57 protein-coding genes and 5 pseudogenes (2 of these 62 only partly in view) are annotated in these 55,830 nt (G+C 70.8%); 35 read left to right on the top strand and 27 right to left on the bottom strand.

Annotated elements, in window-relative coordinates; all coding sequences use genetic code 11:
- The 5 genes and pseudogenes from EV384_RS22300 to EV384_RS36215 all read left to right on the top strand — a co-directional run.
- Nucleotides 1-785 carry the 3' portion of an acyl-CoA dehydrogenase family protein gene (locus EV384_RS22300; RefSeq protein WP_130336241.1) on the top strand. Its footprint begins 361 nt before the window's first position, so 785 of the gene's 1,146 nt are visible here — the last part of the coding sequence; its start codon lies off the left edge, out of view; it ends in the stop codon at nt 783-785.
- A 9-nt stretch (nt 786-794) separates the two neighbouring features.
- Nucleotides 795-1,010 carry a DUF433 domain-containing protein gene (locus EV384_RS22295; RefSeq protein WP_130336239.1) on the top strand — a complete coding sequence of 72 codons (216 nt, stop codon included), beginning with the start codon at nt 795-797 and terminating at the stop codon, nt 1,008-1,010.
- Nucleotides 1,011-1,070: 60 nt separating this feature from the next.
- Nucleotides 1,071-1,580, top strand: coding sequence for an Lrp/AsnC family transcriptional regulator (locus EV384_RS22290; protein WP_130336237.1), 510 nt, complete (start codon nt 1,071-1,073; stop codon nt 1,578-1,580).
- Between the two features lie 661 nt (nt 1,581-2,241).
- Nucleotides 2,242-3,951 carry a CDP-glycerol glycerophosphotransferase family protein gene (locus tag EV384_RS22285; RefSeq protein ID WP_130336235.1) on the top strand — a complete coding sequence of 570 codons (1,710 nt, stop codon included), beginning with the start codon at nt 2,242-2,244 and terminating at the stop codon, nt 3,949-3,951.
- Between the two features lie 98 nt (nt 3,952-4,049).
- A pseudogene (locus tag EV384_RS36215) lies at nt 4,050-4,240 on the top strand (Lrp/AsnC family transcriptional regulator); the annotation flags it as partial.
- Here EV384_RS36215 and EV384_RS22275 read toward each other — a convergent pair.
- Nucleotides 4,170-4,781: a histidine phosphatase family protein gene (locus tag EV384_RS22275; RefSeq protein ID WP_130336233.1), complete on the bottom strand. Its 612-nt coding sequence runs from the start codon at nt 4,779-4,781 to the stop codon at nt 4,170-4,172. The pseudogene EV384_RS36215 and the gene EV384_RS22275 overlap by 71 nt on opposite strands.
- 172 nt (nt 4,782-4,953) lie before the next feature.
- Here EV384_RS22275 and EV384_RS22270 point away from each other — a divergent pair, with 172 nt between their 5' ends.
- From EV384_RS22270 to EV384_RS22250, 5 genes are all read left to right on the top strand, one after another.
- Nucleotides 4,954-5,139 carry a CsbD family protein gene (locus tag EV384_RS22270; protein WP_130336231.1) on the top strand — a complete coding sequence of 62 codons (186 nt, stop codon included), beginning with the start codon at nt 4,954-4,956 and terminating at the stop codon, nt 5,137-5,139.
- A gap of 96 nt (nt 5,140-5,235) precedes the next feature.
- Complete coding sequence (locus tag EV384_RS22265; RefSeq protein WP_207232410.1) at nt 5,236-5,571, top strand: hypothetical protein; 336 nt, start codon at nt 5,236-5,238, stop codon at nt 5,569-5,571.
- Entirely contained in the window at nt 5,568-6,011 is a 444-nt protein-coding gene (locus EV384_RS22260; RefSeq protein WP_130336229.1) for a MerR family transcriptional regulator, read from the top strand. The genes EV384_RS22265 and EV384_RS22260 overlap by 4 nt, the downstream gene beginning before the upstream one ends.
- Nucleotides 6,012-6,020: 9 nt before the next feature.
- Nucleotides 6,021-6,356, top strand: a complete 336-nt coding sequence (locus tag EV384_RS22255) for a YnfA family protein (protein ID WP_130336227.1) — start codon at nt 6,021-6,023, stop codon at nt 6,354-6,356.
- 150 nt (nt 6,357-6,506) lie between these two features.
- The gene (locus tag EV384_RS22250; protein WP_130336225.1) at nt 6,507-6,689 is read left to right on the top strand and encodes a hypothetical protein; all 183 of its coding nucleotides are present in this window, start codon (nt 6,507-6,509) and stop codon (nt 6,687-6,689) included.
- Nucleotides 6,690-6,703: 14 nt separating this feature from the next.
- On the opposite strand, the gene EV384_RS22245 is transcribed toward EV384_RS22250, so the two are convergent.
- Both EV384_RS22245 and EV384_RS22240 read right to left on the bottom strand, forming a co-directional pair.
- On the bottom strand, nt 6,704-6,865 hold the full coding sequence (locus EV384_RS22245; protein WP_130336223.1) for a low temperature requirement protein A: 162 nt from the start codon (nt 6,863-6,865) through the stop codon (nt 6,704-6,706).
- A 95-nt stretch (nt 6,866-6,960) separates the two neighbouring features.
- Nucleotides 6,961-8,367: a KamA family radical SAM protein gene (locus EV384_RS22240; RefSeq protein WP_130336221.1), complete on the bottom strand. Its 1,407-nt coding sequence runs from the start codon at nt 8,365-8,367 to the stop codon at nt 6,961-6,963.
- 145 nt (nt 8,368-8,512) lie between these two features.
- Between EV384_RS22240 and kdd the strand changes: the two genes are divergently transcribed.
- From kdd to EV384_RS22210, 6 genes are read left to right on the top strand one after another with little or no spacing between them, the layout of a single operon-like run.
- Nucleotides 8,513-9,574 carry an L-erythro-3,5-diaminohexanoate dehydrogenase gene (gene kdd / locus EV384_RS22235; protein ID WP_130336219.1) on the top strand — a complete coding sequence of 354 codons (1,062 nt, stop codon included), beginning with the start codon at nt 8,513-8,515 and terminating at the stop codon, nt 9,572-9,574.
- A 5-nt stretch (nt 9,575-9,579) separates the two neighbouring features.
- Nucleotides 9,580-11,151, top strand: a complete 1,572-nt coding sequence (locus EV384_RS22230) for an amidohydrolase (protein WP_130336217.1) — start codon at nt 9,580-9,582, stop codon at nt 11,149-11,151.
- Nucleotides 11,148-12,710 (top strand): lysine 5,6-aminomutase subunit alpha, encoded by a 1,563-nt coding sequence (kamD, locus tag EV384_RS22225; protein WP_130336215.1) that lies wholly within the window; start codon nt 11,148-11,150, stop codon nt 12,708-12,710. The genes EV384_RS22230 and kamD overlap by 4 nt, the downstream gene beginning before the upstream one ends.
- On the top strand, nt 12,707-13,483 hold the full coding sequence (gene kamE, locus EV384_RS22220) for a lysine 5,6-aminomutase subunit beta (RefSeq protein ID WP_130336213.1): 777 nt from the start codon (nt 12,707-12,709) through the stop codon (nt 13,481-13,483). The genes kamD and kamE overlap by 4 nt, the downstream gene beginning before the upstream one ends.
- Nucleotides 13,480-13,872: a 3-aminobutyryl-CoA ammonia lyase gene (kal, locus tag EV384_RS22215; RefSeq protein ID WP_130336211.1), complete on the top strand. Its 393-nt coding sequence runs from the start codon at nt 13,480-13,482 to the stop codon at nt 13,870-13,872. The genes kamE and kal overlap by 4 nt, the downstream gene beginning before the upstream one ends.
- Nucleotides 13,869-15,203 carry a glutamate mutase L gene (locus EV384_RS22210; RefSeq protein ID WP_130336209.1) on the top strand — a complete coding sequence of 445 codons (1,335 nt, stop codon included), beginning with the start codon at nt 13,869-13,871 and terminating at the stop codon, nt 15,201-15,203. The genes kal and EV384_RS22210 overlap by 4 nt, the downstream gene beginning before the upstream one ends.
- Before the next feature lie 419 nt (nt 15,204-15,622).
- On the opposite strand, the gene EV384_RS22205 is transcribed toward EV384_RS22210, so the two are convergent.
- Both EV384_RS22205 and EV384_RS22200 read right to left on the bottom strand, forming a co-directional pair.
- Complete coding sequence (locus tag EV384_RS22205) at nt 15,623-16,339, bottom strand: alpha/beta fold hydrolase (RefSeq protein ID WP_242624210.1); 717 nt, start codon at nt 16,337-16,339, stop codon at nt 15,623-15,625.
- Nucleotides 16,340-16,400: 61 nt separating this feature from the next.
- Nucleotides 16,401-16,982: a helix-turn-helix domain-containing protein gene (locus EV384_RS22200; RefSeq protein ID WP_130336207.1), complete on the bottom strand. Its 582-nt coding sequence runs from the start codon at nt 16,980-16,982 to the stop codon at nt 16,401-16,403.
- 72 nt (nt 16,983-17,054) lie between these two features.
- On the opposite strand from EV384_RS22200, the gene EV384_RS22195 reads away from it, so the two are divergent.
- The 5 genes from EV384_RS22195 (at nt 17,055) to EV384_RS22175 (ending at nt 22,360) form a co-directional block, all read left to right on the top strand.
- On the top strand, nt 17,055-18,638 hold the full coding sequence (locus EV384_RS22195) for an FAD-dependent oxidoreductase (RefSeq protein ID WP_130336205.1): 1,584 nt from the start codon (nt 17,055-17,057) through the stop codon (nt 18,636-18,638).
- 244 nt (nt 18,639-18,882) lie between these two features.
- Nucleotides 18,883-19,257 carry a hypothetical protein gene (locus EV384_RS22190; protein ID WP_423202912.1) on the top strand — a complete coding sequence of 125 codons (375 nt, stop codon included), beginning with the start codon at nt 18,883-18,885 and terminating at the stop codon, nt 19,255-19,257.
- A 71-nt stretch (nt 19,258-19,328) separates the two neighbouring features.
- Nucleotides 19,329-20,933 (top strand): apolipoprotein N-acyltransferase, encoded by a 1,605-nt coding sequence (lnt, locus tag EV384_RS22185; protein ID WP_130340739.1) that lies wholly within the window; start codon nt 19,329-19,331, stop codon nt 20,931-20,933.
- Between the two features lie 39 nt (nt 20,934-20,972).
- Nucleotides 20,973-21,776: a polyprenol monophosphomannose synthase gene (locus EV384_RS22180; RefSeq protein ID WP_130336203.1), complete on the top strand. Its 804-nt coding sequence runs from the start codon at nt 20,973-20,975 to the stop codon at nt 21,774-21,776.
- A 59-nt stretch (nt 21,777-21,835) separates the two neighbouring features.
- Nucleotides 21,836-22,360, top strand: coding sequence for an FxsA family protein (locus EV384_RS22175; RefSeq protein ID WP_130336201.1), 525 nt, complete (start codon nt 21,836-21,838; stop codon nt 22,358-22,360).
- A gap of 66 nt (nt 22,361-22,426) precedes the next feature.
- On the opposite strand, the gene EV384_RS22170 is transcribed toward EV384_RS22175, so the two are convergent.
- On the bottom strand, nt 22,427-22,768 hold the full coding sequence (locus tag EV384_RS22170; protein WP_092375853.1) for an RNA polymerase-binding protein RbpA: 342 nt from the start codon (nt 22,766-22,768) through the stop codon (nt 22,427-22,429).
- Between the two features lie 219 nt (nt 22,769-22,987).
- On the opposite strand from EV384_RS22170, the gene EV384_RS22165 reads away from it, so the two are divergent.
- Complete coding sequence (locus tag EV384_RS22165; RefSeq protein WP_130336199.1) at nt 22,988-24,469, top strand: peptide MFS transporter; 1,482 nt, start codon at nt 22,988-22,990, stop codon at nt 24,467-24,469.
- A 12-nt stretch (nt 24,470-24,481) separates the two neighbouring features.
- Here EV384_RS22165 and EV384_RS22160 read toward each other — a convergent pair whose 3' ends face one another.
- The 3 genes from EV384_RS22160 to EV384_RS22150 all read right to left on the bottom strand — a co-directional run bounded on the left by EV384_RS22160 (nt 24,482) and on the right by EV384_RS22150 (nt 26,579).
- Nucleotides 24,482-25,072 carry a pyridoxamine 5'-phosphate oxidase family protein gene (locus EV384_RS22160; protein WP_130336197.1) on the bottom strand — a complete coding sequence of 197 codons (591 nt, stop codon included), beginning with the start codon at nt 25,070-25,072 and terminating at the stop codon, nt 24,482-24,484.
- A 128-nt stretch (nt 25,073-25,200) separates the two neighbouring features.
- The gene (locus EV384_RS22155; RefSeq protein ID WP_130336195.1) at nt 25,201-26,349 is read right to left on the bottom strand and encodes a coiled-coil domain-containing protein; all 1,149 of its coding nucleotides are present in this window, start codon (nt 26,347-26,349) and stop codon (nt 25,201-25,203) included.
- Nucleotides 26,346-26,579, bottom strand: a complete 234-nt coding sequence (locus tag EV384_RS22150; RefSeq protein ID WP_242624209.1) for a hypothetical protein — start codon at nt 26,577-26,579, stop codon at nt 26,346-26,348. Before EV384_RS22150 ends, EV384_RS22155 begins: the two co-directional genes overlap by 4 nt.
- A 75-nt stretch (nt 26,580-26,654) precedes the next feature.
- Here EV384_RS22150 and EV384_RS22145 point away from each other — a divergent pair, with 75 nt between their 5' ends.
- Entirely contained in the window at nt 26,655-27,164 is a 510-nt protein-coding gene (locus tag EV384_RS22145) for an NUDIX hydrolase (protein WP_130336193.1), read from the top strand.
- A 78-nt stretch (nt 27,165-27,242) separates the two neighbouring features.
- Here EV384_RS22145 and EV384_RS22140 read toward each other — a convergent pair whose 3' ends face one another.
- Nucleotides 27,243-27,893 (bottom strand): LysE family translocator, encoded by a 651-nt coding sequence (locus EV384_RS22140; RefSeq protein WP_130336191.1) that lies wholly within the window; start codon nt 27,891-27,893, stop codon nt 27,243-27,245.
- Nucleotides 27,894-27,970: 77 nt separating this feature from the next.
- Nucleotides 27,971-28,717 carry a DNA-3-methyladenine glycosylase family protein gene (locus EV384_RS22135; protein ID WP_207232409.1) on the bottom strand — a complete coding sequence of 249 codons (747 nt, stop codon included), beginning with the start codon at nt 28,715-28,717 and terminating at the stop codon, nt 27,971-27,973.
- Between the two features lie 61 nt (nt 28,718-28,778).
- Between EV384_RS22135 and EV384_RS22130 the strand changes: the two genes are divergently transcribed.
- Entirely contained in the window at nt 28,779-29,348 is a 570-nt protein-coding gene (locus EV384_RS22130) for a GNAT family N-acetyltransferase (protein WP_242624208.1), read from the top strand.
- Between the two features lie 15 nt (nt 29,349-29,363).
- Here the strand turns inward: EV384_RS22130 and EV384_RS34975 are convergent, their stop codons facing one another.
- The 3 genes from EV384_RS34975 to EV384_RS22120 form a co-directional block, all read right to left on the bottom strand.
- Entirely contained in the window at nt 29,364-29,531 is a 168-nt protein-coding gene (locus EV384_RS34975) for a hypothetical protein (protein WP_165440017.1), read from the bottom strand.
- Nucleotides 29,532-29,645: 114 nt separating this feature from the next.
- The gene (locus EV384_RS22125) at nt 29,646-30,362 is read right to left on the bottom strand and encodes a sulfite exporter TauE/SafE family protein (RefSeq protein WP_242624207.1); all 717 of its coding nucleotides are present in this window, start codon (nt 30,360-30,362) and stop codon (nt 29,646-29,648) included.
- A 7-nt stretch (nt 30,363-30,369) separates the two neighbouring features.
- The gene (locus EV384_RS22120; protein WP_130336187.1) at nt 30,370-30,855 is read right to left on the bottom strand and encodes a YkvA family protein; all 486 of its coding nucleotides are present in this window, start codon (nt 30,853-30,855) and stop codon (nt 30,370-30,372) included.
- A 154-nt stretch (nt 30,856-31,009) separates the two neighbouring features.
- On the opposite strand from EV384_RS22120, the gene EV384_RS22115 reads away from it, so the two are divergent.
- The 3 genes from EV384_RS22115 (at nt 31,010) to EV384_RS22105 (ending at nt 33,003) form a co-directional block, all read left to right on the top strand.
- Nucleotides 31,010-31,492, top strand: a complete 483-nt coding sequence (locus tag EV384_RS22115; protein WP_130336185.1) for a DnaJ family domain-containing protein — start codon at nt 31,010-31,012, stop codon at nt 31,490-31,492.
- 328 nt (nt 31,493-31,820) lie between these two features.
- Nucleotides 31,821-32,594, top strand: coding sequence for an arsenate reductase/protein-tyrosine-phosphatase family protein (locus tag EV384_RS36825; protein ID WP_130336183.1), 774 nt, complete (start codon nt 31,821-31,823; stop codon nt 32,592-32,594).
- 13 nt (nt 32,595-32,607) lie between these two features.
- A complete protein-coding gene (locus EV384_RS22105; RefSeq protein WP_130336181.1) occupies nt 32,608-33,003 on the top strand; it encodes a VOC family protein in 396 nt (131 codons plus the stop codon).
- 105 nt (nt 33,004-33,108) lie between these two features.
- Here the strand turns inward: EV384_RS22105 and EV384_RS22100 are convergent, their stop codons facing one another.
- From EV384_RS22100 to EV384_RS22080, 5 genes and pseudogenes are all read right to left on the bottom strand, one after another.
- Nucleotides 33,109-33,675: a maleylpyruvate isomerase N-terminal domain-containing protein gene (locus tag EV384_RS22100; protein ID WP_130340736.1), complete on the bottom strand. Its 567-nt coding sequence runs from the start codon at nt 33,673-33,675 to the stop codon at nt 33,109-33,111.
- Between the two features lie 291 nt (nt 33,676-33,966).
- Nucleotides 33,967-34,641 (bottom strand): hypothetical protein, encoded by a 675-nt coding sequence (locus EV384_RS22095; protein ID WP_130336179.1) that lies wholly within the window; start codon nt 34,639-34,641, stop codon nt 33,967-33,969.
- A gap of 107 nt (nt 34,642-34,748) precedes the next feature.
- A complete protein-coding gene (locus EV384_RS22090; protein ID WP_130336177.1) occupies nt 34,749-35,141 on the bottom strand; it encodes a hypothetical protein in 393 nt (130 codons plus the stop codon).
- A 1,716-nt stretch (nt 35,142-36,857) separates the two neighbouring features.
- Nucleotides 36,858-37,382: pseudogene (locus tag EV384_RS22085) on the bottom strand (ISAs1 family transposase); the annotation flags it as partial.
- A gap of 14 nt (nt 37,383-37,396) precedes the next feature.
- Nucleotides 37,397-37,606 (bottom strand): annotated as a pseudogene (locus tag EV384_RS22080) (recombinase family protein); the annotation flags it as partial.
- Nucleotides 37,607-38,611: 1,005 nt separating this feature from the next.
- On the opposite strand from EV384_RS22080, the gene EV384_RS22075 reads away from it, so the two are divergent.
- The 3 genes from EV384_RS22075 to EV384_RS22065 all read left to right on the top strand — a co-directional run bounded on the left by EV384_RS22075 (nt 38,612) and on the right by EV384_RS22065 (nt 44,023).
- Complete coding sequence (locus EV384_RS22075) at nt 38,612-41,344, top strand: hypothetical protein (RefSeq protein ID WP_130336173.1); 2,733 nt, start codon at nt 38,612-38,614, stop codon at nt 41,342-41,344.
- Between the two features lie 19 nt (nt 41,345-41,363).
- Entirely contained in the window at nt 41,364-41,972 is a 609-nt protein-coding gene (locus EV384_RS22070) for a hypothetical protein (RefSeq protein WP_130336171.1), read from the top strand.
- A gap of 413 nt (nt 41,973-42,385) precedes the next feature.
- Nucleotides 42,386-44,023, top strand: coding sequence for a hypothetical protein (locus EV384_RS22065; RefSeq protein ID WP_130336169.1), 1,638 nt, complete (start codon nt 42,386-42,388; stop codon nt 44,021-44,023).
- 191 nt (nt 44,024-44,214) lie between these two features.
- Here EV384_RS22065 and EV384_RS22060 read toward each other — a convergent pair.
- From EV384_RS22060 to EV384_RS22045, 4 genes and pseudogenes are all read right to left on the bottom strand, one after another.
- Nucleotides 44,215-44,559, bottom strand: a pseudogene (locus tag EV384_RS22060) (transposase family protein); the annotation flags it as partial.
- Between the two features lie 25 nt (nt 44,560-44,584).
- Nucleotides 44,585-45,469 (bottom strand): IS3 family transposase, encoded by an 885-nt coding sequence (locus EV384_RS22055; RefSeq protein WP_278045676.1) that lies wholly within the window; start codon nt 45,467-45,469, stop codon nt 44,585-44,587.
- A gap of 2 nt (nt 45,470-45,471) precedes the next feature.
- On the bottom strand, nt 45,472-45,771 hold the full coding sequence (locus EV384_RS22050) for a transposase (protein ID WP_130334535.1): 300 nt from the start codon (nt 45,769-45,771) through the stop codon (nt 45,472-45,474).
- Nucleotides 45,772-45,820: 49 nt separating this feature from the next.
- Nucleotides 45,821-46,264: pseudogene (locus EV384_RS22045) on the bottom strand (transposase family protein); the annotation flags it as partial.
- 296 nt (nt 46,265-46,560) lie between these two features.
- Here EV384_RS22045 and EV384_RS22040 point away from each other — a divergent pair.
- Complete coding sequence (locus EV384_RS22040; protein ID WP_130336167.1) at nt 46,561-47,901, top strand: hypothetical protein; 1,341 nt, start codon at nt 46,561-46,563, stop codon at nt 47,899-47,901.
- On the opposite strand, the gene EV384_RS22035 is transcribed toward EV384_RS22040, so the two are convergent.
- The gene (locus EV384_RS22035) at nt 47,841-48,398 is read right to left on the bottom strand and encodes a hypothetical protein (protein WP_130336165.1); all 558 of its coding nucleotides are present in this window, start codon (nt 48,396-48,398) and stop codon (nt 47,841-47,843) included. The genes EV384_RS22040 and EV384_RS22035 overlap by 61 nt on opposite strands.
- Nucleotides 48,399-49,255: 857 nt before the next feature.
- Between EV384_RS22035 and EV384_RS22030 the strand changes: the two genes are divergently transcribed.
- Entirely contained in the window at nt 49,256-50,740 is a 1,485-nt protein-coding gene (locus EV384_RS22030) for an alpha/beta fold hydrolase (protein WP_130336163.1), read from the top strand.
- 357 nt (nt 50,741-51,097) lie between these two features.
- Entirely contained in the window at nt 51,098-51,355 is a 258-nt protein-coding gene (locus EV384_RS22025; protein WP_207232407.1) for a hypothetical protein, read from the top strand.
- Between the two features lie 61 nt (nt 51,356-51,416).
- Here the strand turns inward: EV384_RS22025 and EV384_RS22020 are convergent, their stop codons facing one another.
- Nucleotides 51,417-52,103 carry a hypothetical protein gene (locus EV384_RS22020; protein WP_130336161.1) on the bottom strand — a complete coding sequence of 229 codons (687 nt, stop codon included), beginning with the start codon at nt 52,101-52,103 and terminating at the stop codon, nt 51,417-51,419.
- A 172-nt stretch (nt 52,104-52,275) separates the two neighbouring features.
- Nucleotides 52,276-52,806 (bottom strand): TIR domain-containing protein, encoded by a 531-nt coding sequence (locus tag EV384_RS22015; RefSeq protein WP_130336159.1) that lies wholly within the window; start codon nt 52,804-52,806, stop codon nt 52,276-52,278.
- A 154-nt stretch (nt 52,807-52,960) separates the two neighbouring features.
- On the opposite strand from EV384_RS22015, the gene EV384_RS22010 reads away from it, so the two are divergent.
- Together EV384_RS22010 and EV384_RS22005 are read left to right on the top strand one after the other, a co-directional pair.
- Nucleotides 52,961-53,989 carry a tyrosine-type recombinase/integrase gene (locus EV384_RS22010; RefSeq protein WP_130336157.1) on the top strand — a complete coding sequence of 343 codons (1,029 nt, stop codon included), beginning with the start codon at nt 52,961-52,963 and terminating at the stop codon, nt 53,987-53,989.
- A gap of 96 nt (nt 53,990-54,085) precedes the next feature.
- Entirely contained in the window at nt 54,086-54,439 is a 354-nt protein-coding gene (locus tag EV384_RS22005) for an IS5 family transposase (RefSeq protein ID WP_165440016.1), read from the top strand.
- 522 nt (nt 54,440-54,961) lie between these two features.
- On the opposite strand, the gene EV384_RS22000 is transcribed toward EV384_RS22005, so the two are convergent.
- Nucleotides 54,962-55,830: the final stretch of a hypothetical protein gene (locus EV384_RS22000; protein ID WP_130336153.1), read on the bottom strand. 1,405 nt of this gene lie beyond the right edge of the window; 869 of the gene's 2,274 nt are visible here — the last part of the coding sequence; its start codon lies off the right edge, out of view; the stop codon is at nt 54,962-54,964.

Genomic DNA, 55,830 nt, shown 5'->3' with positions numbered 1-55,830 from the left:
TCGGGGCGTACTGCCTCTCCGAGCCGCAGGGCGGCTCCGACGCGGCGGCGCTGACCACGAAGGCGGTCCGCGACGGCGACGCGTACGTCGTCTCCGGCACCAAGGCGTGGATCACCCACGCCCGGGTCGCCGACTTCTACAACATCTTCTGCCGCACCGGCGGCCCCGGCCCGAAGGGCATCTCCTGCCTGCTGGCTGACCGGGCCACGCCCGGCATCCACCCGCAGGCCGCCGAGCGGACCATGGGACTGCACTCCTCCCCGGTCGCGCAGATCGCCTTCGACGACGCCCGGGTGCCCGCCGACCGGCTGATCGGCGGCGAGGGGATGGGCTTCACCATCGCCATGTCCGCCCTGGACTCCGGCCGCCTCGGCATCGCCGCCTGCGCCGTCGGGCTGGCCCAGGCCGCCCTCGACTACGCGGTCGGGTACGCGCGGGAGCGACAGCAGTTCGGCAGCGCGATCATCGACTTCCAGGGGCTCGGGTTCAGCCTCGCCGACGCGGCCACCCAGATCTCCGCCGCCCGGGCGCTGACCCTCGCGGCCGCGCGCCTGCGCGACGCCGGCCGGCCCTACTCCATCGAGGCGGCGAAGGCGAAACTCTTCGCCACCGACATGGCGATGCGGGTGACCACCGACGCGGTGCAGGTGCTCGGCGGCGCCGGCTACGTCGCCGACCACCCGGTCGAGCGGTACATGCGGGAGGCCAAGGTGCTCCAGATCGTCGAGGGCACCAACCAGATCCAGCGACTGGTCATCTCCCGCGCCCTGGCCAAGGGCCACTAACCTGTGCCGATGGCCTTCCTGCGGATCACCGTCGACCCCGACGTCATGGGGGGTGCGCCCTGCGTCCGGCAGTCGCGGATCCCGGTCGCCACGCTGCTGGCGATGATGGCCGAGGGCATGTCCGTCACGGACATCCTCACCGACCTGCCCTTCCTCGACGAGGAGGACATGGCGGAGGTGCTGAACTACGCGGCGGACGCGGTGCGCGACCGCACGGCCCGCTGAGCGTCCCGCCCGACGGGCCGGGTGCGGCACCGCAGCGCTTTTCCAGGTAGGTTGCACCGCGTGGAGGAGATCGACCGCGCCATCATCGCCGCGCTGACCGGAGACGGTCGGCTGTCGTACACGGACCTCGCCGAGAAGGTGGGTCTGTCGGTGTCCGCGGTGCACCAGCGGGTCCGCCGGCTGGAGCAGCGCGGCGTCATCAAGGGGTACGCCGCCCGCGTCTCCTTCGAGGCGCTGGACCTGCCGCTGACCGCGTTCGTGGCGATCCGGCCGTTCGACCCGTCGCAGCCGGACGACGCGCCGGAGCGGCTGGCCCACCTGCCGGAGATCGACTCGTGCTACTCGGTGGCGGGGGAGGATTTCTACCTGCTGCTGGTGCGGGTGGCCAGCCCGACGGACCTGGAGCGGGTGCTCCAGGAGATCCGGACCTCGGCGAACGTCACCACCCGGACGACCGTCGTGCTCTCCACTCCGTACGAGCATCGCCCGCCGAAGGTCAGCCCGGATCCCGTGAATCAGCACCGGCTCCGTGGCGTCTCGGCTGAGTCAGCGGGTTCGCAGGCGGGTTGACCCCGCTCAGCGAGCGATGATCACCTCCGCCGCCGGCCGGGGACAGCCGGCAAAATCGGATGCGGTCATTGGTGAGCGCTCGTGGCAGGCGGACAAGATCGTGCCAAACGGGTCGAGGAAGATCGAGAACGGGCTACCCCGGTGCGGCTGGCGGCCAGGGAACGAAGCTAGGATCCAACCCTGATTGTGCGGGCGTGCGATCCGGACCATGAGCGGACGCCGGGCCTACGGCCGGTGTTGTCCGTGGTGCCTCGGCACTCGAGTCGCTTTGCGTGTCGTCAACGGGAGAACGAGATGTACCGATCGATGCGATCGCGGTTCAGCCAAGAGGCGTCCGGCGGCCGCTCATGACTCGTATCCTCATCCGCGCCGGTAAGAACCCGGTAACCGTGTTGTCGCATGAGGAGAGCGCCTTCGGGCCCCGACAGGACGTCATCGGGCGACGGCAGGTGATGTCGCGCCTGCGCTGGCTGCGGCAGGGACACGAGGGCGATCCGCAACGACCCGCCTACGCTTTCGAACCACCGTTCCCGCGAGGGCTAGAGGAGCGGGTAAGCCAGTTGCAGAAGGAGTTGGCGTTGAAGCAGAACTTCCTGGCGAACTGCCGGGGCCGGGTGAGGCGGCTGCTGCGGATCAGCCCGTCGTCGACGGGGGTTGGGCGATGACGGCTTCGAAGCCGGGTCGGTCCCGGTTCAGCGGATGGCTGGCGGAGCTGCGGACGTCGGCCGCGGGGGCGCAACTGCCCGCCTCGGCGGTCGAGGTGATGGGCCTTGCCGCCCTGCTGCTGGCGGCGGTGGGAAACTCCCGCCTCTGGGCGCTTCCCCCGGCCGTTCTCGCGCTCAGTCTGCTGGCCTGGACGTGGCGTGGCGGTTCGGTGTCCGCCGGAACGTCCATTGTGGCGCGCATCCTCCTGCTCGCCTGCGCGTACCTGCTCGGCGCAGTACACGGCAGTCTTGATCCCGCCTTGGCCGTTGGTGTCGCCCTCGCAGCCCTGGCGGTTCTCAGCGAGTCGCTGTTGGCGGCCGTGTCCGATGCTGTTTACCCCGTCTCGGCCAACCTGCCCGGAAGCGGCTCACGGCCCGATCGTAGCCTCAACACGAACCGCGTCGCGCTGGTCAACGGCGCTGCGGTTCTCGTGGCACTGGTCTGCGCGTTCACCAACCTCTTCGGGGTGATCGCGCTGGCGGTAGCGACCGCGGCGCTCGGGTTGGCCCTGTTCACCGGGTTGCAGGCGCTGACGCGGGTGCGGGCGCGGCGCAGCAGCGAGACGAAACTGCATGCCGCGCTGACCGCCTACGAGCCGGTCTTTCTCGTGCATTGGAACGCACCCGCCGGCACCGCCTACCAGATCGCGATGTGGCTGCCCTACCTGGAACGCCTCGGCAAGAAGTTCTTCGTTCTGGTTCGCAGCGAAACCAACTTCAATGAGGTGGTGGGTCTCACCAAGGCCCCGGTGGTAATGCGGTTGGGGCTGAACCAGCTTGACGATGTCATCGCCCCGTCGCTACGGGCAGCCTTCTACGTCAATACCGCGACGATGAACAACCACGTTGCCCGGTATACAAACCTGGCGCACATCCAGCTCAACCACGGCGACAGCGACAAGGTGCCGAGCCACAACCCGGTCTTCCGGATCTACGACAAGAACTTTGTCGCCGGCCAGGCCGCGATCGACCGGTTCGCGGCCAACGGCGTGAGCATGCCCGCAGAGATGTTCACCATCGTCGGGCGCCCACAGGTGGAGAACGTCGCCGTCGCCACCGGGCCAATCGCCTCGATTGCCAACCCTCGAGTCCTTTACGCCCCGACCTGGGCCGGTTTCTACGCCGACTCCAACTATTCATCGCTGCTCGTTGGCTGCGACATCATCAAGGCGCTCGTCGCTCGCGGGTGCAGCGTCGTCTTCCGACCGCATCCGTACAGCCAGCGGTCCGCGGAGTTGGCCCGCGAGTGTGAGCGCATCCGGACGCTGCTGGCTGACGACCGTCGGGCGAACGGACGGCCACACGTCTTCGGAGCCGAGGCTGAGGTGGCGATGACGGTCGCGGACTGCTTCAACGCGTCGGACGCGATGGTGTCGGATGTGTCGAGCGTGGTGGCGGACTACCTGTACTCGGAGAAGCCGTTCGTGATGGTTGCCGTCTCGGTGCCGGCGGCCCAGTTCCCGGAGGCGTTCCCGCTTGCGCGGGCGGGCTACGTGATCGACGCGTACGGCGGCCGGCTGCAGGGACTCGACGCCGCCCTCGACGACCTCCTCGGCAGCGACCCCCTCGCCACTACCCGCCACGAGCTCAAGAAGTACTACCTTGGGGACATTCCGGCGGACCGGTACGCGCAGCACTTCCTCGACGAGGCCTCGCGCTACCTCTGATGCTGCGAGCGGCATCGCCGCCCACTATTGGCTCCGGTTCAGCGTCAACGCTGAACCGGAGCCAATCGTTTGTGACGCGGCCACGTGACGATGCTCCCTTGACCCTCAGGCCGGGTGGCCCGGCCGACCGGGAGCGGCTGTTGCGGGAGATCCGGACCTCCGCGAACGTCACCACCCGCACCACCGTGGTGCTGTCCACGCCGACCGGCCGCCGAAGATCAGTGCCGAACTCCCGGGCCGGGGGCGCTCCCGGGCGGCGGCGGAGCCGGCTGGTTCCAACGCTGGATGACCTGCCGTCCGTGCTCGTGACCGAGCACGCTGACGGTGGCGGTGTCCAGCCGCAGCCGGGCGCCGGCCGACGGCGGCAGGCCGATCCAGCGGGCGCCGAGCACCCGCAGGCTGTGCCCGTGGCCGACCAGGCCGACGTTGCCCCGGTCGAGCAGGGGAGTGACCCGGGCGAGCACCCGGTCGAGGCGTTCGCCGACCTGCGACGGTGACTCGCCGCCGGGGCAGCCGTCGGTCCAGATGTTCCAGTGCGGCCGGTCCTCCTGGATGTCCGCGGTGGTGCGTCCCTCGTACTCGCCGTAGTACCACTCGGCGAGGTCGGGGTCGGTGGCGTCGACCTTGAGGCCGGCGAGGTGCGCGGTGCGCAGGGCCCGCTGCCGGGGGCTGGACAGCACCCGGACGAACCGCCGGCCGGCGAGCATCACCCCGAGCGCGCGGGCCTGCCGCTCGCCGTCGGGGGTGAGCTCCAGGTCGGTGTACGAGGTGTGCCGGTGGGTGGCGCTCCAGGTGGTCTCGCCGTGCCGGATCAGCAGGATCTCTCCCATTCGCTCAGTTAATCAGCCGGAGGCTTTCCCCGTTCGCCTAGTATCCTAGGATGCCTTAGCGGTGGTGCCAGCCGCCACCGAACCGCCAGGCGTTTCGCCGACAGGAACACGGGGACGCACGGGGGAGCGGGCCGCACGGCCCCGAGCACCGCCGCAGCGGAGGGAGTCCTCGATGAGCTTCACCGAGAAGGCGAAGAACAAGGCCCAGGAGCTGAGCGGAGTCGCCAAGGAGCGGATTGGCGAGGCCACCGACAACGAACGGTTGCGGGCGGAGGGCGCCACCGAGCAGAGCACGGCGCGGGCCCGGCAGGGCGGCGAGCAGGCAAAGCAGGCCGGCCGGCAGTCCTTCGACAGGTGACCCGTGCGGCGGCGGGCCCCCGATCCGGGAGCCCGCCGCCGTGTGCCGGGCGCCGGGCTTGCATCCGGTACCCGGGTACGGGCTTACCGTCGAGGCATGAGCCTGGATGACGAGGGGTGGGTGCCTGAGGCGTGCACCCTGCCGACGGCGGAGCGGCCGCTGCGGGTGGCCGAGTTCGACGACCTGTTTACGACGGCGCTGCGCGGTCAAACGCGGCTGTCGTCGACCGCAGCGCGCTGGGAGTTCGCCGCGGGGAGCGCGGCGGTGGTCCGCGACCTCATCGAGCGCGAGTCCGGCTGCTGCTCCTTCTTCACCTTCCTGATCTCGGCGACGGACGACGCCGTGCTGGTGGACGTACGGGTTCCGGTCGGGCACGAGGCCGTCCTGGACGGGCTCACCGACCGGGCGGGACATCGGGGGACGGTGCGGTGAGCCTGCTGCGTAGTGGTGCGGTGGCCGCGGCGGCCGGGGTGCACCCGCAGACCCTTCGGTACTACGAGCGGCGCGGTCTCCTGGCCGCGCCGGATCGCAGCCTGGGCGGGCACCGCCGCTATCCGGCCGAGGTGGTCACGGTGCTGCGGGTGATCAAGGCGGCTCAGCGGTTGGGGTTCACCCTGGACGAGGTGGCCGAGCTGCTCGACGGACGTGAGCGGCGCCGTGGCTCCGGGTCGGGGCTGCGGGCCCGGGCGGCGGCGAAGCTGACCGAGGTGGAGGCGAGGATCGCCGACCTGCAGGCGGCGGCCGCGACCTTGCGGGCTGCGGTCGACGCGGGCTGCACGGACCTGGTGGAGTGCGCCGGAGCCGCGCACTGCCCGATCCCGTTCCCCGCGCCGGGTGGGGACCTGACCGGGCCGACCGGTGCTACTGGGTAGCCTCCCGGGATGACCGTCGCCCGTTCGCTGCTGCTGTTCGTGCTGGCCGCGCTGGCCGAGATCGGTGGCGCGTGGCTCGTGTGGCAGGGGTGGCGCGAGCACCGGGGGCTGTGGTGGATCGCGGCGGGCGTGCTGGCGCTGGGGGCGTACGGGTTCGTGGCGACGTTCCAACCGGACCCGAACTTCGGTCGGATCCTGGCCGCGTACGGGGGTGTGTTCGTGGCCGGGTCGCTGGGCTGGGGGGTGCTGGTGGACGGCTTCCGGCCGGACCGCTGGGACGTGGTCGGCGCGGCGATCTGCCTGCTGGGCGTCGCCGTGATCATGTATGCGCCGCGGGGCGGCTGACCGCTACGCCGCGGCGGCGGGCGTCGACCAGCAGCATGACGGTGAGCACCACGATGAGGGCGGCGAGCTGCGCGCCTGCGGCCGTGGAGGGCGGCGGGCAGGGCGAGTGCCATGACGATCGCTCCGACGGTGCCGGGGGTGAGGTGGTGGATGTCGACGCCGGCGCCGATGGCGACCGGTGAGAACGAGATAGCCGAGGGCGAAGAGCATGCCGGTGTCGGTGAACGCGGCGGGGATGGCGACGCTGGTGAGCAGGAAGCCGGCCATGCCGGCGAAGAGCGGGATCTTCTGGGCGGGGCGTCGGGGTGGCACTGTTTGGTCAGCCAGGCGTAGCCGGTGTAGGGGTACTAGAGCACCCCGAGGACGAGGACGACGCGGCCGAAGCCGGCCCAGGTGGGGTCGTCTTCCAGGACGCCGGCGAGCTGGGTGATGGTGAAGACGAAGACGACGTCGAAGAAGATCTCGACCGTGGTGACCCGGTGTGCGGCCTCGGGCTCCGCCGGGTTCATAAAACTGGACGCTAGTGCCCGGGACGGCGGTGGTGTCGCGATGGGGAAACGCGTCGCCCGGCACCTGAGTGGGTGCCGGGCGACGGTGGGTCGGGTCAGTCGTTGCGGTGGGCGTGCCACCAGGCCTGGCCGGACTCGGGGAGGGTGTCGATCGGGTCGTAGTAGGCGTAGCGCTTGTTGAGCGCCTCCAGGTCGGCGGACTCGATGGAGGTGCGGTAGTTCTTGGTCCAGTAGGAGATGCCGCGTTCGCGGTCGTACTCGGTGAGCATGTGGACCCAGCGCTTGCCGACGAAGGGGACGTCGCAGACGATCCGCGGGGTGGCGTAGCCGGGCAGGTAGCCCATGATGTCGTGCTGGAGCTGCTGGGCGTGCCAGACCGGGACCCGCCAGTGTTCGGCGTTGGGGATCATGTCGCACATGTAGAAGTAGTACGGCAGGATGCCGGCTTCGCCCTGGAGGGCGAAGCAGAGGTCGAGCAGGTCGGGGGTGGTGGCGTTGACGCCGCGCATGAGCACGCCCTGGTTGCGGACGTCGCGGACGCCGACGTCGAGGGCGGTCTGGGCGGCCTTGGCGACCAGTGGGGTGATCGACTGGGCGTGGTTGACGTGGGTGTGGATGGCGAGGTTGACGCCGCGCCGGGAGGCGGTGCGGGCGACGCGTTCCAGGCCCTCGACGACGTCGGGCTGGAGCCAGTGCTGGGGCAGGCCCATGAGGGCCTTGGTGGCGAGCCGGATGTCGCGGACGGTCTCCAGTTCGAGCAGCCGCATCAGGTACGACTCGAGGTTCTTCCACGGCACGTTGGCCACGTCGCCGCCGGAGACGACGACGTCGCGGACGCCGGGGTGGGCCTTGAGGTAGGCGATGTGGGCGTCGTACCGGTCGACGGGCTTGAGGGTGAGCTTGAGCTTGTCGACGGCGGGGGTGGAGTTGCCGACGAGGTCCATCCGGGTGCAGTGGCCGCAGTACTGCGGGCAGGTGGAGAGGAGCTCGGCGAGGACCTTGGTGGGGTAGCGGTGGGTGAGGCCTTCGGCGACCCACATGTCGTGCTCGTGGAGGGAGTCGCGGCTGGCGTAGGGGTGGGACGGCCAGTCGGTGCGCCGGTCGGAGGCGACGGGGATCATGTAGCGCCGGATGGGGTCGGCGAGGAACGCCTCGGTGGTCATCGGCGCGAACGGCACCATCGTGTTGATCATCTGCGGCGGCACCAGCATGGACATGGTGGCCAGGGCCTTCTGGTCGGCCTCGAGGTCGGCGTAGAAGGACTCGTCGACGAGGTCGCCGAGGACGGTGCGCAGCTGCTTGATGTTCTTGACGCAGTTGACCCGCTGCCACTGGGCGTTCTCCCACTGCTCGCGGGTGACGTGGCGCCAGCCGGGGAAGCGGGTCCAGTCGGGTTCGACCAGGGGGCTGCGGCGGTATTCGTACGGCTGCCCGGCGGTCGGTACGGCGACCGGGGCGTGACGGGGTTGAGGGATGGTCTCAACCGGTTGGGTCTGGGTCACGGCCCCTCCTCGTTTCGTGGTGCGGGTTGATCAGCGATCCCGAAGGCTACTGGAAAATATCCGGTGAAGAAATTAGTCTGCCGTAAGTTTTCCCGCGACGCGAGTCCTAGCCAGGGCTTCGGGCGGCTGGAGGTAGGGGGTCGGCGTGACGTCACCGGTGGGTCTGCACCGCGTCGTGGAACCGGCGGGGGTGCTGCCGCAGGCGGCCTGGCGGCTGGACGCCGACCCGCGGATCGCCCCGAACGAGGTACGCATCCGGGTGGAGCGGCTGAACCTGGACGCGGCGAGCTTCCGGCAGCTGTCGGAGAAGCACGGTGGCGACGGGGAGAAGGTCCGCGCCGAGGTGCTGGAGATCATCTCGACCCGGGGGAAGATGCAGAACCCGGTGACCGGGTCGGGCGGCATGTTGATCGGCACGGTCGAGGAGGCCGGCCGGCGGTCCCCGCTGGGGCTGACGGCGGGCGACCGGGTGGCGACCCTGGTGTCGCTGACGCTGACCCCGCTGATGATCCTCGACGGCCTGGCCCGCTGGGACGGGCGCAGCGAGCAGGTGCCCTGCGACGGGTACGCGATCCTGTTCGCCCGGTCGATCGCGGCGGTGCTGCCGGCCGACCTGCACCCGGAGCTGTCCCTGGCGGTGCTGGACGTGTGCGGGGCGCCGGCGCTGACCGCGCGGGTGGTGGCCGAGCACGTGGCGCGGCGGCAGCGCGAGGGTGACCCGCGGCCGGTGAACGTGGCGGTGATCGGCGGCGCCGGCAAGAGCGGGTCGCTGTCGCTGGCCGCGGCGCGGCGGGCGGGTGCCGGTCGTACCGTCGGGGTGGTGCCGGTGGCGGCGGAGCGTGACGCGCTGACGGCGGCCGGGCTGGCGACGAGCGTCGCGTTGGCGGACGCCCGCGACCCGGTGGGGCTGTCGACGGCGGTGACCACCGCCCTGGACGCGCCGGCGGACGTGACGGTGGTCTGCGTGGACGTGCCGGGCTGCGAGCACGGGGCGGTCCTGGCCACCGAGGACGGCGGCACGGTGATCTTCTTCTCGATGGCGACGAGCTTCGCGGCGGCGGCGCTGGGCGCGGAGGGCCTGGCGGCGGACGTGACGATGCTGGTGGGCAACGGGTACGTGCCGGGTCACGCGGAGTTGGCGCTGGAGCTGCTGCGCTCCGAGCCGGGGGTGCGTGGTCTCTTCGAGTCCCGGTTGGCGGCAGACTGAACCCCATGACTAACCCCTCGACCTTGTACCGCGGCGGCGTGCTGCACTGTCCGGCCGACCCGAGCGCGACGGCGCTGCTGGTTCGTGACGGCCGGATCGCCTGGCTGGGTGCGGCCGCGGACGCGCCGGCCGCCGACCGGGTGGTGGACCTCGACGGCGCGCTGGTGACGCCGGCGTTCGTGGACGCCCACGTGCACGCCACCGACACCGGGCTGGCCCTGTCGGGGCTGGACCTGTCGGCGGTGCACTCGGCCGGTGAGCTGCTGGACGCGGTGTCGGCGTTCGCGGCCGGCCTGCCGACCGACGCGGTGCTGCTGGGGCACGGCTGGGACGAGTCGAACTGGTCGGACAAGACCCTGCCGGGCGCGGCGGCGCTGGACCGGGCGGCCGGCGGCCGGCGGGTGTACCTGTCGCAGGCGTCGATCCACTCGGCGCTGGTGTCGGCGGCGCTGCTGGCGGCCTGCCCGCAGGTGGTGTCCGCGCCCGGCTACGACGCGTCGGGCTGGCTGCGCCGCGACGCGCACCACGTGGTGCGGGAGGTGGCGCTCGGGTCGGTGTCGGCGGCGCAGCGGGCGGCGGTGCAGCGCACGGCGTTGCGGCACGCGGCGTCGCTGGGGATCGCGGCGGTGCACGAGTGCGGCGGGCCGGGCACGTCGGACGAGGCGGACTTCACCGGCCTGCTGGCGATCTCCGGGGACGGGGTGCCGGAGGTGTACGGCTACTGGGGTGAGCTGCTGGGCGCGGCGAAGGCCCGGGAGTTGGGCGCGGTAGGCGCCGGCGGGGACCTGTACGCCGACGGGGCGTTGGGGTCGCGCACGGCGCACGTGTCGCAGCCGTACCTGGACGGCGACGCCGGATCGTGCGGGCACGGCTACGTCAGGGCGGAGCAGGTGCGCGACCACCTGCTGGACTGTGCGGCGCACGGCCTGCAGGGCGGGTTCCACGCCATCGGTGACGCGGCGATCTCCACCGTGCTGGACGGTTTCGCCGCGGCGGCCGAGAAGCTGGGCGTGGATCGGCTGCGGGCGGCCCGGCACCGCATCGAGCACGCGGAGATCATGAACAAGCGGCTGATCGCCGGGTTCGTGGAGTACGGGATCGTGGCGAGCATGCAGCCGGCGTTCGACCGGCTGTGGGGCGGCGCGGGCCGGATGTACGAGTCGCGGCTGGGTCTTTCCCGGTCGTTGGAGTCGAACCCGATGGGGGCGATGCACTCGGTCGGGGTGGCGTTGGCGTTCGGGTCGGACTCGCCGGTGACGCCGCTGGACCCGTGGGGTTCGGTGCGGGCGGCGGCGGCGCACCACAACCCGAAGCAGCGGATGAGTGTGCGGGCGGCGTTCGCCGCGCATACCCGCGGCGGGTGGCGGGCGGTGCACCTGGACAACGAGGGGGTGCTCGCGCTGGGCGCGCCGGCGACGTTCGCGGTGTGGTCCACCCCGGCGGGGATGGACCGGGGACTGCCGGTGCTGCTGGCCGAGGACCCGGAGCTGCGGGGTCCGGCGGACCCGACGCCGCTGCCGGTCTGCCGGGCCACGGTGCTGCGCGGTGACGTGATCTATGAGGAAGGGTCTTCGTGACAGGCAAGCTTGAGCTGGATCCGGCGCTGGTGGCGCGGGCGCGGGAGTTGGCGCGCCGCGCCGGACGGCCGGTGGTGGATCTGGCGCGCAGCCACACCACCGTGTCGGTGGAGCGGGCGGTGCTGCGGCTGGCCGGGGTGACCGGCGCCGACCCGGACGGCATCCCGTGGGTGAACCGCCTCGTGGACGCGGTGGTCGCCGACACGGGTCTGGGGCACGGGGTGGCGGCGTCGGTCTTCGACGCCCTGGCCCGGGAGCAGATCACCGACGTGACGCTGCTGGCGCAGAAGGCCGCCGCCGGGTCGGTGCGGTTCCAACAGCCGACCGGCAAGGCGGCCACCGCGGCGCGCAAGGCCGCCCGGAAGGCCGTCGGCGCGGGCATCCGGCAGATCGACCGGCGCCGGGCCGAGCGGGACCGCCTGGTGAAGCGGTACGGCGATCCGAAGCAGCGGCCGTGGATCTACCTGATCGTGGCGACCGGGGACATCTACGAGGACATCCCGCAGGCGCAGGCCGCGGCGCGGGCCGGCGCGGACGTCATCGCGGTGATCCGGTCGACGGGGCAGTCGCTGCTGGACTACGTGCCGGAGGGGGCGACCCGGGAGGGGTTCGCCGGCACGTACGCCACGCAGGAGAACTTCCGGCTGATGCGGGCGGCGCTGGACGAGACGTCGAAGGAGCTGGGCCGGTACGTGCGGCTGACGAACTACGCGTCGGGGCTGTGCATGCCGGAGATGGCGACCCTGGCCGGCCTGGAGCGGCTGGACATGATGCTCAACGACTCGATGTACGGGATCCTGTTCCGCGACATCAACCCGATCCGCACCTTCGTCGACCAGCGGTTCTCCCGGCAGGTGCACGCCCGGGCGGGGATCATCATCAACACCGGTGAGGACAACTACCTCACCACCGCCGACGCCGTCGACGAGGCGCACACGGTGACGGTGTCGCAGCTGCTCAACGAGTACTTCGCGCACGAGGCCGGGCTGGCCGACTGGCAGCTGGGACTGGGGCACGCCTTCGAGATCAACCCGGACGTGCCGGAGTCGTTCCGCCTGGAGCTGGCGCACGCGCTGCTGGCCCGGGAGCTGTTCCCCGACGCGCCGCTGAAGTGGATGCCGCCGACGAAGCACATGACCGGCGACGTGTTCCGCGGCAACCTGCTCGACGGGTTCTTCAACCTGGTCGGCACCATGACCGGGCAGGGCATCCTGCTGGTCGGCATGATGACCGAGGCGGTGGTGACGCCGTGGCTGTCCGACCGGGACATCGCCCTGCAGAACGTCCGGTACGTGCTCGGCGCCGCCGGTGGGCTGCACGAGGACTTCGTGCCCGCGCCGGGCGGGTTCATCCAGCAGCGCGCCAACCGGGTGCTCGGTGAGGCGCTGGACCTGCTGGAGCGCATCGGGGACCAGTCGCTGCTCACCGCGATCGCCGAGGGCACCTTCGGGATCATGAAGCGGCCCGCGGACCGGGGCAAGGGCCTCGCCGGGGTCGCGAAGCATGAGGGCGACTACTACAACCCGGCCACCGAGATCCTGGAAGGGCAGCAGGCGTGAGCGCCGTCGAGACCGGCGCGGGCGCCGAGAAGAAGATCGTCCGGCCGTACGGGGACACCACCGGCGACGGCATGGTGCAGGTGTCGTTCACCCTGCCGGTGCCGCACGACAAGCGGGCCGAGGGCGCGGCGATCCAGCTCGCGAACAAGATGGGCATCGACCCGGCGATGCTGGTGCACGCCAAGCCGATGAGCGACGGCTTCACCTTCTTCGTGGTGTACGGGCGGGTGAACCATCTGGTGGACCTGGCCGCGGTGCAGGTGGTGGAGCGGGACTTCCCGCTGCTGTCGGCCAAGGAGGTCAACGCGGTGGTGAAGCAGAAGCTGCGCCGCAAGCTGTCCGTGGTGGGAGCGTGCATCGGCACCGACGCGCACACCGTCGGCATCGACGCGATCCTCAACGTCAAGGGCATCGCCGGCGAAAAGGGCCTGGAGTACTACCGGGAGCTGAAGGTCACCAACCTGGGCGCGCAGGTCAGCGTGCCGGAGCTGGTGGAGGCCGCGCGGGCCGAGAAGGCCGATGCGGTGCTGGTGTCGCAGGTCGTCACCCAGCGCGACGCGCACCTGCACAACACCCGGGAGATGTCCGCGGCGTTCCGGGAGGCCATGCCGGCCGGGAAGCGGCCGCTGCTGATCGTCGGCGGGCCGCGGTTCGACGAGACGATGACCGACGAGCTGGGCGTGGACCGGATCTTCGGCCGGGGCACCACCCCCGGCGAGGTCGCCAGCTACCTGGTGCACGCGCTGATCACGAACAAGAAGGCGAGAGCATGAGCGATTCCCGGGTCGGTCTGACCGTCACCCACCGCCGGTACGTGCCGTACTCGCACGCCCACTACGCGGGGAACCTGGTCGACGGGGCGTACGCGCTGGGGCTGTTCGGGGACGTCGCCACGGAGGTGTGCATCCGCACCGACGGCGACGAGGGGCTCTTCGCCTCCTACTCCGACGTGCAGTTCACCGCGCCGATGAAGGCCGGCGACGTGCTGGAGGTGACCGCGACGGTGACCCGGGTGGGCACCCGCAGCCGCGCCATCGACTTCGAGGCCCGGGTGGTGTGCCGGGGCCGGCCGGACAGGTCGGCGTCGGCCGCCGAGGTCCTGGCGGAGCCGATCGTGGCGGTCACCGCGACCGGCACGGTGGTCGTACCCCCGGCGGCGTGAACGTCGCCGTCTGCGCCGACGTCGGATCCACGTACACCAAGGCGGCGGTGGTCGACCTCGACGGCGGCCGGCTGGTCGCGGCCGCGTCGGCGCCCACCACCGTCGGCACCGACGTGCTGCACGGTTTGGACGCCGCCGTCGGCGCGGCCACCGCCGGGCTCGGCGTGACCGACGTGCCCTGGTACGTCTGCTCGTCCGCCGGCGGTGGGCTGCGGCTCGCGGTCATCGGCTACGAGCCCCTGGTGACCGCGCAGGCCGGCCGGCGGGTCGGCCTCTCCGCCGGGGCGAACGTGGTGCACGTGGCCGCCGGTCGGCTCGGCGCGGCCGAGCTGACCGCGCTGCGCGTCGCCCGCCCCGACGTGGTGCTGCTGGTCGGCGGCACCGACGGCGGCGACGCCGACACGCTCACCCACAACGCCACCCGGCTGGCGAAGGCCCGCTGGCGGGTGCCCGTGGTGCTCGCCGGCAACGCCGACGTCCGCGCCGACCTGCGCGACCTGCTCACCGCCGCGAAGGTGCCGGTGACCGTCGCCGACAACGTGCTGCCCCGCATCGGCGTGCTCGCCCCCGCGTCGGCGCGGGCGGCCATCCGCGAGGTGTTCCTGCGCCACGTCATCGGCGGCAAGCGGCTCTCCCGCGGCACCCGCTTCGCCCGGCTGGTGCGGGCCGCCACCCCCGACGCGGTGCTGACCGGGGTGGAGGTCCTCGCCGACGCCCTCGGCGGTGACCTCGCCGTCGTCGACGTCGGCGGCGCCACCACCGACGTGTACTCGGTGCTCACCCCCGACGAGCGGAACAGCGGGCCCGGGCGGGAGGTCGCCGGCACCCTGTGGCGGGCCCGCACCGTCGAGGGGGACCTGGGCATGCGGTGGAGCGCCCCCGGCGTGGTGCGCGCCGCCGCCGAGGAACGCCTCCTCACCCCGGCCGAGCAGGACGACCTGGCCGCCGCGGCGGCGGTACGGGCCGCCGACCCCGGCTTCCTGCCCGCCGACGACACCGACCGGGCGGTCGACGCCCGGATCGCCGCCCTCGCGGCCACGGTGGCGTTGCGCCGGCACGCCCGCGGCGCGGCGACCGGGGAACGGACCGGCCGGGACCTGCGGGACGTGCGGCTGCTGGTCGGCTCCGGCGGGGTGCTGCGCCACGCGGCGCCCACCGACGCCGCCGGTGTGCTGGGCGCGGTGCTGGGCGACCACGCCGGCGGCTGGCCGCTGCCGCGCGCCGCCCGACCCGTCGTCGACGTCGACTACGTCCTGGCCGCCGGCGGGCTGCTCGCCGTCGACCATCCGACAGCGGCGCGGGCGCTGCTGCGCCACCACCTGGACCGCTGACCCGCACCGACCTTGGGCGCATCGAGACGCGCCGACGCGACACGCCGTGGCGCAACACACGACAGGCCCGGGCGGGTTGACAGCGGACGGGGTGCAACACGTACCGTCTTTGAGTCCTACCACGGGAAGCGGCTGTTGTTCGCTTCGTCCCTTCGTCCGCTGGCCGAGCGACACTCATGCAACACGTCGCGGCGGCCAGGTCCAGCGGGCGGGGGTCGGCGGGGCGGCGCGAACCGGCCGCGGTTACCGGTGTACGGGCAGGGTGAGGGGCACGGCCAGTAGACAACGGCCAGGCGGGGGCAGCCAGTCCACGTCCGGTCGGTCCGAAGGTCGGCGTCGCTCATCCTCGCCCCACCGGCCGGGAAGGGCCTGGGAGCATCGGGGCGCGGCGCGAGCCGCGCCCCGATTTCGTTTCCGCCTCACACCTGCTGCTGGTACGCCTCCAGGCGGTCGGCGAGCAGCGCCGGCTCGCTCAGCGCGAGCAGGTGCCCGCCGGGCAGCTCATCGGGCGCCACGCCCAGCCGCTCCCGCGCCAGGCGGCGCTGAAACTCCAGCGGGAAGAACCGGTCGTCGCGGCCGGAGACCACCCGGGTCGGCACGTCGGGCCAGCGGCGCAGCGGATTGGGCCGGGTGAACACGGCCGGCGACTCCGTCGGGCCGCCGGCGGCCAGCATCGACGCGGTCACCTCCTCCGGCACGTCGTGGAAGAAATCCACCGCCAGGTCCACGTCGGCGTCCGGGTCGCGGCCCTGCGCGGCCGCGTACGCCGCCCGGGCCGGCGCGTGGCCGGTGGCCGCCCACCACTCGCCCGCGGTCTCCCCGGGCGCGGGGATCATCGGGTTGACCAGCACCAGCAGCCGCACCGCCGGATGGTCGGCCACCAGCGGGGCGGTGAACGCCCCCAGCGACTGCGCCACCAGCGTCACGTCGCGGTGGCCGTCGACCGCGGCGCGGACCGTGTCGGCGTACTCGGGCAGGGCGGCGTGCTCGTCGGCGGCCGGCAGACCCACCGCCACCGCCACCCGACCCCGCCGGCGCAGCTCGTCGACGAGCAGCCGCCAGTATTCGGCGCTGCCACCGGCGCCCGGAATCAACACGTACGTCATCGCCGCTGTCGGCGGCCCGTCTGCCCGCATGCCGCCCACCGTGCCAGCCGGGTACGACATCCCCCCGCGAACCGGTCGTCGCCGCGCCCGGTCAGCGGCCGGTGGGGCGGGCCCGCACGTGCAGCCGCTCGCCCTGCGGGCCGAAGAGGGCGAGGACTTCCGCGGGCTGCGGATCCGGGTTGGCGACCGCGTGCGGCAGCCGGGTGTCGAACTCGGCGACCTCCCCGGGGGTCAGCAGCAGGTCGTGCTCGGCCAGTAGCAGGCGGATCCGACCCGACAGCACGTACAGCCACTCGTAGCCCTCGTGGGTCTGCTGCTGCGGCTCGGCGGGGGTGTGTGGCGGGAAGATCTGCTTGAAGGCCTGCAGCCCACCCGGTCGGCGGGTCAACGGCAGGAACGTGATGCCGTGCCGGACGATCGCCCGCGGGTGCACCCGCGGGTCGCCGGTGGCGGGCGCGCCGACCAGCTCGTCCAGCGGCACCTGGTGGGCGCGGGCAAGCGGCAGCAGCAGCTCCAGGGTGGGCCGGCGCTGCCCGGACTCCAGCCGGGACAGGGTGCTGACCGAGATGTCGGTGGTCTCCGCGAGCTGGGCCAGGGTGACCTGGCGTCGGGTGCGCAGGGCCCGCAGCCGGGGACCCACCGCGGCCAGCACCGCAGCCTCCTCGTTTGCCATAACAGCAATAATACTTGCCGCTGAGCCGGGTCGGGCGCACGGTGGGCACCGACGACAGCGACGGAGGCGACGATGAACGACAGATACGACGTGGTGGTGATCGGCGGTGGAGCCGCCGGGCTCGCCGGGGCGCTGGCCCTGGCCCGGGCGCGCCGGTCAGTGCTGGTGGTCGACGCGGGGCAGCCGCGCAACGCGCCGGCCGCGCAGATGCACAACTTCCTCGGGCGCGACGGCACGCGGCCGGCCGAGCTGCTCGCCGCCGGCCGTGACGAGGTCACCCGGTACGGCGGCCAGCTCGTCGCCGGGACGGCCGACGACGTGCGCCGCGACGGCGACGACTTCCTGGTGACCCTGCACGACGGGCGCGACGTACGGGCCCGGCGGCTGCTGGTCACCACCGGGCTGGTCGACGAGCTGCCCGACGTGCCCGGGCTGGCCGAACGGTGGGGACGCGACGTGCTGCACTGCCCGTACTGCCACGGCTGGGAGGTCCGCGACCGGCGGATCGGGGTGCTGGCCACCGGGCCCCTCGCGGCACACCAGGCGCAGCTGTGGCGGCAGTGGAGCCCGCACGTGACGCTGCTGCTGCACGGGGTCCCGGCGCCCGGGGCGGAGGAGGCCCAGCGGCTCGCCGCGCGCCGCATCGCCGTCGTCGACGGCCCGGTCGCCGCGCTGGAGGTGACCGGCGACGCGCTGACCGGGGTGCGGCTGGCCTCCGGCGAGGTCGTCGCGCTCGACGCCGTGGTGGTGGCCGCCCGGGCCACCGCGCGGGCGGGCGTGCTGGAGTCGCTCGGGCTGGCCCCGGTCGACGTGGAGATGGCCGGTCACGTCGTCGGCGCGCAGATCCCCGCCGACCCGACCGGCGCCACGGCCGTGCCCGGCGTGTGGGTGGCGGGCAACGTCGCCGACGTACGCGCGCAGGTGGTCACGGCGGCGGGGGCCGGGTTGATGGCCGGCGCGGCGATCAACGCCGACCTGATCGCCGAGGAGACCGACGACGCCGTCGCCGACTACCGGCGTGACCTGGGCACGATGTTCGAGCGGGCTGCCTGGGAGGAGCGCTACCGGGCCCGTCCGGCGGTGTGGAGCGGGCGGCCCAACCCGCAGCTGGTGGCCGAGGCCACCGCCCTGGCCCCGGGCCGGGCGCTGGACGTCGGCTGCGGCGAGGGCGCCGACGCCGTCTGGCTCGCGCAGCGGGGCTGGCAGGTCACCGCGGTCGACATCGCCGACACCGCCCTGCGGCGGGCCGCGGCGCACGCCGCGGCGGCCGGTGAGGCGGTTGCCGCCCGGATCACCTGGGCGCAGGCGGACCTGCGTGACCAGCCGCCCACCGCCGGCCGGTACGACCTTGTGTCGGCGCAGTTCATGCACCTGCCGGGCGACGCGCGACGGCAGCTGTTCGCGCGGCTCGCCGCCGCGGTCGCCCCGGGCGGCACCCTGCTGATCGTCGGGCACCACCCGTCCGACCTGCGGACGACCGCACACCGGATGCACTTCCCCGAGATGATGTTCACCGCGGAAGAGGTCGCGTCCGACCTCGACCCCAACGTGTGGCAGGTGTGTGCGGCCGAGGCCCGGCCGCGGGCCGCGGTGGACCACGACGGGCGGGACATCACGATCCACGACGCCGTGCTGATGGCGCGCCGCCGCGGCTGAACCAGGCGGCCGCCCGATCCCGCACCCGCACCGGCCACGGCCGGTCGGGCCGGGTGGGCCTTCGGCGCGCGTGATCGAAGCTGTCGATCTCCGTTCCGCCGGACGTCGCCGAGCGCCTGGAGCGTGAACCCAACGCCAGCGCCTACCTGGTGGAGGCCGCTCGGGCGCTCATGCGCAGGGAGGCGCTGACCGCCGAACTGGCGCACCAGGGCATCCAGGTCACCGAGGAAGGCGTGGCCCGGCCGTGCGACTGGTGCTGGACCGGTCCGCGCTGCTGGCCTACCTGGCCGGATCGGTGCACGTGGGAGAGCCGCTGCACGAGGTGATCGCCGACGGGCTGCGGTTCGGCGTGACCGCCGTGGCCGCCGCCGAGACCCTCGCCGTCGTCGATGACCCGAAGGACCGGCCGGCGCTGCACCGGCTGCTCGCTCTGGGCGCGTGCGCCGTGCTGCCGACCCCCGCCGGACCGTGGCAGGAGCTGGCCTACTGGCGGGGCGTCACCGGCCGCGTGGACCTCGCGACGACGGTGCTGGCGTGCCTGGCGCACGACGCCCCGATCCTGACCGGGGAGCTGCGGTACGGCGACGGAGACCTGCCGGTGATCCAACTGCCCGACTAGGCAGGCCACCGGAGCGGCATCGGACGGCGCTGGCCGGGTAGCCTTCGCCCCGTGATCGTGGTGAGGTGCCGGTGACGACGCTCGACCGGGAAGAGACGCGTGCCACCGACGGGGCACGCGACGGCGGGGCCGGGCGTCCGCTCCCGCTGAAGGTGGCCGTGCCGCTGGCGGTCGTGGCCGGGCTGGCGCTGCTGGCCGCGTTCCCCCCGTACGGGGTGTGGCCGCTGGCGCCGGTCGGCGTGGCGCTGCTGGCCGCGGCGGCGCACCGGCGGCGGCTGCGCGCCGGCGCCGGGCTGGGCTTCCTGACCGGGGTGGCCCTGTTCGCGCCGATGCTGGAGTGGACGAACCTGCACACCGGCTACCTGCCGTGGGTGCTGCTGTCCCTGCTGCAGGCCGGCTACCTGGCGCTGCTCGGCGCGGCCACCGCCTGGGTGACCCCACTGGTCGACCGGTGGCGGTGGGCGTGGCCCGTGGTGACCGGCCTGCTGTGGGTGGGGCAGGAGGCGCTGCGGGACCGCACCCCCTTCGGCGGGTTCCCGTGGGGGCGGCTGGCGTTCAGCCAGGACTCCTCCCCGCTGCTGCCGCTGGCCGCGCTCGGCGGGGCCCCGCTGGTCACCTTCGCGGTCGCGCTGGCCGGCGGGCTGCTGGTCGCCCTCGCCTGGCGGCCGTGGCAGCACCAGGCCGGGCAGTGGCGGCCGGTGGCCGGGCTGCTCGCCGCGCTGGCCGTCGTCCTCGGCGCCGGGTCCGCGGTGCCCGTCGGCGTACGCGGCGGCGGCGAGAACGTCACCGTGGCCATCGTGCAGGGCAACGTGCCCCGGCTCGGGCTGGACTTCAACGCCCAGCGCCAGGCCGTGCTCAACAACCACGTCGACGCCACGCTGACCCTCGCCGCACAGGTCGCCGCCGGGGCGCAGCCCCGACCCGACCTGGTGGTCTGGCCGGAGAACTCCAGCGACATCGACCCGCTGCGCAACCCCGGCGCAGGGGACCGGATCTCCCAGGCCGCCGACGCGATCGGCGCGCCGATCCTGGTCGGCGCGGTGCTGCTCGGCCCCGACGCCGGGCAGGTCCGCAACGCCGGCCTGCTGTGGCGCCCCGGCAGCGGGGCAGACCTCGATCAGCTCTACACCAAGCGGCACCCGGTGCCGTTCGCCGAGTACGTGCCGCTGCGCTCCATCGCCCGGGCGGTCAGCTCCGAGGTCGACCGGGTCCGCTCCGACTTCGTCGCGGGCACCCACCCCGGCGTGCTCGAAACCGGGCCGGCGGTGCTCGGGGACGTGATCTGCTTCGAGGTCGCCTACGACGGCATCGTCCGGGACACCGTCACCGGCGGCGCGCAGCTCCTGGTGGTGCAGACCAACAACGCCACCTTCGACGTGGCCGAGGCCCGCCAGCAGCTGGCGATGGTGCGGCTGCGGGCGGTCGAGCACGGCCGTGCCGCGTTGATGGCCTCCACGGTCGGAGTGTCCGGGTTCGTTACCCCGGACGGGCGGGTAACCGGCGCCACCGGGTTCAACACCGCGGCGGTGGTGGTCCGGCAGATGCAGCTCGGGGACGGTCGTACGCCGGCCACCCGGGCGGGGGTGTGGCCCGAGGCGGCCCTCGCGGCGCTCGCCGTCGCGGCCCTGGCCGGCGCGGCGATGCTGCGCCGCCGCCGGGAGGTCGCCCCCGGATAGGACGACTGGTGCCGGTAGCCGGCGGAAGGCGGTAACGCGGTGGTCGAGGCAGCCGACACGCGGACAGCCGGCCATCCCGGGGTGGGGCGGGTCCTTGTGGTCATCCCCACCTACAACGAGGCCGACAACGTCTCCCGGATCGTCGCGCGGGTACGCGAGGCCGCGCCCGCGGTCGAGATCCTCGTCGCCGACGACAACAGCCCCGACGGCACCGGCACGATCGCCGACGCCCTGGCCCGGACCGACCCGCAGGTTCACGTACTGCACCGGGAGGACAAGAAGGGGCTCGGCGCGGCCTACCTGGCCGGTTTCGCCTGGGCCCGCCGCCGCGGCTACGACGCGGTGGTGGAGATGGACGCCGACGGCTCGCACGCCCCGGAGGACCTGCCGATGCTGCTGGACGCCGCCCGCGACGCCGACGTGGTGATCGGCTCCCGGTGGACGCGCGGGGCGCGGGTGGTGAACTGGCCGCTGCGCCGGCTGCTGCTGTCCCGCTGCGGCAACCTGTACGCGCGGCTGGCGCTGGGCATGCCGGTGGCCGACGCCACCGGCGGCTACCGGGTGTACCGGTCGACGGCCCTGGCGGCGATCGACCTGGAGTCGGTCAGCTCGCAGGGGTACGCGTTCCAGGTGGAGCTGTCCCGGCTGGCGCACCGCGCCGGCGTGCGGATCGTCGAGGTGCCGATCACCTTCGCCGAGCGGGAGCACGGCGACAGCAAGATGAGCCCCCTGATCGTCGCCGAGGCGCTGTGGCGGATCACCGGGTGGGCGTTGCAGGACCGGCGCACGGCGGTGCGGCGGGGCCTGTACGGCACCCCGGACGGTCAGGTGCGCTGGCCCTGAGCGACGCCGTGTCATGCTGGAGAGGGCGGATGTCGACCGCCCCAGGCAGATGAGGTGAGATGCGCCGAGGACTGAGGTTCGTACCGCCGGCCCTGCTGCTGCTCGCGGTGCTGGAGCTGACGGTGTTCGTCCTGGTGGGCCGGGGGATCGGGTTCGGTTCCGCGGTGCTCCTGGTGTTCGCGGCGTCCCTGCTCGGGCTGGTGCTGTTGCGCCGCGAGGGGATGCGCGCGTGGCGGGGTTTCCGGGCCGCCGTCGAGTCCCGGCAGCCTCCGGGACCGCAGGTGACCGACGGGCTGGTGGGGCTGGTGGGGGCGTTGCTGCTGGCGACCCCCGGGCTGGTCAGCGGCCTGGTCGGGCTGCTGCTGCTGGTGCCGCCGGTGCGCCGGCTCGCCCGGGTCGGCGTGCAACGTACCGCCGAGCGCCGGGTGTCGTCGATGGTCGCCGGTGACCTGTTCGGCCCCCGCCGGGTCCGGGTGCGTCGCGGCGCCCCGCAGCCGGCGCCGCCGCCGACCGCCCCGCAGCAGCCGGTGACGGACCCCGGGCGGGCCATCGAGGGCGAGATCATCGAGCCCGGCCGCCCCTGAGCGACACACGACGAAGCGCCCCCGGGAAGAACCTTCCCGGGGGCGCTTCGGTCGTTCGTGGTGCGCTCAGGCGCGGCCGCGGCGGGTGCGGACCTCCTGGAGCCGCTCGGCCAGGATGTCCTCCAGCTCGGCGATGGAGCGACGCTCCAGCAGCATGTCCCAGTGGGTACGCGGCGGCTTGGCCTTCTTCTGCTCCGGCTCGTTGCCGTCGACCAGCCGGGCGACGCTGCCGTCGAACTTGCACTCCCAGGTCGTCGGGACCTCGGCGTCGACGGCGAACGGCACCTCGAACTGGTGGCCCTTGGCGCACAGGTACTCGCGGGTCTGCCGCGGCGCGAGCTCGGTGTTGCGGTCGGATTCATAACTCACCGCGCCCAGGCGGCTTCCGCGCAGCATACGGTCGCCCATGATCGACTTCCCCTCGTTCGTGGTGCTGGTCTTCTCCGTGTAACGGTCCGTCGCCACCGGGGCATTCCCGCCCGGCTGGGTGATCCGGCCCCGCGACCCCTGCAAGGGTAGCCGGCCATGACCTGAGCCCGGCGGGGTCGTCCCCGGCCGGGTCGAAACGGTGGAGTGTTTTCGCTGTCACCGGGGATGTTAGCCGCCCCAGCTGTGCGGGAGGTGACGATGACCAGTGACGCGCCGGTCGACGCCCGACCGCCCGGCGGGAAGACCTTCTTCGGTCACCCGCGGGCGCTGTCGACCCTGTTCCTGACCGAGATGTGGGAGCGGTTCAGCTTCTACGGCATGCGGGCGATCCTGGTGCTCTACCTCACTGCCGCGGTGGCCGACGACGGGCTGGGCATCCGGGAGTCCACCGCCAACGCCGTGTACGGCACCTACAACGCGATGGTCTACCTGATGGCGCTGCCCGGCGGCTGGGTCGCCGACCGCCTCCTCGGGGCCCGGCGCAGCGTGCTGTGGGGCGGCGTGGTCATCGCGGCCGGCCACTACGTGATGGCGATCCCGGTCCGGTGGAGCGTCTTCGCCGGCATGACGCTGATCGTGCTCGGCACCGGCCTGCTCAAACCCAACATCTCGACCATGGTCGGCGACCTGTACGACCGGGACTCCCCGCGCCGCGACGCCGGGTTCTCCATCTTCTACATGGGCATCAACCTGGGCGCGTTCATCGCACCGCTGATCACCGGTTTCCTCGGTGAGAAGATCAACTGGCACCTGGGCTTCGGCGCCGCCGCGATCGGCATGACCTTCGGCGTGCTGCAGTACGTCCTGGGCCGGCGCAACCTCGGCGAGGCCGGCGCCCGGCCCGCCGACCCGCTGCTCGGCGCGGACCGCCGCCGGGCGCTGACCCGCATCGCGGTGGTCACCCTCGCGGTGCTGGTGGTGCTCGCCGTCCTCGCCCTGTTCGGGCTCTTCACCGTCAACACCGTGGTGAACCTGCTCACCATCGTCACCGTGCTGGTGACCATCGCCTACTTCGCCCGGATCCTCACCGACCGGGAGATCAGCGGGACCGAACGCAGCCGGATGAAGGCGTACCTGTGGCTGTTCGTCTTCGCCGCGGCGTTCTGGCTGATCTACGACCAGGCGGGGTCGGTGTTGAACATCTTCGCCGCCGACAAGACCGACCGGGACGTGCTCGGGTTCACCTTCCCCGCGTCCTGGCTCCAGTCGGTCAACCCGATCCTGATCATCATCGGCGCGCCGCTGGCCGCGTGGCTGTGGCTGCGCCTCGGGCACCGGGTCTCCACGCCGATGAAGTTCGCCGTCGGCCTGGTCCTCAACGGCCTGTCGTTCGTGCTGATGGCCGCGGCCGCCCAGGCCGCCGTCGGCGGTGACCTGGTCTCCCCGTGGTGGCTGGTGGCCGTGTACGCCATCCAGGTCGCCGGTGAGCTGGCGCTGAGCCCGGTGGGCCTGTCGGCCACCACCAAGCTCGCCCCGATGAAGTACGCCAGCCAGATGATGGGCCTGTGGTTCCTCGCCACCGCCGTCGGCGACGCGATCGGTGGCCAGGTGGCCCGGCTGGCCGAGACGTGGCCGGAGCCGACGTACTTCCTCACCTTCGGACTGGCGTCAGTGGCGCTGGGGCTCGGCGCGGTGATGTTCGCCCGGCACATCCGGCAGCTGATGGCCGGCATCCACTGACCGGCCCGGCGGTCACGCCGCCGGGGTCGGCGGCAGCGGCAGCGGCAGGCCGGGCAGCCCGTCGATGCTCGTGGCAACGTGCTCCTTCCCGGCGAAGTACGCGCTCAGCGAGGCGTCGTCCTCCCGGGCGAAACGCTTGCCGTGCAGGTCCCGGTCAGCCTCGTAGGTCATCAGCGGCACCGCGTAGCCGCAGGTGTCGCGGATCAGCTCGGCCCGCACCAGGATGATCGCGCGCAGGCCGTGCTCGCCGGCGTCGATGTCGGGGAAGAGCCGGACCAGGTCGGCCCAGCGGGGATCGTCGCGGAACACCGGCTCGCCGCGGCCGTGCACCCGCACGATGTTCGGCGGGCCGGAGAAGGCGCACCACATCAGCGTGATCCGGCCGTTCTCCCGCAGGTGAGCGATCGTCTCGGCGTTGGAGCCGGCGAAGTCCAGGTAGGCGACCGTCCGGTCGTCGACGACGGCGAAGGAACCGCGCAGACCCTTGGGGGAGAGGTTGACCGTGCCGTCGCCGGAGAGCGGCGCGGTGGCGGTGAAGAACATCGGCTGCTCCTCGATGAAGGTGCGCAGCCGGCCGTCGATGCGTTCATACGTCTTTCCCACCTCGGCATCATCGCCGCCGACGGGGACGTCCCGCTGTCCCGTCCCAGCCCGCGGTGGCGTGCGGGCGGTCACCCCCGGCGGGTGCGCCGATCGCCGGGGGTGGGGATGGCGACGCGAGACCGAACGTGTCAGGCGTTGTCCGGTTGGCGGGAGCTGAGTCGGGCGAGGGCGCCGGCGAGGTCGCTGACCTGGTCGGCGAGCTGCGCGGCCCGCCGCTGGGCCAGGTCCCGGTCGGCCTCGGCGGAGCGCAGCCGTACCGTCAGCTCCGCCAGCCGGGCCTCGACGGACGCGGCGGCGTCGCGCGCGACGGCCAGGTCGGCCGCCAGGCCGTCCCGCTCGGCCGTCCGTCCGGCCAGCTCCGCGCGGGCGGCGGCGGCCGCCGCGCCGGCCTCCTGCCGCGCGGCCTCGGCCCGGTCCCGGGCGTCGTCCGCCTGCTGGCGGGCCCGGTCGGCCTCGGCGGCGGCCGCCTGCGCCCGGGCGGCCTCGGCCCGCGCGGCCTCGGCCTCCGTGCGGGACTGCGTGGCCTCGGTACGCGCCTGCGTGGCGTCGGCGCGCAGCCGCTCGGCCCGCTCCAGGGCCTCGCCGGCTGAGCGGGTGGCCCGCTCGGCGTCGCCCCGCGCGGCGTCCCGCTCGGCGGTCAGGTCGGTCAGGCGGCGCCGCTCGCCCTCCAGCTCCGACCGGAGGGTACGCAGCTCGCTGCGGGCGGCATCGCGGTCCCGTTCGGCCTGCACCCGCAGGGCCTGCGCCGCGCCGGCCTCCCGTCGGGCCTCGTCCCGGCCCGACTCGGCCTGCGCCACCCGACCGGCGGCGCGGGTCGCCTCCTCGACGGCCCGGTCCGCCCGCTCGCGGGCCGCGTCCCGGTCGGCGACCGCCGTGCGGGCCTCCTGACGGGCCCGGACCGCCGCCGCGGCCGCGTCCTCGGCCTCGCGGCGGGCCTCGTCCCGCTCGGTGTGCGCGGCCGCCACCTGCGCGGCCGCCTCGGCGCGCAGCTGCGCGAGCTGCCGCTCGACGCCGGCGGGGGAAAGCTCCGCGTGCAGCGCCTCGGTGAGGCTCTCCACGATCTGGTCCAGCCGGTCCACCGCCTCCCAGGTGCGGGCGACCTGGCCGGGCAGGCCGGGGGAGTTTCGGTGGCGCATCCGGGAGTTGCGTGACGCCCGCTGGCAGGCGCCGTCGTTGTCCCGGCAGTACCGGAACGGCCGGCCCGCGCCGGCGCGCTGCGGCACCTCCCGTCCACAGTGGGCGCAGGGACGGGTATCGGGGGTGGGCTGGGCGTTCATCGAGGGCGAAGTCTAGTGGTGGGTCGGCTCATCGGCGCGAAGGTGTGGCGGCGTTGCAGCAGCACCGCGACGAGCATCACCGCCGCCGGCAGCAGCCCGAACCCGTAGCGGATGGCGGCCGGCGCGGCGCCGGACCCGGCCACGGTCTCCCCGGCGGCGGAGGCGGTGAAGCCCGCCGCCAGGCGGAGCGCGTACGCGTCCGGGCCGAGGGCGGCCGGCGGGATCGCCACCGGTGACCTGGACGCCGCCTCCGTCGCGGCGGGGATGGTCTGACGGCACCGCGACGCCGGACGTTAGGGTGCGGCGTGGCCGTCTCCCCGTACATCGTCCAGATGCGCAAGCACATCGGTAACGACCTGCTCCTGCTGCCGGGGGTCAGCGCCGTGGTGCGCGACGACGCCGGGCGGGTGCTGCTGGCCCGGCGCGGCGACAACGGCCGCTGGTCGTTGCCGGCCGGCGTCATCGACCCGGGCGAGCAGCCGGCGGACGCGGTGCTGCGGGAGGTCCTCGAGGAGACCGGGGTGCGCGTCGAGATCGAGCGGGTCGGCGGGGTCGCCACCCACCCTGTCGTCTACCCCAACGGCGACGCCTGCGAGTACCTCAACGTGTGGTTCCGCTGCCGCCCGGTCGGCGGCACCCCGACGGCCGACGGCGACGAGTCCACCGAGGTCGGCTGGTTCGACCCGGACGATCTGCCCGAGCTGGACGACTGGTCCCGGCTGCGGATCGACACCACCCTGCGGGAGGAGGCCCCCACCTGGCACGCCCGGCCGGGCGAGCGGCACCCGGCGCTCGGCCAACCGGACGCGCTCTGACCAGGCCCGACGCTTAACGGTCGACCCACCGGTCAGGGGCGGGTCACGGCCGAGCCGACCGGCCGGCGCGGCCGGCGGTCACGGGGTGACCAGCGCCGCCCGGGACCGGTCGGCGGCGATCCGTACGGCCAGCCCGGCCAGCACGGTGCCCATCATCCAGCGCTGCGCCCGCAGCCAGAACGGCCGTCGGGAGAAGAACGCCGCGATGCTGCCGGCGGTGAGGACGATCAGCGCGTTGACGGTCAGCGCGATCACGATCTGGGTGAGCCCGAGCAGGAGGCTCTGCGTGGCGACGTGGCCGCGCGCCGGTTCGATGAACTGCGGCAGCAGCGACACGTACAGGATGGCGATCTTCGGATTGAGCAGGTTGGTGACCAGGCCCATGGTGAACAGTCGCCGCGGCCGGTCCGGCGGCAGCGGCTCCGGCGCGAACGCCGACCGGCCGCCGGGGCGCAGCGTCCGCCAGGCCAGCCACAGCAGGTACGCCGCGCCGGCCAGCTTCACCGCCGTGTACAGCGGGGGCACCAGGACGAAGACGGTGGCGATCCCGGCCACCGCGGCGGCCAGGTAGACCAGGAAGCCGACGGCCACGCCGAGCAGCGAGACCAGCCCCGCCCGCCGGCCCTGGGTGACCGACCGGGACACCAGGTAGACCATGTTCGGGCCGGGGGTGAGCACCAGACCCAGCGCCACCAGCCCGATCCCCACCAGCGCCCCGACCGTGACCATGTGGCCTCCCACCGCGTCGATCTCTTGATCATCCTACGCCGGCCCGACGTCGGGCCGCACCGTCCCGCCGCCGGTCGTCAGCCCCGGCGGCGGCGGCCGGAGATCTCACCGGTCTCGTCCTCCCGCCAGGTGCGCAGCAGCAGGCTGATCCACGTTCGGTACGGCCGCCACCCGTCGGTGATCCGGGTCAGGGTGTCGTCGTCGACGTCCCCGTCGAGGCGGTACGCGTCCCGGACGGCCTGGCGCAGCCGCTGCTCGTGCCAGGGCACCACGTCCGGGGCGCCGGCGCCGCGCAGCAGCTCGACCGGGCCGGGGAAGGCGGTGACCCCCCCGTCCGGCAACTCCACCGGGGTGCCGAGCCGCTCGGTGAGCCGGGCCTTGACGGTGGCGGCCTGGGTGATCCGGATCCGGTGGCTGATCACCGCCCAGCAGGCCGCCTCGTACGGGGACCAGAAGGTCACCGGGCGCAGGCCGGGGTAGCGGCGTTGCAACCCGCCGACGACGGGATCGCGCTCGCCCACCTCGGCGAAGCCGGAGCCGTCGACGTCGAGGGAGAGGATCCGGCGCAGCTGCGCCCGGACGGCGTCCCGGTCGGGCGGGTCGCCGGGGGAGCGCGCCTGCGCGTGCACCACCCCGTCGGCGTCCTGCCGCACCCGCAACCCGACCGGGGTCCACCGCCCGTCGAGCGGGAACGCCAAGCGCAGCACGGACGGCCCGCCGCCGGCGTACCGTGCCGGGGTGAAGCCCTCCAGGAAGCGGATGCTCGCGGCCAGCGAGAACGGCCCGCGCGGGGTCAGCGTGAGGGTCATCGGCGTCGAGGTCATCGCCGAAGGTCTACCAGCGGGGACCGACCTGCCGGAGCGGAAGAGTCTCGTCAGGGCCGCGATGGCGGGCGACACTACCGGGGTGTCGATCGAGCTGCGCGCCGCGCCCACCCCCACCGCGCCCGGTCTGCTGCTGCGCCCGTGGCGGGACGACGACATCGACGACCTGCTGGCGGCCTACCGCGACCCGGTGCTGCGCAGCTGGACCCGGCACCCGGTCAACACGCCCGCCGACGCCCGCGCGTTCCTGCGCCGCAGCCGGCAGGGCTGGGCGGCCGGCCGCCGGTTCAGCTTCGCGGTGCTCGAGCCGTCGCCGGACGGGCCGCGGCTGGTGGCGAACGTGATCCTCAAGGAGGTCACCCCCGGACGGCCGTACGCCGAGGTGGGCTACTGGACCGCGGCCCCGGCCCGTGGGCGGGGGGTGGCGCCGCGCGCGGTCACCGCCGTCACCGAGTGGGCGTTCGCCCGGTTCGCCGCGGCCGGGCTGACCCGGCTGGAACTGCTGCACCAGGTGGACAACCCCGCCTCCTGCCGGGTGGCGGAGAAGTGCGGGTACGTCTTCCAGGAGGTGCTGCCGGCTCGGCCGCCGTTCCCCCGCGACGGGCACCGGCATGTGCGCTGGCGCGGGTGACCCCGGGCCCGGCCGTCACTCCTCGCCGACGGTCTCGGTCTCCCCGTCGTGGGTGAACTGGACGGAGAGGTGCTCGTCCGGTTGCGGTGCCTGCTCCAGGTGGTGGTGGGGATCTCCGTCGGTGGAGAACAGCACGTCGTCGGTCTTGTGGCTCTTCTCGCGGTTCTCTTCCGGATCTGTCACGTCCACTCCTCCCGGATGCCGCACCGACCGTGAACGGTCCTGCCTGCTCAGGTCAGCCTTCTGCCACCCACCCTAGGCCGGTCGGGCGGCCGTGGCAGGGGTTCGGCGAGGCGGTCACCGGCCGGCGAGCAGGAGCAGCGCCGCGACGACCAGCCCGGCCTCGACGAGGACGACGAAGACCCGGTCGCTGATCCGGCCGACGACCCGGCGGCCCACCCACGCGCCGGCGAGGGTGGCCGGCGTGAGCGCCGCGCCCAGCACCAGGACGTCCCGCCCGATCAGGCCGGCGGCGGCGTACCCGACGGTCTTGGCCAGGTGCAGGGTGAGCGCGGCGGCGGCCTCGGTGCCCACGTACGCGGCTCGGGTGAGGCCGTAGGCCAGGAAGAACGGCGCGGTCAGCGGGCCGACCGAGCCCAGCAGCGCCGACCCGAGTCCGGACGCCGCGCCGACCGCCACGAAGGTGCGCTCGGTGGGGCGCGCCGGCCGCGCCCCGATGCGGCGCCACGCCACCACGGCGAGCAGGAATACCCCGAGCAGCCGCTTCAGCGCGGCCAGCGGGGCGTGGGCGAGCAGCAGCGCGCCGGTCACCGCGAAGGGCACCGCCCCGGCGGCGAACCGGCCGGCGAGCGGCCAGCACAGCTCCCGGCGGTTCAGCCAGACCCGAGCGCCGTTGCTGGCGAGCTGGGTGAGGGTGAGCACCGGTACCGCGACCCGCAGGCCGAACAGCGCGGTGAAGACCGGCAGCAGCAGCACGCCGCCGCCGAACCCGGTCACCGACGAGAGCAGGGCCAGCAGGAACGCCGCCGCCGAGGCGGCCAGCAGCGTGCCCACCGGCGACTCAGCGGTCGACCGGCGCGGCGCCGGCCGAGCCCCGGCCCGGCCCCTCGGCCGGTCCATCGGTCGGCTCGTCGGCTGGTCCGTCGGTCGGGCCTCCGGGCGCCGGGCCGAGCAGGCGCAGCAGCAGACGCGGCTCACCCGGCCAGGCGTCGAGCAGCACCTGCCGGGGCACCTGCCGGCCGGCGTACCGCAGGGCGAGGGCGACCACGACGATGTCGTCGAGCGGGCCGATGACCGGCAGGAACTCGGGGATAAGGTCGATCGGGCTGGCCAGCCAGAGGCCCGCGACGACGATGGCGATCTTGGCGCGGCGGGGCACCCGCGGGTCCCGGCGCAGCCGGCGGACCGTGGTCAGGCAGTCGGGGATGAACGCGGCCAGGTCGCGCAGGATGCCCGGCGGGAGGCGCCGGGCGAGCAGCACCATCACACCCCAGCTCACGAGCAGACAGGCCAGCGCCACGCCGAGCCCGATCAGCCAGTCGCGCACGCGGGGGTCCTTTCGCCGGAAACGGGCCACCGAGGAATGTACGCCGGGTCGCCCGGACCCGCCCGGCGTGCGGTACGGCGGGGAATGCCCGGCCGATCGCAGGCGCTGAAACCCTCCAGGAGAGCGGATACCGTGGGTGCGGGAGGTGACGGCGGTGACGACTGGCTGGGAGGCGGCGGTCGAGGCGCAGATCCGGACGGCGCAGGAGCGCGGCGAGTTCGACAACCTGCCCGGGGCGGGCAAGCCGATCCCCGGCCGGGACCTGCCGTACGACGAGTCGTGGTGGATCAAGAGCTTCCTGGAGCGCGAGGCGCTCCCCTCCGACCTGCTGCTGCCGACCCCGTTGCAGCTGCGCCGCCGCATCGAGCAGCTCCCCGACGAGGTGCGGGACCTGCCCACCGAGGAGTCGGTGCGCGCCTTCGTCGCCGACCTGAACGCCCAGATCGTGGCCTGGCTGCGGACGCCCACCGGCCCGAAGGTGGTGGTGCGCCCGGTCAACGTCGACGACACCGTACGCCGGTGGCGGGCCGACCGGGAGCGGACGGCGGCCCGGCCGGTGGCCGCGGCCGCGGTGGAGCCGCCGCGCGCGCCGAAGGCCGGGCGGCGGCGCTGGCGCCTGCCGTGGCGGCGTCGTTGACGCCGCACCGCGTCGTGTGGGCGCGGCGTCACCGCGAGCCGTAGGTGATCGCCGTCGCGCTCCGAAGCGACCGTGAGCCGGCCGCGGCAGGTCCGGACGAGGCGGATGCCGTTGTCGGGACGTGATCAGGCTGCCCGGTCCGCCGGCCGTCGGGCCTGGCGAGTCAGCCGAGCCGCTCCCGGTCGGCGCGCTGCGCGGTGCGCGAAGGAAGCGGCTTGCGTGGCCTGGTCCGATCCCGGTACGTCACGGGGCTGCGGCTCGGACGCCACGGCCCACCTCCTCAACGCGCGGCTACTCCATCAAATCAGTTTGATGTACCCTGCTGTTCGTGGCGTCGTCGAATCAAGCCACCCCGGCGTTTGTGCGCTTGGCCGCGCATCCGCTGCGATGGCGGCTGCTGACCGAACTCGCGGACAGCGACTACCGGGTCCGGGAGTTGGTGACGCTGGTGGGTGAGCCGCAGAACCTGGTCTCCTACCACCTGCGGCTGCTGCGGGACGGCGGGCTGGTCACCGCCACGCGCAGCAGCTTCGACGGCCGCGACAGCTACTACCACCTGGATCTGGACCGCTGCGCAGATGCGCTGGCCGATACCGGCGCCGCGCTGCACCCGGCACTGGGCCGGGAGGCTGCACCGCGCACACCCCCGGTGGACCTGCGGCGCTCGCCCCGCGTCGGCGTGCTGTTCGTGTGCACCGGCAACAGCGCCCGCTCACCGATCGCTGAGGCCCTGCTGCGCCACCGCACCGGCGGCCAGGTCGAGGTGGCCAGCGCCGGCAGCCGGCCCAAGCCCCGCCTTCATCCCAACGCCGTACGGGTGCTGCACGACGAGTTCGGCATCGACATCACCGGCCAGCGCCCCCGGCACTTGGACACGGTGACCGGCCGCCGGCTCGACTATGTGATCAGCCTGTGCGACAAGGCTCGCGAGGCCTGCCCTGACTTTCAGGACCATCCCCGGCGGGTGCACTGGAGCATCCCCGACGCCGCCGCAGCCGGCGACACCGATCAGACCAGCTACCCCGCCTTCCAGCACACCGCGGCCGACATCGACACCCGGATCAGACACCTGCTGCCCGTCCTCACCGCCACCCGCTCGTGAAGGAGATTCAGCCGTGACAGCACCCGACCAGTACGCCAGTGTCCGCTACCTCGTTGATGACGTCCAGACGGCCGTCGACTTCTACACCACCCATCTCGGCTTCACCCTGAACACCAGCGCCGCGCCCGCCTTCGCCGACGTGGTACGCGGCCCGCTGCGGCTGCTGCTGTCCGGGCCAGCCAGCTCGGGCGCCCGCGCCACCCCCGACGACGCCACCACCGCCGGACGCAACCGCATCCATCTGATCGTCGACGACCTGGATGCCGAGATCGCCCGACTGCGCAGCACAGGACTGTCGTTTCGCAGCGACGTGGTTGCCGGCCCCGGCGGACGCCAAATCCTGCTCACCGACCCCGCCGGCAACCTCATCGAACTGTTCCAACCCGCCCACCGGCCGGCCACACCCTGATCAGGACACAGCGCCGCCTCGCTGCCGGCCGCCCGGCCGGCAGGATCCTCGTCGAGATCTCCTGAACCGGGGCAAGCCCTGGCACGACGGGCCGGGGCTCACCGGTTAGCGGATCGCCGCCTGCCAGCGCCAGCTCGTGCGGCGGGGTCGGTCACCGAGCGCGCCCCGGCCGGTCATCCAGAGCAGCACCTCCGGCGGGTCGCCGGTGGGCGCGTCGGGGAAGAGCCGGCGCAGCACCCCGGCGCAGAGCTGCGCCGGCGGCCGCCAGGGCACGCCGAGGCCGCGGGTGATGTCGTACGTGTGCAGGACGGTCTCGGCGACGCCCATCGCGGCGAATCCACCCGGATCGCAGGGTCCCCAGTGCCAGGCGCGGGTCTGCGGGGGAGCGGTGTCGACCGCGGCGGCGAGCAGCCCCGCGCTCGCGGTGACCACGGTGAGCACGTCCGCCGGGGTGGCGTCGTCGTTCACCCGTAGGTCGAACGGCAGGTAACCGGCGTCGGGGCGGCCGGTCACCTGGCCGGCGTAGGCGAGCAGGTCGTGCGCGACGTGGGCGGCGGTGGTCCAACAGGACCAGTCCAGGTCTCCGGCGGCGACCGCCCAGTCCTGCTCGCGCGCCGGGTGCAGCACTCGGGTCATCTCATCCGCCGCCGCCCGGACATCCGCTCCGTCCATCCCCACCATGTCGCCGACTCTGCCAGCAAAACCTGTCACCGTCGACTCTGGTGATTACCGGATAAGCATTACCAGCAATCCGATAACCCGATCCGACACAAGGGACATAACGTCACTACACCATAATGACAGTTCTTGTGCGTAAGGACTCAGGCTGGTGTCAGCGCGGAAATGCGACCCCGCCTGGCCCGCCTCGTGCTCGCTGTTGAGTGACCTCTCGATGTCCCCGCTTGTGCCGCTGAATGTCAGCGGAAGTGACACGAAGTGTCAGCGAGCATTTGCCATGGAACGTCAGTCGTGCAGCTCGTCAATCAAACCCAGGCTGAAAGCCACGTCCGGCGCGAGATCGAACGGAAGGTTGCGCTCTGGATCCTCGTCCTCGCGGCTGCTGGATGCTTGCGGCGGTCGTTGTTCAACGAGGATGCCTGCCTCGAGGGCGTCCCTGAGGGCGCCGGGGGCCTCCTTGATGAGGGCGTCCGCGCGTTCGCGGTCGCCGTGGAGAACGCGGTAGATCAGATGGAAGACCATTGGGTCGGGCTGGCGTATGTGGTGGAGCTTGGCGAGCCGGCGTTCAGCAGTGCCGTCGAGTGCGCCGGGCCGGATGCTGAGCTTGACGTGGGCTGCGGTGCGGTTGAGTCGTAGGACGCTGCCCCTGCCTTGAAGCATCGCGGCTAGTGCGTCGATGGTGTCGCGGACTTGTGGCAGTGGCCATCCGAGGACTTCGGCTAGGTCGTCGGCGTTGACGGTCTGACCGATGGTCAGCGCGAGGACCGCGTGCAGCTGGATGATGTCCCGGCTGTTGGCTGACGGCGGGTTCGTTGCCGTGGGGAGTTCGGCTTTGGTGGTGTTCCTGAGCCATCGGGGCCATGGAAGCTGCAGGAGCGTGGCGAGCGTCTGGACGGTGTGTACAGGCAGGTCGTAAAGGTCGGTCGCCGAGGTGAACTTCTCGATGCGGTCGATGGTCACGCCGAGGAGGTTGGCTAGATCCGTTGAGGCCATTCCGTGCGCGCGTGCTCGCCGGATGAGGTCGTGACCGAACGTGGATGGTTTGTCCGGCGGGTCGTCGCGGCCTGTCACGACTCAGCCAGCAGCGTCGGGTCGCTCCAGGGCGATGGGGTGAAGAGGGTGACGTGTTCGAGGCTGAGTAGGCGCTGACGCATCCAGCTGGTGGCGTGCCCGGAGAACGCGGATCGGCTGTTGTTGTAGCAGCCGAAACTCTCGTCGTGGTCCCGCCAGCCAACCTCCCACCGGTAGACGCGAGGCCGCCGGGCTCGCTTGGTTCCTGCCAGCTCGCGGGCGAGTGCCGAATCCAACCCGCTGTCCTCAACGCTGATCTGCGCCTCCAGCGGGCGGGGAGCACCGGGCACCGAGAAAACGGCGGTCAGCACGACGGGGAGGCCAAGAGTGTCGACCCCCAGGCTGCCGTCGTCCCGCTCCAGCCAGCTCAGCGATTCAGGGCTGCTCATGGCCCATATCCAACCAGCGGTAACGCCTTCGTGGTGCGAGTTGACCAGCCTACGTCGCCGCACGCAACCTTCAGGCCGCCGACGACGGGCTCATCCTTCGCGCGCGGTGCCGACCGCGCGGTTTAGCGTGATCATCCGTTTGGCCGACTAACATCTACATCTCTACCACGCCCGAATGTTTCTACGGCGAAAGCGTTCCCATTCCATTCTTGGGGTGGGCCACCGTTTCGGGGGACGAGGTATCGTCCCGACCCGCCAAGGGGAAGACGTACCGGCCTAAAGGCGGGGTTGCTCGCGGGACCGACATAGTTGGCGAAGCCGTTCAGCCACTCGGTGGACAGGTCGTGAAGTGTGTGGCGATATTTCTCTTGCCACATGATAAGGTGCGAGCCGCATTCGATGTCATACATCATTGCCTTGCCTCGTCCCTCAATGGCTTCGTAGAGGCTGTCGACCGAAAACGCGCCTCGGCCGTCAGTGAGATCCTTCTTCGCGCGAATGGTCCCGTCCCTCCGTCCGGCGATGATGAGTACGGGGATGCCGACATCGGAGGTGGGGGCACCACCCACCGGTTCTTTTCCGAGACGCGGATCTGCGCTCACGAGGGACTGGTTCCAGCCCCACCAGTACCGAGTCGGCCACCGGTAAATTTGGTGCCCTGGGACCAAGCCAGAGGCGGGCTCGTCCTGCATCATTGCGTTCCATATATCGTCAATGACGGCGTCGTTGCGCGGCGGCTCCGGGCAGGAAGCGTTCGGTCCCAGCGTCGGCCAAAAAGAGCCCTTTGGTTGGTTGGTTGGTCAGGACTCCCATCGGGGCGCCGTAGAACTTCTCCGTAAGGGTGGGTACCGGCGCAACTACTGGGTCTGCTGGCGGGCCTGGCCTGTCTGAGGGGCCGTCGGGCGGGAAGATCGGTGCGAGCAGCAGAAGGCCCCACACCTTCTCCGGATGCTGCATGGCGTATGGGCCAACGACATTGGCTCCAGCCGAGTAGCCGATCAGAACGACCCGCCCGGTCGACTGAGAAGCCCAGGACGGGTTTTTCCCGGAGGGTCTCGCTTCGGACGTGGTCGACAACGGCGTCGAGTTCCTGCCACTCGGAATCCGAGCTGCCGCAATTCCCAGTCCAGCTCGGCGGCTCGCATAACACCTGCCCGAACGCACTTTGCTGGTCAACCTTCAGGATGTTGCATGGGTCGGACATCGGGCCTGGCCGGCTGGACGCGCCGTGGCCCTGCACTTCCATGATCCAAACATCGGCCTGGCACCTGTCGGCGATCTCCCGCGCCCAGCTGTATTTCCCTCCAGCGACATCGCTCTGCAGGTCGAACGACACGCGCGCCGGAACCGTCCTGCCAGCCACCATGACAATCTGCAAGCCCGGGGTTACGCCTGGAGGAAGCTGGGGCCTAATCCGCCGTATCGCGATTTTGGGCACCATGAGCAGCGGGTACGCGCGCCCCCCGGCGAGGTTGCCTCGATTCGTCGAATTGGGAACCTGTACGAAGCCGTCAGTGTGGGTCGCCACCATGTCGGGTCCCCCTTGATCCCGGCGATGTCTCACGAACGCAGCCGACTACCCCCTAACGTCGGTCGTATGCGCCTTGGAGGAGCTAAGGCGCCGCAACTCGCGGCGGGCTCCTCCGGCCTACAACAGACCCGCCGGTCCAGGTTGCAGCCCAGGGCCCCGGAGTGTTCCGTGATTGTCCGTTTTGATCATGGGATGCGGTGGAGGGTGAGGGCGGCTGCGGGGGTGGTGTTGGCGCGGCGGGCGCTGGCGGTGTTGGCCCAGACGGTGAGGTGGAACGTGCCGCGGATGATGTCGCGGAGGGCGGCCATGACGGCGGGGGTGTGGTGGGTGCGGATCTGGCTGGCGTCTTCACCGAAAGTCACGTCGCGTATCCAGTGCACGCTGTTCTCGATGGTCCAGTGTTCGCGGGCCCACGCGGCGATTTCTTCGGGTCGGGCCTGGTGGGTGGGCAGGTCCGTGATTGCGTAGACGACCTCGGTGGTCCACTTCTTCGTACCCAGTTGGCGGCACCGGCGGCGGATCCGCACGACCTGGTAGGCATGGGGAAACAGCAGATCATCCACGGTGACGACCTGGACCTCGCGGATCTCTTCGCGGCCGTGGCCGTGGCCGGTCTGTCGGTGCAGGACGGGTACCTGTTTCCACGGCAGTACCCGCAGTGCGGCGGCGAGGGTGGGCTGGTTGTCTTTGACGGTGAACAGGTAGTGGGCGTGGCACGCAGGCTACGGCCGAGCCGGTCGATCTTCCAGATGATCAGAGTGTCGCCGGGGCGCAGATCGTCCAGGCAGGCCTGCCACTGCGGGCGGTCGGCCTTGGTTCCGGTGGCCACGTCTTTGTAGATCTTGAGGCAGTCCTCGGCGGCGAGAGCATCAAGCTGCAGTTGCGGATCTTGGTCGGCAGTACTGACTCGCGCGTACCCGATCTTGTGTCCCACCGGCGCACTCTATCGGAACTCATTTTCAGTGGGGTGTTGTGATGGCTTGTTTCCGAGATGAGTTTTGGTGGGGTGCGATGCTGGGCCGACATTCGGCGGCGGCCGTCCTGGAGATGGTCTATCGGAAACGAACGTATATGTGAGATCCCCAGAGCAAGATCATTCTCAGCGCTAACCGCTGTACCGCTCTTCCGAGCTCTCAACCCCGGGTCAGGTCATACCGCCTCGTCACCGGTATGGTGGCCACGAGGTCTCCGGTTTCAGGTTTTTCTTGGTCGATGAACTATCTACCGGAGACCTCACTGTCTATCGATCACCGACACTCCCTGATTCTCGGGCACCGTGGACGACCCCTTCTGAAACACGGCCTAGACCTAGCCGCGGCAGGTGGAGCAGGCCCGTGCCGAGGGAGTCGACCTGGTCGGCCCCAGCGGGCCCGACCGGGAGCGCTCCATGAACCCAGGGCGCTTCAGGGACGCTCCCGTTGTAGCCCGAGATACCGCGCGCAGTCGTTGATCCGACAGAACTCGCAGGGTTTGATGCCGCTCGCTTGGGGCGTACCTTGCAGACATGGCGCGTGAGGTCCCCAGCCCAGCCGACCAGGCCTTATGCGCCACCACAAGCTAGCGCGGCGTCAACGTCACCAGACCCAGATGGAGCGATGGCAGCGGCGATCTGGCGGGCTGGAGCAGCTACCCATGCGTGGGGCCTACCCCGCGCCGAGATCGACCGACTGCGCCACGTCCTCGCGATCGTCCACGCCCGCCACCCCACGGCCCCACGTCCCCCTCCAGTACCGTCCGCTATGGACGCAATGCCCGTGTCGCCCCGATCGGCACCGCAATCCTTGTTGAGATCACCTCAGTGACTTCACAGTCACCCAATCGAAGGATCGATAACGATCAAACAAAACGGTTGCAATGGAGCCAGGGCTCTGGCGCCCCGCGCCATGGTCGCGGGACACCTGTAACCGTATGTCGGCGAAGCGCTTAGGGAGTGGTAGCCGTGTTGACAGTCACGTTCATGGGCAGGGCGCCGGTGCCCTCGCCGTTCACGGTCACCGGTTACAGCATCTGGTCATACAGGATCGAGGCCAGCACCGGCAGTGAACTCTCGTCAGGGAAGAACATCGCTCTCGGCCTGCCCCGTGAAGTCGACGTGCGCAACCCGGCGCTCTACCCGGGAGTGCCTCAGTTGGTGGGAATCACCCTCCAGGTGGACGTAACGTCGAGTCGGCAGTATGTGGTGCGCCAGATCACCACGCCCGGCACCCAGACGATCTCGTTCGTCGCTCCGTCCGGCGAGACCAGGCATGAGTTACTGCTCGCCACGGCCCCCACGGGCCAGGCCCTGGTCCCGGTGCCCTTCCTCGCCGACACGGGCACGACCCCGCAAATCCTGCAGCTCATGCCCGCCCCTGTGGCAGGGCCGCTGGTGTTCAACGGCCGTCCGCCTGGGGATTTCGCGGGCACGCTGCCCTACGCCAGCGAGCTGTTCGGTGTCTATCGTCCCCTTGTCGGATGGTTCGGCCTGCAGAACTCGCTGAGGGTCGCGAGTGGCATCGCCGACGAGCGCCTGGCACTGCTCAGCCGTGAGACGTTCTCAGGAGCTTCTGCGCGCACGCTGGACGACGAGATGCTGGCCGCCCTCGCTGAGCAGCTTGGGGCCGCGCCCCTCACCGGCGTGCTGTCGCCGGTCGGGCTGGTGAACCTGTTCCGGCAGTACTTCTTCGAGTTCGACACATTTCTGGGACCACCAGCTGGTCATGTATGGATCAGCCCCGGGGGAACCGTGGAGGTCGTCGAGTCCAGCACGCGGCGCATGCTGGTGGAGAGGGTCGCCGAGCAGTCAGAGGAAATCTCCCGCAAGGTCGAGGAGAGCCTGACCGAGCAGGATGACGTCGCCGACGCGGTCAAGGAAGACAACGCCAACGACACCAACCTCGGGATCAGTGTAACCGGGGGCGTCAGTGCCCCGATCTACCACGCTGATGCGAGCGCGAGCTTCGGCCTCCACACGACGGTCAAGAAATCCTCGGAGCAAACGCACAAGCACAGCCGCACGCAAAGCGCGAAGGTCACCAGCGAGATCAAGCGGAACTTCAAGACCACCTTTAGGACAGTGACCGAGACTACGGACACGTCCAGCCGGCGCTACGTCGTACAGAACACCACGAACGAGCTGGTCAACTACGAACTGCGCCGCAAGATGCGCAAGGTGGGCGTGCAGCTGCAGCACATCGGCACACGGCTGGCCTGGCAGGTCTACCTCCCTAGGAACCCCGAGAAGCCGGGGCCGGGACGCGACCTCGGGCTGGGGGACCTGGTCCACGTTGTCTCCGCACCGGACCTGAGCACGATCCCGAAACCCGAGAAGATACCGGTTCCGGGGGAAAAGAAAGTGCCGTTCCACGACGTCATTCCGTTCCAGCAAACTGCCGGCGGCGACGACGACAACGACGACACGTATACCCCGGTGCCAGGCCGCCCCGACAAAGGCCGCTTCGAGGTGGGCCCTGGCACGGACAACATCATCATGTTCAGGTTCCCCTATTTGCTGCCGGACCCGGAGCCGGGCTACGTCGTCAACAGGCTGGACACCATCACGGTCCACGGCGGCGTGATCGAGCTCGACCAAGCCTTCCTGCACATGGACGGGAACCCGGATCCGGTGACCAACACCTTCCAGATCCAGCTGCTCTTGGCGAACTTCCGGGGGCAGGACCAGATTCCATTCGACGCCGTCTTCATCTACAGCCCCACCCAGGCGACCATAGACGCGGCCAACATGGCTAACGCCGCGGCGGAGGACGCCTACAACAAGCGGGTGGCAGAGCTCCAGCGGGAGGCCTATGGCAACGCCGTTCGGGACCGCCTGAAGCTGGTCAGTGGCATACGGACCCGGCCGTGGCAGGACCTGCGCAGCGAGGAGCGCCAGACCGTATATGCAGGTCTGCTCAGCAAGCTCCCCCTGTTCGGCGCCAACGCCCATCTCGCGTCAGAGGCGACCCGAGCGGTCTTCGACGTCGACGAGATGCTTTACTACGTCGCCCCCGACTTCTGGAGGCCCCAGCCCAGCGAAGAAACCCACCCCGGCCCGGACAGCGTCGGCGTGTATCCCGTGCCGCCGCCGCCATGGGAAGCAACCAACCCGGTTGTCCTCGAGGGACAGACGGTGGCCAGCTGGTACTCCTACACGGACAAGACGAACGCAATCGATCCGCAGGGCCATCACACCCCAGAGTGGCGCGTGGACTACCTCATCACCGAGGAGACGCAGCCGGCCCCCCTCGGAAGCTCCCTCGGATGGCTGATCCAGATCGACGGCGACGAACGCCGCAACGAGTTCCTCAACGCGGCCTGGGTCAAGGCGGTCCTGCCCATACGGCCCGGCCACGAACTTGAGGCACTCGACTGGCTGGCCCGAGCAGACGTCGAAGGTGAGGCCAACCTCGGCGCGGACTACCCCTTCCGAGAGGGCGACCCCGACGATTACCACAACAAGACGTACCGCGATGTCCTGAACCTTCTCGCGGCGGAGCTGCAGGCGTCCAACACCGACATCGCAAACACCATTGCCACTGAAGAGGTCTTCGAGACAGGTTTCGATCCGCTCGAGGGCGGCTTCCGCCCGGCCGCACCGTACGAGGTCTTCGACCAATGGGTCGAAGTCCTACCCACCGACCAAGTGGTGGCCGTGCAAGTGCACTACGACCCCAAGACCGGACAGCAGCTATGAACGCCACCTGGTCGCACCGATGACCGCGGTGGTGTGGGGGCCACGCTCCTCGACCTGCCGCGACTCGTTCTGGCTGCGACCGCCGGTGCTGGTCGGCGATCCGGTCCGGGTACGCGCCTCCGACCGGCTACCGACCGGCAATTGGCTCGACCCAGCCCAGGGCACCCGGCTGACCGTCGCCAACTTCCGGGACAGCGCAGAGGCGACGTTCGTGCTGCCCAGCCCCCCGCCGAAGGCCATCGCCATCGACATCGACCTGCAACTCGAGGTGGACTCCGTACGCGGGACCGGCCTGCGGCTGCAGCAGCTGTTCTCCGTCGATGCGAACGGGACCCTGCTGCCCAGCAGGTACGCCCGCCGGGATGTGACGGTAACCGTCGTGCCCAACGCCGGAGTCACCATCGCCAACCGGCCGCCGACGGAACTGGTCGGCAGGCATCCGCTGCTGACCGTGACCACGGCGGGCGTCCGGGTGGATGCCGAGTTCCTCGACGTCACCGAACTGTGGTGGGGACTGCGGGCGACGCGCTCGGCCCCGGCGCCCACACGCGGGGACTGGCACCTCCACCCGGCACGGATGTGCTCGCGGGAGAAACTCGTCGATCGAGTGGACGACCGCCATGTCTGATCCTCGGCGTAACCCGTCGGCCAGCGAAGGAGTCGTGGCGTGAACGAACCAACGAACCTTTCCATTCGCATTCTCAATGTCGACTGCAAACCGATCGCAGGCGCACAAGTGGCCATCACGGTTAGAAAAGGTTCGGTTGTCCTGGACCAGTTTCCTCCAGCGCCCGCACCGCGCGAATTACCTCTGCAGGACGGCTTCGTCCAGGTCGAAGTCCGCGCGACAGCCCCGCAGTACACCTGCACGTATCCCCCGACACGCCCACAGCCAACGATATGTTATGGGTAGTCGGATGTATGCTCTCCTTGCATTGCATGCCGATTACCAGGATTGACGGGGCGGCCGATCATATGGCAACCGACATTAGCATCTCGTTTGTCGACGTACTGAGCCGGCCGCTCACGAGCGACGCGACGGTGACCCTGGAACTCGAGGACCCCACCGGCGTTCACGCCCACACCACACAGACCTCCCAGCAGATCCTCCTGTCCGCGCCGGCGCCGGGAACGAGTCGGCTGAAGGTCACGATCGATCATCCCGACTACGTCACCCAGGTCGTGACCGTCCGGCTCGGCACCGCCCCGTTCTACTGGGACAACCGCAACTGCGAACTGGTCACGAGTCCGAACCGGACCGATCTGACGATCACCATGGGGCGGGTACGACAGGCGCCTGTCGTGGCTGAGCCGTTCGGCGGTAAAGCCGCAGGCGACCAGTCAGGTGTGTTCTACCAAGGCGCCAAGGAGTACGTCATCCTTCGCTCGTTACTGCGTTCCGCCACCACGGGCGTCGGCCTGGTCTACGACGTCCGCACGCTCAAAGAAGCCGCCGCACCGGGAGGCGGCCCATCGTCCACGCTCACGATCGCCAAAAACGATGGTTGGGACCGCTTCAGTACCGCCGACAGCACCATCACCCTGGCCAGCAACGGCGGCTACCTCTGGCTCGAGTATGGAAGCGTCACCGGCAAACGCCCGAAGGAGCCCCGGTTTCTCATCGCGGTCTGGGCCCCGGCCATTACCAGCCCAGTTCCGCAGGAAGGTCTCGACTGCATCGTCTACTTCAGCCCCAGCACAGCAACCGCGGACTTTCCGCGATCGGCCTACCCCTATCGCGTCAATTACCCCTACACCGTTTTCCCGAAGGACACCAAGAAGCAGCCCTACATCGATATCGCCTACCGCCACCTGATCTTCAACCATGGCTACGCCCTCGCGCTGACCGCGTCCAAGAAGCCGGCGCTCATCGTCATGCCCATATTCCCCGCCGTGCCAGACGGCAAAGAGTCCAGCCGCCAGATGTGGCAGCCCTTCAACTCCCAGGAGGGACTACACCGGTTGCTGCTCGAAATCACGCAGTTCCTGCACGGCTTCGGCTATGCGCACAACTCTGGCTTCAGCCGCTGGCAGGGTGCCTCCGCGCCGGAGGGTGGACTGCCGGCATTGCCCATACCGCCCGCGTTCAGTTCCACCAACCAGCCGCGCCCGAAGATCCGCAACGTCACGCTGGCCGGTTTCAGCAGCGGCATCAGCGGGCTGTTTCCGGTGATCAGCACGGCCGCCATTCAGGATTCGTCGAAGTACCCCGCCGCGTTCTTCGCGGCCGACGCGAAACTCTTCAACGACATTTGGCGGGAGCTTTGGGACCTCGACTTCGAGCTCAAGGAGATGGCCACCGGCATCAGGCGCGCCGCACTCGAAAAGGCTCTGCTCACCTGGCTCGGTGCCGGACGCGAACGCCGGCTCCGCATGCACCATTCCGGGCACACGACCGGGGACGTCCGTCCTGCCACGCTCTTCCCCGAAATCGCGAAGCTCGCCAAGACGGTGACCGCCCCGGCCGCCGCAGGCGACTCCTGGGCCGAGGAATGGCGAGACCTCTCCGGACGCTGGTCATTGGCCTTCTACAGCGTCGCCTACTTGCTAGCCAAGGACCGACCGCGCGACCTCCAGCCAGTCATTCCCAAACTCACCGATCTCGAGGCCAGGAAAGCAGTCCATCCCTTCACCGCCGCCATCGGCTTCGGCCACGCCGCGCAACTGCGACTCGGGTAAGGGGCACCGGTCGCGAGCCCTTCACCAGAGATCCTCAGGCACGCTGCTTGAGGCTAACCTCGGCCCTTCAGCAAGGGTGGCTGGCTAAGGTGTCCGGGAACGCGAATGTGCATTCTGATCTGGGATGATCTGACGTGTCTAAGGGACGTCTCGTAACTCGGTGAAGGCGTTGCCCGTGACCGGGTTGGCGCTCACCCGGCGAGGACGATGTTGTGGAGATGGGCGATGCCGGAGGCGGTATCGATCAAGGTGTGGGCGGCTCGGCGGTAGTCCCGCAGGATGTTCCAGCACTTCATCCTGGCCAGGGCGTGTTCGACCCCGGCGCGGACGGTGCGGTGCTGGGTGTTGAGCTCTTGCTTCCAGGCCGGTAGTTCTCTGCCGTCGGAGGGTTTGCGGTACGGGATGATCACTTCCGGGTTGCCGCGGTAGGCGCCGTCGGCCATCACAGGTCGGCCCGCGAGCTTCTGGTCTATGCCTGAGGTGCGGTAGACGATGGTGTCGTTGCGGTTTCCCGGCTGGGGGTCGCCGACTGTCAATCCCCTGGAATCGTGGAGGGCTCCGTTATGCGGCCTGGGCCTCCAGGGCGCGGGTCTCTGATCGTTCGTAGTCGATGGGTGAGCGCCAGTCGCAGACGGAGTGCCGGCGGCGCTGGTTGTAGAAGTCGGTGATCCAGGTGGCGATCTTCAGGCGGGCTTCGGTGCGGGTGCGGAAGTGGCGGCGGTGGACGTACTCGACCTTGATGGTGGAGAAGGTGGCCTCGGCGACGGCGTTGTCGAAGCAGGACCCGACCCGGCCCATCGACTGGCGTACCTTCCATCGGGCGCAGGCCCGGGCAAAGTCGGCCGAGGTGTACTCGCTGCCCCTGTCGCTGTGAAAGATCACCCCTTCCACGCGGCCGCCGCGGGTGACGGCGGCCATGTTCAGCGCTGCGACGACCAGCCCGGCGTCGTGGTGGGCGCCCATCGCGTAGCCGAGGATCCGGCGCGAGTACAGGTCGATGACAGTGGCCAGATAGAGCTTGCCCTCGTCGGTGCGGATCTCGGTCATGTCGCCGCACCAGGCGACATCCGGCGCCGGCGCGGTGAACACCCGCTTGACCAGGTCCGGTGCGGCCGGACGTTTGCCCTGGCGGGTCAGGCTGCGCCGGCGGCGCTTGATACGGGCGGCCAGGCCGAACTCGGCCATGAGCTGCGCGATCGTGTTGTCGGAGACCTGCCAGCCCTGCTCGCGCAGCTCGATCCCGATGCGCGGGCTGCCGTAGGTGCCGCCCGAGTCGTCGAAGACCTTCGTGACCGCGGCTGCCAGCCGGGCACGCCGATCATCGCGGGGCGTTGGCGGCCGGTCGCGCCATTTGTAGAACCACGACTCGGACACTCCGAGGGCCCGGCAGGCGATCGCGTGCGGCACGTCATGCTCGGTCCTCTGGGAAGCGATGAACCCGGCCACGCTCACCGGCCCGTCGCTTCCTTGACCCACAGGACCACGGATCGCTTGAGGACATCACGCTCCATCGCCAGCTCCGCGTTCTCCCGCCGCAGCCGGGCCAGCTCCGCCCGCTCGTCCTCCGACAACTGCCCGGCAGCGGCCTCACCGCGAGTCTCGCGGTCCTTCTTCACCCAGTTGGCAAGGGTGCCGTCGTTGATCCCCAGGTCACGCGCGACCTGCGCGATCGACTTCCCGGTCTCCCGCACGATGCGCACCGCGCCCGCCCGGAACTCCGGATCGAACTGGCGTCTCGTCTCAGCCATGAACCTCTATCCCTCAAGCTCTGGCCTCCACGCTACGAGGGGAGTGGCAGACGGCGATGACGAGGCGGGTGCTGGCGTCGATGGCGACCTGCAGGTTGGTCGAGTAGCGGTAGTTCTTGCTCCGGGCGGCAAGGCGGTGGTCCCGGGTGGGGATCAGGCTGCCGTCGACGATGGCGATCTGGTCGACCGGGCGCCGACGCACGGGGGCGAGGGCCAGCAGCGGGCCGAGGGAGTCGATGACCCGGTGCGCGGCGGAGTGCGACACCCCGAACAACGGGCCGATCTGGCGCATGGTCAGGTTGGTGCGCCAGTACACGGCCACCAACAGCACCCGGTCCGGCAGGTCAAGGGCCCACTGCCGGCCCGGCCGACCGTCAGCGATCGTGTCCCCGCCTCGCTCGGCGACCAGGCGGACCAGCTTGCGGAACTGAGCGGGTTGCAACCCCGTGAACGGGAAGATCCACTCGGCGCGCGCTGCGGAGATCACCTGCACCCAGGCATCCTCGATGATCGTCCTCAACAGACAGACACCGGGGTTACGAGACGTCCCTTAGGATCAGGATCGTCCGTCTCGGAAGGCACTTCCAGGGTGCAGGGTACCGGCACGCGTCCGAAGGTTGTCGTCATCGGTGGGGCTCGGGGTGTGGTCGGTCATGCCGGCACACGGCTGCTCGCCGATCTTGCCGATAAGACTGGGTTGACCAGGAGTTCGTCGAGGCCGGCTCATCAATCGTCTGAAGGACCCGCCACGCGGTGGCGTCCGAGGCGTTCGGCCCTTGACTAACGATCTTGCGAGAACTAGCGGTACTGCGAGGCGTCGGTGATGACCTGTGGTTCGCGACCCTGCCTCGGGAGGCGGGTGGGGCAGCCAGCGACAAGCCGGATCTACCCGACGAGACCACGGTAGGCGGATATGTCTTCTTCCGTTCCATCGGCAGTGCCTACCCCTATCCCTCCACTAGCACCGGAGTTCTGACGGAGCCGAGACATGCCACCACGGGTATGCGCAACCTCTGCCGATTCCTCCTGCAAGGCCACACTCGATCTCAGAAAGCGAAGATCACCGGCCTGCCGGACTGGCATCAGCTGCTGGATCACAGCCCGGACGCCGTCAACCCGCTCGGGGGCTACGGGTTTTATCCCTGCGGCATGGAGTACGCGCTGGACCGCACCGCACCCAGAGTCCTGTCGGAGACACGCAGCCTCAGGGTGCTGCTCCTTCCGGTGCCCGACAAGGAAAGCTTTCTGGGGTACGGCGGCGTTGTGGGTCCGGATAATGCGGGGCGCGTGTCCGCCGCACTGCGCCTGTTGTGGAGCCGAGGCGCATTCGGCGGCCCAGGCCAGCAACTCTTGCGCAGCGGTGAGATCGCGCCCCCGGTTCCTCCCCAGTCCGGACTTGCGGCCCCGGCCGGAGGGACACTGCGCGTCGCCGACGACGCGTGGGTGGGCGCATACAGCAGTGGTGGTGAGGCCCTTTGGGCCCTGCTCAACGACCCCGGGAACCGGGCCACTGCCAGCCGCGTGCTTGTCTTCGATACCGTCAAGTTCCACCGCCTTGGCAAGGAGCGGCTTCTTATGCCCAAGGGCTCCCTCTGGCCGGAGAAACTGCTTGAGTTGACAGCCAAGGGCAACGCGACAGCACGGGCGGTGCTGCCGCTGACGAGCGACATCGGACACCGACCGGCCGGGCACGAGGCCGCCGCGGACGACAGCGGCAAACCGCTGCTGCTGGTGTACCCCATAGGGCCGAGCCTCTCTGAGCCCTACGTATCGGTCACTCAGCCTGGTCTGGCCGAACGTATGAAGTCGCTGGTGGGCACGATGTTCAGCGCAGGCGCGGTCGCCAGCACGGCCACCGCCCCGGGGCCTCTGTGGCCCATCGAGCCGGCTATTGCCGGCAGGCCAGCCCACCCATCCCGCACGGACCGGATCGCTCACTGGAGCAAGGAGCAGCGGCCTCATGCGCCGTCGCCCGGTCGCGGATTCCGGGTGAGTCACCACTGCCAGCGCGGGCCCCGCACTGTCATTACTGCGGAGGCCGCCTGGTCCGCTCGGCGCACGCGACGGCGCTACAGGTTCTCCCCGGGCCCGGGCGCCCCGGCGGCTAGCCGGGCGATCGCCGCCTCGTAGACGCTCATCAGGGCGTCGTAACCAGGCGCGTCGCATTCGGGGTGTAGCGGCGCCGCCGGGTCGACGCTGCCCCGGCCCGCCCAGTAGGCGCGCTTGTGCACGCGTTGAAGGTGCTGGGCGGCGTGATACCAGCCCGCCAGATGTGGCAGCCGCGCGTGCAGGTCAACCCGGGCGGCATCGTCGTCCTCCGCCTCGACAACCCTCTTCGCGAGACCGCACAGCTTATGCCAGTGCGCTGGATCATCACGCGCATCGGTCAGCGTGGGCCGGGTGAGGCCGGTCAGGACCTCCGCCCCGCCAATGCCGATCGGGTCACCGGCCGACTGGTCCTGGCGAAGGAGCTCCCCGATTTCGGCCAGCGCTGCGGTGCTCGCGAGCGTCGCTGCCCGGGCGCGGCTCCCGGCGAGCTTCAGTGCGGTTCTGCGGCGCTCGGTCCGCTGCTCTTCGACGGCAGCGCACGTCCGATTGTCGGCTGGCCCGATCTGCTGTAGCGACACGCCAGCCTCCCATCGAAGTAGGGCAATCGTACGGCCCAGGGCACCGATGTCAGGCCCCGCCAGGCCCCGCCAACGTCCGTCTGCCGAAACAGGAGCCCGCTCGTCGGGCACGCATCGGTCACCCAGCAAGGCTTTGCCGTCTCCGGTTGCATCTGTCGGTTTGGGTCCTCGCTGCCGCGGCCAGGTCGATGGACGCTGCTGGTCCTTTCGAAGTCGGGGCCTTCACGATGGACGCGTGGGCGATAGCGTGACAGGATCTCCGAGCAAGCTGGCAGCTTGCATTCCACCATGAGGATTTGGCGGACAATTTCCGCATTTTTGGCCATGAAGGCAGAGAAGGCAGAGAAGGCAATACAATCAAAGCCTTCTCATTTTTGCCGCGAATGTCGCACTTGGCCCTCTGCCAGTTGGTGAAAAGCTCAGGCGTTGACTTGCCATCGCGACGCGAGCAGGATTCATTAGTGACTCCTTCAGAGTCATCGGCGGCCCGGGTGAAAGGACCCGAGAAGTAGAAACGCGATCGTTAACAACGGTCTCTGTCTACACGCTTTCGCAGTTCTTGTCGACACAACATGCCTTCCCTGGGACACCACCAAACCAGCGGATCGCATTGCCATAGATGCTGTTCGCAGCGCATCGTGACCCGACTTGCGGAAGCGGCACCGTCCTTATCCAACGCAGACTTCGCATCCCAGGGAACGTCCCGATGTTGAGCTCCCGCATGCTGGTCGCCGTCGCGGCCCTTTTCATCCTGCTCTGGCCCGCCCGCGCCCCGCCGTCGGCGCGACCAAACAGGTGCAGCCAGGTGCCACAACCACGCTAACCGCGCGTAGCCAACCCATTGTAGGGAGATCCCCATGTTCAAAACAAAACGTGCACTGAGAGGGGCGGCATTCGCGGTCGTCGCGGTAACCGCGCTCGCTGCCGTATTCACTCAGCCGGCCTCCGCGTCTTCGGCTGCCGGCTGCGACGAGGTGCCGACCGGTGTGCGGGTCAGCGATCACTGGCTGCACTTCAAGGTGCCGCCCGGGCTGATGCCGGACCCGCAGTTCGACGATCGCCCGGCGAAGCTCGAGGTGCATCGCGTCCGGCCGGTGTATGCCCACGGCAAATGCTCCTCGGTGTCCAACAGAGCCGCAGTACTGATCCACGGCCGATCTTCGTACGGCCCGGCCGTGTTCGACCTGCGACAGCCTGCCCCTGAGGGCGGCGAGCTGAGCGTGCAGAAGGCGCTCGCCCGGGCGGGAATCGACACCTTCGCCCCCAACCTGCTCGGCTACGGCCGCTCGACGCGCTTCGACCACGGCCTGGACGATCCGAGCAACGCAAGCCTGCGCGCCTACACGGACGGCACCTGCGAATACCCCGAGGGGTGCGACCGCACTCATGTCCCCCTGGTCTTCCCCCTCGATCAGCAGGGACCGTCGGCGCAGGGGCCGACGTTGTTCACCAATCCGCTCGGCGGACAGCGGCGGGCGCACTCCAGCAACTTCCGGTTCGCCCGTGTCGACACCTTCGTACGCGACATCCGTCAGGTCATCGACGACGCCATCGCGCGGGCGCAGCCGTCGGACGGCAAGGTCACCCTGCTGGGCTACTCTTCCGGCGGGCAGGCCGTCGGCCGGACGCTGTACAAGGACAACCCGAACCCGCTCCTTCCCAACACCGACCAGTACATCGCGAAAGTCAACCGCGTCGTGTTCCTGTCGTCGTTGTTCTTCGCCACCGGTCCGACCGAGGAGCCGCCGCCGGCGGGTTTCGCTACCTTCCCACTGCACGTCTTCAACGCTGCGAGTGTTGCCACAAACTGGCAGATGACGCCGCCAGGGCGCGAGGCGGCGTGCACCGGTCATGTCGTCCCGGGCAGTCGCGAGCAGGTCTGGACGCAGGTCCTGGAGGGGGAGACCCTGGGCCTTGAGTGGGGAGGGAACGACCCCGCGCACCCGACCGGCCTCGCCCGCAGTCCTGTGTTCTCCAGCTACGGCTGGAACAGGGAAGTCGCAGGGAAGCTAACCACACCTGCGCTGGTCATCCACGGTGATGAAGACCAGGCCGCGCCGGCGACGAACGCGGACACCATTTACAGCGAGCTCCAGATGACGAACAAAGTGAAGGTAAAGGTAGCGTGCGCGAGCCACGCGCTTCTCTCCGAAGGCTGCTCCGGGCAGCGCTGCACCCCGGCCTCGGGCACGCCCTACGGCGGCAAAACCGGCACCCCCTGGGCCGGTCCGCATTCCACGCTCAAGGCGGCGCTGATCGAGTGGATCAGTAGTGGGACCTTCGACGGCGCCCCGAGCGGGGAGTTCACCGTCAACGAGAGCGGGGTGGCGACCGGGCCCTGAGATCGCCGGCTATCGGCCGTCCCTGACCAACTGACCACCCGAACCCGAACGAAGCTACGGAGAGGAAACCCGGGCGTACAGGCCGACTCGTCCGTCGCCCACCAGGCCAGCCGCTACTACATGGCGGCTGGCCTGCTGTTTTGTCAGGCGCTTCGCGGTCGTCCTTGGTCGGCGTCTGCCGGCCCGTAACGGCCCAGACGGCCCAGCCTGACCCCTCGTTTGTAGGGCCGTTTCCATCGTGATCGACAGCCAGATGCCCGGCCCGGCTCGCACGCCGGTTCCTCCGGGACTCGCCAACGTTGAGGCCGTGCCGACAGGGTCACTCGTGTTCGTACGAACGTTCGACAGGCTGCTCTCGTGGAGGTCAAAGGCCGCTGGTGGAACGGCAACTGGGGGCGCATCGCCCGCCGCGACATCTGGCTGCTCTCCGACGGCCACCGATGGCGCGTCCGCGGCCGCCTCGGAGGCGACGGAGGCCGGGAGGTCGCTTACGAGTTCGACGACGAGCAGCAGGCCCGGGCGATGGTCAACCGGATGATGGAGACGTCGGCTGGCGCTTGGCGGGACCTCACGGAGGCGCTGCGCCAGGAGGCGCAGCGCCTGCGCGCGGACTAGGAGCACCGCTCGACAACTCGGATGGCCACGACGCCGGGCCGGTGGATGAGGTCTGCGCTGATCAGTTCTCCTCGCGAGCCCGGAGCATGGCGTTCAGGTCCCGAATCTGCCGATCTTCCGGGCCCTCGACCCGCTCCACCCGCCAGTCGTAAAAGACCTCGTAGGTGGCCTCCTCAGCTACGGGGGTTTCGCTGTCCGCGATGGTGGCCAAATGCACGATGCCGCCGTACAGAGCGACCACCGTGAGCACAGCCCCCATGTGCTCGAAACTTCCCTCCCAACCGACGGTGCCGTCGCGGTGCAGGTGCGCCACCAGCCGCATTCCGACGGGTACGTCGTCGTCGACGTAGGCGGGTAGCGGCTCGTACGTGTGGGTGGCGCACGGGATCTCGGTGTCGTACACCCAGGCAACGACGTTCACCTCGGTCCGCAGTGCGCCCGCGGCCGCCGTCCGGATCACCTCGACGAGCCGGTCACGGGCAGCTGCCGCCTGCGCGTCGATCGTCGTCCACAGCGGCCCGACCCGGTGCGACTCCTGGTGCAGATAGTGCGTGATGAGCGTGTCAGCCTCGCCGGCGGTGATTTCCACCTCCGGCAACAGGTCTTCTGGCGCTGGCGGCTGGCGAAGGCTCGATGGCTTGAGGAACTCGCAGCAGCTCAGAGGGAGCTCATCTGGGCAACGACGGACGGCTGCCACGTCGGTCAACCGCATCATGCAGGTGGTCGGGTCCGCGAACACAACCCGCATCCAGGGTTCCTTCGAGTCTGCCTCGCAGCTGCGGTACAACGCCGGGCCGCGGCTCGACGAGATCCGGTACGCGGTGCGGGTCGTGCAGGGGTCAGGCCTGCCCCGGCGGTAGCACGGACGCGCGCACGCCCCCGACCAGGCGGTCGGGGGCGTTGCTACGCCTCGGCCCGAGTCATCTCAGCCGCAGCCGGAAGTCGGCCCACGCCTGCTCGGCGGTGGCCGCCTCACCGTGGGCGGTGGCGATCTGCCCGGCGAACCACAGATCCTCGAGCTCCTTCCGCCCGGTCTGCATGTACACGTAGACCTGCTTCCCCAACGCCCGCGCGTAGCCGATCTCCACGAGGCTGCCGTGGCAGGTCGGGTCGTCGATCCACGTGAACAGGTGGGTGGCCGAGCGGATCGCGTCCAGGCATCGCCGGCTCACCTCGGGCCGGGACAGGCCGGGGTAGGCGGCGCAGGCGATGTCACCGGCGGCGACACCATGGCTGTTCTCGCCGTGGTAGCAGCCGTGGTCGTCGCTCATGAAGTGCGGGCCGACGTACACGGCGCCGGGGAGGCTGGCGATCCGAGCCTCCGCCGACCAGGGCGTCTGGTCGGGGTTCTCGTAGTCGGCGTCGTCGACGACGGGGAACAGGGTGTGCCGCCACCCGTTCTTGGTGATCTTTCCGGCGGCGTAGACGCGGATGCCCTCGAAGGTGTCCATGCGGAACCGTCCTCTCGATGTGGGGGAGGGAGACGACCGTAGTGGACGGTAGCCCGTCGCGCCCACAGTTCCCGAACCGCGGCAGCCGGGCAGAGCGACCCGTGGCGGCGAGTCGGCGGACGCCTGTCGCTCATTCACGATAAGGTTGCTTCTCGTGAATGAGATTGCGGCGCAGGGGAGTGCCGAATACGTCGAGTCGATCGCTCCGAACGAACACCTCTCGGAGTCCGCGCGGCGCCGGATCCGCGAGTCCGTGCCCGCGTCCACGAGGCGAGCCTATGCCGGCGACTGGAGTCGGTTCACCCTCTGGTGCATCGAAAAACAACGATCCCACCTGCCGGCCACCGGAGCAACCCTGGCCGAGTATGTCTCACATCTGGCCGACGGCGGTAAGGCCTCGTCCACGATCGAGCGCGCCATGGCGGCCATCACCGTCGCCCACGCCAGCGCCGACCTCCCGTCACCCAACACCCGAGCGGCCCGCGCCGTCCTGCGCCGGCACCGGGCCGAACTCGCCGAGGGTGGCCGGGGAGTGCGCAAGGCCAAGGCCATGACCATCACGGCGCTGCGGGCGATGGTCGACACCCTCGACGTCTCCACCATCGCAGGGGTGCGCGACCGCGCCCTCATCGTGGTCGGCTTCGCGCTGGGCGCTCGGCGAAGCGAACTCGCGGCGCTCAACATCGCCGACCTCACCTTCACCGACGACGGCCTGCAGGTCACCATCCGTCGCTCCAAGACCGACAAAGAATCCGTGGGCCGCACCACCGCCCTTCCCTACACATCCCGACCGGCCACCTGCCCCGTACGCACCATGCAGGCATGGCTGGATGCCCTCGCTGCTCGCGGGGAGACGTCCGGACCGGTGTTCCGACGCGTCGACCGGCACGGCAACCTCGGCCGGGCACCGCACGGGCGCGGAGAAACCAGCGGCCGCATCACGGGCCAGGCCGTCGCCATCATCGTCCGCCGCACCGCACTCCGGGCCGGCCTGAACGCCGCCTCCGCCTTCTCCGGACACTCCCTGCGCCGCGGGTTCGCCACGGAGACCCACCGGCAGGGCAAGAACCCACTGCGAATCGCCCGGCACGGCGGGTGGAAGGACGGCTCCGCTACCCTCGCCGGCTACATCGAGGATGCCGACCAGTGGGAGGACAACGCCCTCACCGACGTCGGCTTGTGACCGCCCAACCCGCTCCTGTTCGAGTACGTCAGCGGACCCATCCGTGTACGGCTGAACATGCACACCGTTCGTTGGACAGTCCCATCCACGTCTGTCGTGAGTGGGCGGTTCGAGCTGACCGAAGTCGAGTACGCGCGGATCGCGCCGTTGCTGCCGGCGATGATACCTCGGCGTGGTGTGCGGTGGCGTGATCACCGGCAGGTGATCAACGGGATCGTGTTTCGGGTGGGTACTGGGGTGCCATGGCGGGACGTGCCGGCACGGTACGGGCCGTGGAAGACGCTGTACAAGCGGTTCGCCCGCTGGCAGGAGGACGGGACCTGGGCGCGGATCGAGGCGATGCTGCAGGCCGACGCGGACGCGGCCGGGGATCTGGACTGGCACGGCAAAGCCGATTCCACGATCGTGCGTGCCCACCAGCACGCTGCCGGCGCGCGTAAAGGGGGCTGAGCAGCAGTGACGCAGCGCGACGGGAAGGACTCGGCAAGTCGCGCGGCGGGTGGACCACGAAGATCCACACGATCGGTGACGGGCGGGGCCGGAACCTGACCAGTCACCTGACCCCGGGCCAGGACTCCGACACCCGCCAGCCGGTGCAGAGCCACATTGGCCGGGCTGATGGCCCTTCTGCCACACCGCGCGGCCGGTGACGACCGGCGTGCCGGCGGGCAGTTCGGCCGCCCTTCGAATGCCGTCAGTGGTCATCGCCCTTGATCCCGTTCGGACGGGTGCTATGCGGCGACCAGGGCGCCGCTGCCAACGGCCTCGCGCAGCCGCGCCAGCCACCGCGGCGGCAGCGGCTGTGGCTCAACCAGCGTTCGCAGAAGCCCACCTGTCCGGTACGACGTGCCGATTGTGGACCGGGTCGCCGCGGGCGGCCGACACCTACCCGCCGGAGCCACTCCTCGAACATCACCTGCCGGCGCCGAACAGGATTGTGCTGTTCACCCGGCCGCTCCCGGCGGCGGCCATTCAGGTCAGCTCGAACGCGTAGTGGTTGACGAGCGCCCAGACCCGCGGGTCGGTCCAGTAGCCGCCGTGCCCGCGTGGCCGAGGTGGCTCCGACCCGTAGTCGTACCAGGGGGTGTCCGGATCGGGCAACCGCTCGTCGACGCCGTCAAGACAGTCGCCGCGCTGGACCGGACCGCCGACGGGATCGGTGTCATAGAAGAAGTTTCGCCACCGCCAGACCCGCGGCCGGCCCGCGCCGATCACCCCGTCCCCGAAGTAGGCCGGGAAGATCGAACCGTATAGCTTGCGGAACGGACATCCGAAGGTGACCAGCGCGACCTGGTCGTGCGCGGGCCGGTGGCTCTCCTGCAGCAGCGCGGCGAGAGCGATGACGCTGCCCTGGCTGTGCGCCACCACCACAGCACGCCCCCCCGCGTCATGGAGTCTCCAGAGCCGGCGTTGAAGGTCGGGCACCGCACGGGCGGTGTATGGCGGTGGGGCGAGGGGATGGTAGGCGCGCGGCCAGAAGGTGCTGACGTCCCACACGATCCCCAGGCGGCGGCGGCTGTCCAGCCCCTGCCAGCCTCGCCGGACCAGCAGCAGCAGACCGAGCGGGGCGGCCGTGGCCAGGAAGGTGGACGTGGCGAGCAGCGGTGTCGGAGGCGTGCGGTGGTAGACCCAAATGTCGAGCGCCCCGTATGCGAGGCCGACGAGCAGCGCGAGGGTGACCGTGACGAAGGCCGTTCCGGCATCCACCCTGGCGGCCCATCGGGCACGGGCGATGCGGGCCTCCCAGGAGCGGCGGAGTGTGCTCAGGCCTGTGTCGGCCGCGTTGATGCTCCAGTCGTTCACGTCCGCGCTCATGGCGCCGTACTCGTCGCGGACCGCCC

Source organism: Micromonospora kangleipakensis (genome assembly GCF_004217615.1).
GTDB lineage: Bacteria > Actinomycetota > Actinomycetes > Mycobacteriales > Micromonosporaceae > Micromonospora > Micromonospora kangleipakensis.
The sequence above is the reverse complement of the archived record's forward strand: the minus strand, read 5'-3'. Positions and strand labels throughout refer to the sequence as shown.

Excerpts from the sequence above, each read along its gene's own strand:
- EV384_RS22295 (WP_130336239.1), top strand. The coding sequence starts at position 795 with ATGGCCTTCCTGCGGATCACCGTCGACCCCGACGTCATGGGGGGTGCG.
- EV384_RS22285 (WP_130336235.1), top strand. The coding sequence starts at position 2,242 with ATGACGGCTTCGAAGCCGGGTCGGTCCCGGTTCAGCGGATGGCTGGCG.
- EV384_RS22275 (WP_130336233.1), bottom strand. The coding sequence starts at position 4,781 with ATGGGAGAGATCCTGCTGATCCGGCACGGCGAGACCACCTGGAGCGCC.
- EV384_RS22270 (WP_130336231.1), top strand. The coding sequence starts at position 4,954 with ATGAGCTTCACCGAGAAGGCGAAGAACAAGGCCCAGGAGCTGAGCGGA.
- EV384_RS22265 (WP_207232410.1), top strand. The coding sequence starts at position 5,236 with ATGAGCCTGGATGACGAGGGGTGGGTGCCTGAGGCGTGCACCCTGCCG.
- EV384_RS22255 (WP_130336227.1), top strand. The coding sequence starts at position 6,021 with ATGACCGTCGCCCGTTCGCTGCTGCTGTTCGTGCTGGCCGCGCTGGCC.
- EV384_RS22250 (WP_130336225.1), top strand. The coding sequence starts at position 6,507 with ATGTCGACGCCGGCGCCGATGGCGACCGGTGAGAACGAGATAGCCGAG.
- EV384_RS22245 (WP_130336223.1), bottom strand. The coding sequence starts at position 6,865 with ATGAACCCGGCGGAGCCCGAGGCCGCACACCGGGTCACCACGGTCGAG.
- EV384_RS22230 (WP_130336217.1), top strand. The coding sequence starts at position 9,580 with ATGACTAACCCCTCGACCTTGTACCGCGGCGGCGTGCTGCACTGTCCG.
- kal (WP_130336211.1), top strand. The coding sequence starts at position 13,480 with ATGAGCGATTCCCGGGTCGGTCTGACCGTCACCCACCGCCGGTACGTG.
- EV384_RS22205 (WP_242624210.1), bottom strand. The coding sequence starts at position 16,339 with ATGCGGGCAGACGGGCCGCCGACAGCGGCGATGACGTACGTGTTGATT.
- EV384_RS22200 (WP_130336207.1), bottom strand. The coding sequence starts at position 16,982 with ATGGCAAACGAGGAGGCTGCGGTGCTGGCCGCGGTGGGTCCCCGGCTG.
- EV384_RS22195 (WP_130336205.1), top strand. The coding sequence starts at position 17,055 with ATGAACGACAGATACGACGTGGTGGTGATCGGCGGTGGAGCCGCCGGG.
- EV384_RS22175 (WP_130336201.1), top strand. The coding sequence starts at position 21,836 with ATGCGCCGAGGACTGAGGTTCGTACCGCCGGCCCTGCTGCTGCTCGCG.
- EV384_RS22170 (WP_092375853.1), bottom strand. The coding sequence starts at position 22,768 with ATGGGCGACCGTATGCTGCGCGGAAGCCGCCTGGGCGCGGTGAGTTAT.
- EV384_RS22165 (WP_130336199.1), top strand. The coding sequence starts at position 22,988 with ATGACCAGTGACGCGCCGGTCGACGCCCGACCGCCCGGCGGGAAGACC.
- EV384_RS22155 (WP_130336195.1), bottom strand. The coding sequence starts at position 26,349 with ATGAACGCCCAGCCCACCCCCGATACCCGTCCCTGCGCCCACTGTGGA.
- EV384_RS22140 (WP_130336191.1), bottom strand. The coding sequence starts at position 27,893 with ATGGTCACGGTCGGGGCGCTGGTGGGGATCGGGCTGGTGGCGCTGGGT.
- EV384_RS22135 (WP_207232409.1), bottom strand. The coding sequence starts at position 28,717 with ATGACCTCGACGCCGATGACCCTCACGCTGACCCCGCGCGGGCCGTTC.
- EV384_RS22130 (WP_242624208.1), top strand. The coding sequence starts at position 28,779 with ATGGCGGGCGACACTACCGGGGTGTCGATCGAGCTGCGCGCCGCGCCC.
- EV384_RS22100 (WP_130340736.1), bottom strand. The coding sequence starts at position 33,675 with ATGGACGGAGCGGATGTCCGGGCGGCGGCGGATGAGATGACCCGAGTG.
- EV384_RS22090 (WP_130336177.1), bottom strand. The coding sequence starts at position 35,141 with ATGAGCAGCCCTGAATCGCTGAGCTGGCTGGAGCGGGACGACGGCAGC.
- EV384_RS22070 (WP_130336171.1), top strand. The coding sequence starts at position 41,364 with ATGACCGCGGTGGTGTGGGGGCCACGCTCCTCGACCTGCCGCGACTCG.
- EV384_RS22050 (WP_130334535.1), bottom strand. The coding sequence starts at position 45,771 with ATGGCTGAGACGAGACGCCAGTTCGATCCGGAGTTCCGGGCGGGCGCG.
- EV384_RS22030 (WP_130336163.1), top strand. The coding sequence starts at position 49,256 with ATGTTCAAAACAAAACGTGCACTGAGAGGGGCGGCATTCGCGGTCGTC.
- EV384_RS22020 (WP_130336161.1), bottom strand. The coding sequence starts at position 52,103 with ATGCGGGTTGTGTTCGCGGACCCGACCACCTGCATGATGCGGTTGACC.
- EV384_RS22015 (WP_130336159.1), bottom strand. The coding sequence starts at position 52,806 with ATGGACACCTTCGAGGGCATCCGCGTCTACGCCGCCGGAAAGATCACC.